The organism is Bradyrhizobium sp. SZCCHNS1022, from assembly GCF_032484835.1.
Taxonomy (GTDB): domain Bacteria; phylum Pseudomonadota; class Alphaproteobacteria; order Rhizobiales; family Xanthobacteraceae; genus Bradyrhizobium.
Window position 1 is genome coordinate 57,672 of sequence record NZ_JAUETT010000007.1, and the last position, 55,553, is coordinate 113,224.

58 protein-coding genes and 1 pseudogene (2 of these 59 cut by a window edge) are annotated in these 55,553 nt (G+C 63.2%); 34 read left to right on the forward strand and 25 right to left on the reverse strand.

The window, feature by feature from the left end:
- Window positions 1-48, reverse strand: the 5' end (the start) of a protein-coding gene (locus QX071_RS30550) for an IS4 family transposase (RefSeq protein WP_315701243.1). Its footprint begins 1,053 nt before the window's first position; 48 of the gene's 1,101 nt are visible here — the first part of the coding sequence; its start codon is at window positions 46-48; the stop codon falls past the left edge of the window.
- Window positions 49-731: 683 nt separating this feature from the next.
- Between QX071_RS30550 and QX071_RS30555 the strand changes: the two genes are divergently transcribed.
- Entirely contained in the window at window positions 732-1,061 is a 330-nt protein-coding gene (locus QX071_RS30555) for a helix-turn-helix transcriptional regulator (protein ID WP_315702928.1), read from the forward strand.
- Window positions 1,062-1,240: 179 nt separating this feature from the next.
- Window positions 1,241-2,194 (forward strand): hypothetical protein, encoded by a 954-nt coding sequence (locus QX071_RS30560; RefSeq protein WP_315702929.1) that lies wholly within the window; start codon window positions 1,241-1,243, stop codon window positions 2,192-2,194.
- Window positions 2,195-2,320: 126 nt separating this feature from the next.
- Here the strand turns inward: QX071_RS30560 and QX071_RS30565 are convergent, their stop codons facing one another.
- Window positions 2,321-3,163, reverse strand: a complete 843-nt coding sequence (locus QX071_RS30565) for a C40 family peptidase (RefSeq protein ID WP_315728235.1) — start codon at window positions 3,161-3,163, stop codon at window positions 2,321-2,323.
- Window positions 3,156-4,538: a leucyl aminopeptidase family protein gene (locus QX071_RS30570; protein ID WP_315702931.1), complete on the reverse strand. Its 1,383-nt coding sequence runs from the start codon at window positions 4,536-4,538 to the stop codon at window positions 3,156-3,158. The genes QX071_RS30565 and QX071_RS30570 overlap by 8 nt, the downstream gene beginning before the upstream one ends.
- Window positions 4,539-4,667: 129 nt before the next feature.
- Between QX071_RS30570 and QX071_RS30575 the strand changes: the two genes are divergently transcribed.
- Both QX071_RS30575 and QX071_RS30580 read left to right on the forward strand, forming a co-directional pair.
- Window positions 4,668-5,039, forward strand: a complete 372-nt coding sequence (locus QX071_RS30575) for a VOC family protein (protein ID WP_315702932.1) — start codon at window positions 4,668-4,670, stop codon at window positions 5,037-5,039.
- Between the two features lie 126 nt (window positions 5,040-5,165).
- Window positions 5,166-5,966, forward strand: coding sequence for a tetratricopeptide repeat protein (locus tag QX071_RS30580; protein ID WP_315702933.1), 801 nt, complete (start codon window positions 5,166-5,168; stop codon window positions 5,964-5,966).
- Window positions 5,967-6,047: 81 nt separating this feature from the next.
- Here QX071_RS30580 and QX071_RS30585 read toward each other — a convergent pair whose 3' ends face one another.
- The 9 genes from QX071_RS30585 to QX071_RS30625 form a co-directional block, all read right to left on the reverse strand.
- The gene (locus QX071_RS30585; protein ID WP_315702934.1) at window positions 6,048-7,022 is read right to left on the reverse strand and encodes a type II secretion system F family protein; all 975 of its coding nucleotides are present in this window, start codon (window positions 7,020-7,022) and stop codon (window positions 6,048-6,050) included.
- 9 nt (window positions 7,023-7,031) lie between these two features.
- Window positions 7,032-8,006 carry a type II secretion system F family protein gene (locus tag QX071_RS30590; protein WP_315702935.1) on the reverse strand — a complete coding sequence of 325 codons (975 nt, stop codon included), beginning with the start codon at window positions 8,004-8,006 and terminating at the stop codon, window positions 7,032-7,034.
- A gap of 11 nt (window positions 8,007-8,017) precedes the next feature.
- On the reverse strand, window positions 8,018-9,493 hold the full coding sequence (locus QX071_RS30595; protein WP_315702936.1) for a CpaF family protein: 1,476 nt from the start codon (window positions 9,491-9,493) through the stop codon (window positions 8,018-8,020).
- A gap of 25 nt (window positions 9,494-9,518) precedes the next feature.
- On the reverse strand, window positions 9,519-10,787 hold the full coding sequence (locus QX071_RS30600; protein WP_315702937.1) for a CpaE family protein: 1,269 nt from the start codon (window positions 10,785-10,787) through the stop codon (window positions 9,519-9,521).
- Complete coding sequence (locus tag QX071_RS30605; RefSeq protein WP_315702938.1) at window positions 10,784-11,524, reverse strand: CpaD family pilus assembly protein; 741 nt, start codon at window positions 11,522-11,524, stop codon at window positions 10,784-10,786. Before QX071_RS30605 ends, QX071_RS30600 begins: the two co-directional genes overlap by 4 nt.
- Before the next feature lie 22 nt (window positions 11,525-11,546).
- The gene (locus tag QX071_RS30610) at window positions 11,547-13,022 is read right to left on the reverse strand and encodes a type II and III secretion system protein family protein (RefSeq protein ID WP_315702939.1); all 1,476 of its coding nucleotides are present in this window, start codon (window positions 13,020-13,022) and stop codon (window positions 11,547-11,549) included.
- Between the two features lie 17 nt (window positions 13,023-13,039).
- Complete coding sequence (cpaB, locus tag QX071_RS30615) at window positions 13,040-13,837, reverse strand: Flp pilus assembly protein CpaB (RefSeq protein ID WP_315702940.1); 798 nt, start codon at window positions 13,835-13,837, stop codon at window positions 13,040-13,042.
- A 283-nt stretch (window positions 13,838-14,120) separates the two neighbouring features.
- Entirely contained in the window at window positions 14,121-14,645 is a 525-nt protein-coding gene (locus QX071_RS30620; RefSeq protein WP_315702941.1) for a prepilin peptidase, read from the reverse strand.
- Between the two features lie 326 nt (window positions 14,646-14,971).
- Window positions 14,972-15,136, reverse strand: a complete 165-nt coding sequence (locus QX071_RS30625; RefSeq protein ID WP_315702942.1) for a Flp family type IVb pilin — start codon at window positions 15,134-15,136, stop codon at window positions 14,972-14,974.
- A gap of 344 nt (window positions 15,137-15,480) precedes the next feature.
- On the opposite strand from QX071_RS30625, the gene QX071_RS30630 reads away from it, so the two are divergent.
- The 4 genes from QX071_RS30630 (at window position 15,481) to QX071_RS30645 (ending at window position 18,304) form a co-directional block, all read left to right on the forward strand.
- Complete coding sequence (locus QX071_RS30630) at window positions 15,481-16,308, forward strand: sterol desaturase family protein (RefSeq protein ID WP_315702943.1); 828 nt, start codon at window positions 15,481-15,483, stop codon at window positions 16,306-16,308.
- A 144-nt stretch (window positions 16,309-16,452) separates the two neighbouring features.
- Complete coding sequence (locus QX071_RS30635) at window positions 16,453-16,962, forward strand: pilus assembly protein N-terminal domain-containing protein (RefSeq protein ID WP_315728240.1); 510 nt, start codon at window positions 16,453-16,455, stop codon at window positions 16,960-16,962.
- Window positions 16,963-17,132: 170 nt separating this feature from the next.
- Window positions 17,133-17,681 carry a TadE/TadG family type IV pilus assembly protein gene (locus QX071_RS30640; RefSeq protein ID WP_315702945.1) on the forward strand — a complete coding sequence of 183 codons (549 nt, stop codon included), beginning with the start codon at window positions 17,133-17,135 and terminating at the stop codon, window positions 17,679-17,681.
- A 23-nt stretch (window positions 17,682-17,704) separates the two neighbouring features.
- Window positions 17,705-18,304 (forward strand): TadE/TadG family type IV pilus assembly protein, encoded by a 600-nt coding sequence (locus tag QX071_RS30645; RefSeq protein ID WP_315702946.1) that lies wholly within the window; start codon window positions 17,705-17,707, stop codon window positions 18,302-18,304.
- A 137-nt stretch (window positions 18,305-18,441) separates the two neighbouring features.
- Here QX071_RS30645 and QX071_RS30650 read toward each other — a convergent pair whose 3' ends face one another.
- The 3 genes from QX071_RS30650 to QX071_RS30660 all read right to left on the reverse strand — a co-directional run bounded on the left by QX071_RS30650 (window position 18,442) and on the right by QX071_RS30660 (window position 20,670).
- Window positions 18,442-18,654 (reverse strand): cold-shock protein, encoded by a 213-nt coding sequence (locus QX071_RS30650; RefSeq protein ID WP_006612155.1) that lies wholly within the window; start codon window positions 18,652-18,654, stop codon window positions 18,442-18,444.
- 291 nt (window positions 18,655-18,945) lie between these two features.
- Window positions 18,946-19,236, reverse strand: a complete 291-nt coding sequence (gene infA / locus QX071_RS30655; RefSeq protein WP_315702947.1) for a translation initiation factor IF-1 — start codon at window positions 19,234-19,236, stop codon at window positions 18,946-18,948.
- Between the two features lie 24 nt (window positions 19,237-19,260).
- Window positions 19,261-20,670: a DEAD/DEAH box helicase gene (locus QX071_RS30660; protein WP_315703191.1), complete on the reverse strand. Its 1,410-nt coding sequence runs from the start codon at window positions 20,668-20,670 to the stop codon at window positions 19,261-19,263.
- A gap of 510 nt (window positions 20,671-21,180) precedes the next feature.
- On the opposite strand from QX071_RS30660, the gene urtA reads away from it, so the two are divergent.
- The 16 genes and pseudogenes from urtA to QX071_RS30740 all read left to right on the forward strand — a co-directional run bounded on the left by urtA (window position 21,181) and on the right by QX071_RS30740 (window position 35,562).
- Window positions 21,181-22,503 (forward strand): urea ABC transporter substrate-binding protein, encoded by a 1,323-nt coding sequence (gene urtA, locus QX071_RS30665; RefSeq protein ID WP_315728242.1) that lies wholly within the window; start codon window positions 21,181-21,183, stop codon window positions 22,501-22,503.
- A gap of 127 nt (window positions 22,504-22,630) precedes the next feature.
- Entirely contained in the window at window positions 22,631-24,244 is a 1,614-nt protein-coding gene (gene urtB / locus QX071_RS30670; protein ID WP_315728244.1) for an urea ABC transporter permease subunit UrtB, read from the forward strand.
- Window positions 24,241-25,410 carry an urea ABC transporter permease subunit UrtC gene (gene urtC, locus QX071_RS30675; RefSeq protein ID WP_315702950.1) on the forward strand — a complete coding sequence of 390 codons (1,170 nt, stop codon included), beginning with the start codon at window positions 24,241-24,243 and terminating at the stop codon, window positions 25,408-25,410. The genes urtB and urtC overlap by 4 nt, the downstream gene beginning before the upstream one ends.
- 5 nt (window positions 25,411-25,415) lie before the next feature.
- Window positions 25,416-26,177, forward strand: a complete 762-nt coding sequence (gene urtD / locus QX071_RS30680) for an urea ABC transporter ATP-binding protein UrtD (RefSeq protein ID WP_315702951.1) — start codon at window positions 25,416-25,418, stop codon at window positions 26,175-26,177.
- Window positions 26,178-26,278: 101 nt separating this feature from the next.
- The gene (gene urtE / locus QX071_RS30685) at window positions 26,279-26,974 is read left to right on the forward strand and encodes an urea ABC transporter ATP-binding subunit UrtE (protein WP_315702952.1); all 696 of its coding nucleotides are present in this window, start codon (window positions 26,279-26,281) and stop codon (window positions 26,972-26,974) included.
- Window positions 26,975-27,011: 37 nt separating this feature from the next.
- Window positions 27,012-27,845, forward strand: a complete 834-nt coding sequence (locus tag QX071_RS30690; protein ID WP_315728342.1) for an urease accessory protein UreD — start codon at window positions 27,012-27,014, stop codon at window positions 27,843-27,845.
- A gap of 20 nt (window positions 27,846-27,865) precedes the next feature.
- On the forward strand, window positions 27,866-28,168 hold the full coding sequence (locus tag QX071_RS30695) for an urease subunit gamma (protein ID WP_315702953.1): 303 nt from the start codon (window positions 27,866-27,868) through the stop codon (window positions 28,166-28,168).
- Between the two features lie 130 nt (window positions 28,169-28,298).
- Window positions 28,299-28,604 (forward strand): urease subunit beta, encoded by a 306-nt coding sequence (locus QX071_RS30700; protein WP_315702954.1) that lies wholly within the window; start codon window positions 28,299-28,301, stop codon window positions 28,602-28,604.
- Window positions 28,605-28,608: 4 nt separating this feature from the next.
- Window positions 28,609-28,782: pseudogene (locus QX071_RS30705) on the forward strand (phosphohydrolase); the annotation flags it as partial.
- 149 nt (window positions 28,783-28,931) lie between these two features.
- On the forward strand, window positions 28,932-29,357 hold the full coding sequence (locus tag QX071_RS30710) for a hypothetical protein (RefSeq protein WP_315702955.1): 426 nt from the start codon (window positions 28,932-28,934) through the stop codon (window positions 29,355-29,357).
- Between the two features lie 40 nt (window positions 29,358-29,397).
- Window positions 29,398-31,113: an urease subunit alpha gene (gene ureC / locus QX071_RS30715; RefSeq protein WP_315702956.1), complete on the forward strand. Its 1,716-nt coding sequence runs from the start codon at window positions 29,398-29,400 to the stop codon at window positions 31,111-31,113.
- Window positions 31,114-31,157: 44 nt separating this feature from the next.
- Window positions 31,158-31,457: a putative quinol monooxygenase gene (locus tag QX071_RS30720; protein WP_315702957.1), complete on the forward strand. Its 300-nt coding sequence runs from the start codon at window positions 31,158-31,160 to the stop codon at window positions 31,455-31,457.
- A gap of 29 nt (window positions 31,458-31,486) precedes the next feature.
- The gene (locus QX071_RS30725) at window positions 31,487-32,119 is read left to right on the forward strand and encodes an urease accessory protein UreE (RefSeq protein ID WP_315702958.1); all 633 of its coding nucleotides are present in this window, start codon (window positions 31,487-31,489) and stop codon (window positions 32,117-32,119) included.
- Entirely contained in the window at window positions 32,106-32,828 is a 723-nt protein-coding gene (locus tag QX071_RS30730) for an urease accessory protein UreF (protein WP_315703193.1), read from the forward strand. Before QX071_RS30725 ends, QX071_RS30730 begins: the two co-directional genes overlap by 14 nt.
- Before the next feature lie 159 nt (window positions 32,829-32,987).
- On the forward strand, window positions 32,988-33,629 hold the full coding sequence (gene ureG, locus QX071_RS30735) for an urease accessory protein UreG (protein ID WP_315702959.1): 642 nt from the start codon (window positions 32,988-32,990) through the stop codon (window positions 33,627-33,629).
- A 274-nt stretch (window positions 33,630-33,903) separates the two neighbouring features.
- The gene (locus QX071_RS30740) at window positions 33,904-35,562 is read left to right on the forward strand and encodes an HWE histidine kinase domain-containing protein (protein WP_315702960.1); all 1,659 of its coding nucleotides are present in this window, start codon (window positions 33,904-33,906) and stop codon (window positions 35,560-35,562) included.
- Window positions 35,563-35,726: 164 nt separating this feature from the next.
- On the opposite strand, the gene QX071_RS30745 is transcribed toward QX071_RS30740, so the two are convergent.
- Both QX071_RS30745 and QX071_RS30750 read right to left on the reverse strand, forming a co-directional pair.
- Complete coding sequence (locus tag QX071_RS30745) at window positions 35,727-36,275, reverse strand: sigma-70 family RNA polymerase sigma factor (protein WP_315702961.1); 549 nt, start codon at window positions 36,273-36,275, stop codon at window positions 35,727-35,729.
- Window positions 36,275-36,511, reverse strand: coding sequence for a NepR family anti-sigma factor (locus QX071_RS30750; protein WP_315702962.1), 237 nt, complete (start codon window positions 36,509-36,511; stop codon window positions 36,275-36,277). The genes QX071_RS30745 and QX071_RS30750 overlap by 1 nt, the downstream gene beginning before the upstream one ends.
- 209 nt (window positions 36,512-36,720) lie before the next feature.
- On the opposite strand from QX071_RS30750, the gene QX071_RS30755 reads away from it, so the two are divergent.
- Together QX071_RS30755 and QX071_RS30760 are read left to right on the forward strand one after the other, a co-directional pair.
- Window positions 36,721-37,524, forward strand: a complete 804-nt coding sequence (locus QX071_RS30755; protein WP_315702963.1) for a response regulator — start codon at window positions 36,721-36,723, stop codon at window positions 37,522-37,524.
- A gap of 565 nt (window positions 37,525-38,089) precedes the next feature.
- Window positions 38,090-38,464 (forward strand): hypothetical protein, encoded by a 375-nt coding sequence (locus QX071_RS30760; protein WP_315729475.1) that lies wholly within the window; start codon window positions 38,090-38,092, stop codon window positions 38,462-38,464.
- Window positions 38,465-38,632: 168 nt separating this feature from the next.
- On the opposite strand, the gene QX071_RS30765 is transcribed toward QX071_RS30760, so the two are convergent.
- Together QX071_RS30765 and QX071_RS30770 are read right to left on the reverse strand one after the other, a co-directional pair.
- Window positions 38,633-39,004 carry a YqjD family protein gene (locus QX071_RS30765; RefSeq protein ID WP_315702965.1) on the reverse strand — a complete coding sequence of 124 codons (372 nt, stop codon included), beginning with the start codon at window positions 39,002-39,004 and terminating at the stop codon, window positions 38,633-38,635.
- An 82-nt stretch (window positions 39,005-39,086) separates the two neighbouring features.
- Window positions 39,087-40,205, reverse strand: coding sequence for an AI-2E family transporter (locus tag QX071_RS30770; protein WP_315703194.1), 1,119 nt, complete (start codon window positions 40,203-40,205; stop codon window positions 39,087-39,089).
- Between the two features lie 249 nt (window positions 40,206-40,454).
- Between QX071_RS30770 and QX071_RS30775 the strand changes: the two genes are divergently transcribed.
- From QX071_RS30775 to QX071_RS30785, 3 genes are all read left to right on the forward strand, one after another.
- Window positions 40,455-41,225 carry a L,D-transpeptidase gene (locus tag QX071_RS30775; RefSeq protein ID WP_315702966.1) on the forward strand — a complete coding sequence of 257 codons (771 nt, stop codon included), beginning with the start codon at window positions 40,455-40,457 and terminating at the stop codon, window positions 41,223-41,225.
- Between the two features lie 14 nt (window positions 41,226-41,239).
- Window positions 41,240-41,893: a DUF2865 domain-containing protein gene (locus QX071_RS30780; RefSeq protein WP_315702967.1), complete on the forward strand. Its 654-nt coding sequence runs from the start codon at window positions 41,240-41,242 to the stop codon at window positions 41,891-41,893.
- Window positions 41,894-42,118: 225 nt separating this feature from the next.
- Window positions 42,119-42,274, forward strand: coding sequence for a Thivi_2564 family membrane protein (locus QX071_RS30785; RefSeq protein WP_315702968.1), 156 nt, complete (start codon window positions 42,119-42,121; stop codon window positions 42,272-42,274).
- Window positions 42,275-42,335: 61 nt separating this feature from the next.
- Here the strand turns inward: QX071_RS30785 and QX071_RS30790 are convergent, their stop codons facing one another.
- Both QX071_RS30790 and QX071_RS30795 read right to left on the reverse strand, forming a co-directional pair.
- Window positions 42,336-44,498 carry a malate synthase G gene (locus QX071_RS30790; protein ID WP_315703195.1) on the reverse strand — a complete coding sequence of 721 codons (2,163 nt, stop codon included), beginning with the start codon at window positions 44,496-44,498 and terminating at the stop codon, window positions 42,336-42,338.
- A gap of 1,316 nt (window positions 44,499-45,814) precedes the next feature.
- A complete protein-coding gene (locus QX071_RS30795) occupies window positions 45,815-46,279 on the reverse strand; it encodes a hypothetical protein (protein ID WP_315702969.1) in 465 nt (154 codons plus the stop codon).
- 193 nt (window positions 46,280-46,472) lie between these two features.
- On the opposite strand from QX071_RS30795, the gene QX071_RS30800 reads away from it, so the two are divergent.
- The gene (locus tag QX071_RS30800) at window positions 46,473-46,871 is read left to right on the forward strand and encodes a hypothetical protein (protein ID WP_315702970.1); all 399 of its coding nucleotides are present in this window, start codon (window positions 46,473-46,475) and stop codon (window positions 46,869-46,871) included.
- Window positions 46,872-46,939: 68 nt separating this feature from the next.
- On the opposite strand, the gene QX071_RS30805 is transcribed toward QX071_RS30800, so the two are convergent.
- Window positions 46,940-47,320: a nuclear transport factor 2 family protein gene (locus QX071_RS30805; RefSeq protein ID WP_315702971.1), complete on the reverse strand. Its 381-nt coding sequence runs from the start codon at window positions 47,318-47,320 to the stop codon at window positions 46,940-46,942.
- A gap of 158 nt (window positions 47,321-47,478) precedes the next feature.
- Window positions 47,479-47,934 (reverse strand): TfoX/Sxy family protein, encoded by a 456-nt coding sequence (locus QX071_RS30810; protein ID WP_315702972.1) that lies wholly within the window; start codon window positions 47,932-47,934, stop codon window positions 47,479-47,481.
- Between the two features lie 239 nt (window positions 47,935-48,173).
- Here QX071_RS30810 and QX071_RS30815 point away from each other — a divergent pair, with 239 nt between their 5' ends.
- Window positions 48,174-49,457, forward strand: a complete 1,284-nt coding sequence (locus QX071_RS30815) for a cupin domain-containing protein (RefSeq protein ID WP_315702973.1) — start codon at window positions 48,174-48,176, stop codon at window positions 49,455-49,457.
- A 165-nt stretch (window positions 49,458-49,622) separates the two neighbouring features.
- Here the strand turns inward: QX071_RS30815 and cysC are convergent, their stop codons facing one another.
- Window positions 49,623-51,527 carry an adenylyl-sulfate kinase gene (gene cysC / locus QX071_RS30820; protein ID WP_315728246.1) on the reverse strand — a complete coding sequence of 635 codons (1,905 nt, stop codon included), beginning with the start codon at window positions 51,525-51,527 and terminating at the stop codon, window positions 49,623-49,625.
- Window positions 51,528-51,542: 15 nt separating this feature from the next.
- The gene (cysD, locus tag QX071_RS30825; protein WP_315728344.1) at window positions 51,543-52,367 is read right to left on the reverse strand and encodes a sulfate adenylyltransferase subunit CysD; all 825 of its coding nucleotides are present in this window, start codon (window positions 52,365-52,367) and stop codon (window positions 51,543-51,545) included.
- Between the two features lie 214 nt (window positions 52,368-52,581).
- On the opposite strand from cysD, the gene cysG reads away from it, so the two are divergent.
- The 3 genes in view from cysG to QX071_RS30840 are tightly spaced (at most 14 nt apart) and all read left to right on the forward strand, a layout consistent with a single transcriptional unit that may run on beyond the window.
- Window positions 52,582-54,012, forward strand: a complete 1,431-nt coding sequence (cysG, locus tag QX071_RS30830; protein WP_315728248.1) for a siroheme synthase CysG — start codon at window positions 52,582-52,584, stop codon at window positions 54,010-54,012.
- Window positions 54,013-54,336: a DUF2849 domain-containing protein gene (locus QX071_RS30835; protein ID WP_315702976.1), complete on the forward strand. Its 324-nt coding sequence runs from the start codon at window positions 54,013-54,015 to the stop codon at window positions 54,334-54,336.
- 14 nt (window positions 54,337-54,350) lie between these two features.
- Window positions 54,351-55,553, forward strand: the 5' portion of a protein-coding gene (locus tag QX071_RS30840) for a nitrite/sulfite reductase (protein ID WP_315702977.1). It continues 453 nt past the right edge of the window; 1,203 of the gene's 1,656 nt are visible here — the first part of the coding sequence; its start codon is at window positions 54,351-54,353; the stop codon falls past the right edge of the window.

The following is a 55,553-nucleotide window of genomic DNA, read 5'->3' on the forward strand; positions in this document are numbered from 1 at the left end:
CGCAACCACTCTCGTCCAGTCCTCGTTCAGGAGCGATTCGTCTGCCATCCCCTGTTCGAATCACGGCGGATTCCAACACTCAAGCATAAACTTAACGCCTATGCGGCCTTCCCTGCGCCCTCCGCCATTTCGAGGGCCGTCGTTTCGCAAAGCTCGGGCGGATCACGTCGCGAGATCGCAGATGTCTGTCTTGCTGTTTGATAGGTACATAGGGATGACATGGTTCGCGATGCGCGGCACCGATGCCGGTGTCCGTATTGCGAGCCGCCCGGTCGGCGCGATGCACGGCCGGATGACAGGCTTCCGCGAAGCAATTCAAGGCGAAAGCAGGAGGCTTGAATTGCTTCGTTGCTTCGTTGTTTCGTGGCTCGCGATGACGGAGCCAAAGCGCAGGCGGATAAGCCAATTCGGTGTAGCTGGAGGTGAAGGGGCGCATGCCCACATTGCCTCGCGGAGGCCGGCATCGAATGGTGGACACGCTTCGCTCGGCCCAGCCGACGAATCTGCGTGTGCCCTCGGCAGAACGAAGCAGCGTCACGCCCGCTGGAGCAAGTTCGACCGAAGGACAAGGAGACGCGTCGTCGCAGCCATTGTCTCGGCAATGCGCTCACCTATAGGTCAGTTTATCAAATTCTAGTAATGGTTGTGCGACGATCGGCTTGGCCGGCCGCCAATGTTGAGGTGCGCGCCTAGACCGGCTGCAGCGAAAGCGAGCGTCCAACGGGGCGGGCATGAATTCTCGAGGCGCAAGGATCAAACAGGCACTGGAGGCGAGGGCAGTCCGCAAGCAGCATGCATTGGCCCGGGCATTGGGGGTTCACGAGAGTGCGATTACACGATGGAAGGAGGACGGCACAATGACGCTGGACAATGCGATTGCCCTCTGTCGTGAACTGGATATCTCGGCAGATTGGCTATTACTCGGCATCGGTCATATGGATCAGCATAAAGAGCGTAGCGAAGTGGCCCCCGCCCATACGGAGCTGCTTGCGCTCTTATCTCCGGGCGCGGCTGCCGCGCTCATGAAATTCATCAGGTTGGTCGCGGCAGGGCAGAGCTGACCTGGGGAACATTTGAATTGATTGGGGGCGGCTGCTGGTTGTGCCAGGCGCAAGAGCTTGCGACCCGCAAAATTGGAATCAATCGACGTTCAAAAATTACCATCTAAAGTTGAGTTCATCGGGCAATGGCGACGGACGTGAACAATCGCTCTTACCCGATTTGCCCAATGGAGATGAACATGACCTACTATAAGCTTTGGTTGAAGGTGAGCGATGTCTGGACTTACCAGACAAAGTGCACGGGCGATGCGCTTCCGAAGAAGAAGGAGGATCCGCCGGTGGAACTCACGCGTACGGAGGGGCTCAAGCTCAAGTCGAACCACACCTATCGAATCACGAACCTTCAAGACGCCCCTTACGGCCTGTATGTTTGCGAGTCCATCACGGACGAGGGACAGAAAGGCGAATTCAAATACAGCGCGGCAGTTTCGGCAGGACAGGAGGCGGTCGTCATGGATCAAGCTATTGCTGCGAGCACGACGTATACAATCGATTTTCAGAACAACACACCAGACACCTGGACCTTGAGCGTCTATCAGACGCTGCCCGCTTCGCCCGGGCTCAAGAGCCTGTCTTGGAAGCAGACGACGGTGCCGAAAAGCGGTGAATCTGGTGTCCAGTGGAACATCAACTATCTCGTCGGCGTCGCAAACTACAAGCAGAGCGGGGGGAAAGGCGTCTACAAGGCCTCGCAGAAGCTCGGTACTCAACTGGGGCAGAAATGGGCCTGTCGTTTCGAATCCGGCGCTCAGCAACTGTTCGAGGACGGCGGCGCCAATCCGGGGCAAGTTCTGATCCAGAACAAGTCGGGTGAGCTCGCGAATCTCGGCATCGGGATGGACGGGGATCTGGCACTGGTGCAGTCCAACGTTTACTCCGGAAATGGCGCGCAGTTCGAGGTCGCGCCGGTTTACTGGGTCGCCCTGTACAAGGACGTCGTGCAAGGTGAGGTGATTTCAGGCAATCAGGTCCACGGGCCGCTGCAGGTCGTGTTTCCGGGCGGCGTGACGCAATTGACCTACGAAGCCTATATCGACGGGAGCGAATTCGTGTTCGGCCTGCAGGGCGGCAAGGCCTTGCGTGCGCCGCTCGATCAGGTGGAGCAGCGGCTTCGCATGCTGAGTGCAGCCTGAAGGGCCGGGTTCACAACTGCAAGAAATACTCCCCGCTGGCCTTCGCCAGCGGGGTTAAACGTCGGGTCTGCAGAGTGAGCCAGCCCTCAGAGACGACGTTGCGTCGCTTTCATGCAGGCGGCGGCTCTACAGCCGCTTGATCGCCAGGACCTCGCTGCCGCCGGCCTTGATGCGTGCGATGGCATCCTGCGTGGTCTCGATCGCGGTCGCCATGTGATAGGCGTTGGCATGCACGATGCTCTCCGGATCGCGCACGATCGCGACATGCCCCTTCCAGAAGATGAGGTCGCCGCGCTGCAGGGTCATCGCTTCGGAGCCATCGAGCGGCCGCCCGAGCGCGGCCTGCTGCATGTCGCTGTCGCGCGGGCAGGCCAAGCCTGCCGCATTCAGCGAGAGCTGAACGAGGCCCGAGCAATCGATGCCGAGGCTGCTCTTGCCGCCCCACAGATAAGGCGTGCCGACGAAGCGCTCGGCCACTGCGACGTAGTCGGGCTCGATCGCATCAAGCACGGCGATATGCTGCTTCGGCAGATGCAAGCCGTCGTGCGTGATCGCAAATGCAGCATCCTCTCGCGTCACAGCGATCCGCGATCCCAGCACCAGGGTCTCGCTCGGCGGCAGCTTGATCGAAGGACCGGGGAAAGCGAACGTGCGGAGTGCCGCAATCTTGTGCGTCGGCGCTGCAGCCGGCTTAGCGAGCGCGGCATCGGGCAGCCAACCGACATAGCCGTCGCTGTCAAGCTGCCCCCAGGCCCAGCCTTCGGCGTTGCGGTCGTAGATCGTGACCCGCTCGCCGCGCAGCGCCTGGGTCAACAGGGCGGCGTTCGAAAACGGGTGCTCGCGCATGTCGGCGAGCGCAGCGGCCACTTCGAAGCTCTCGCCCTCGACGAAGCGCGCGGCGCTGACTTGGCCTTGGAGATGCTTGGCCGCGATGTCGCCGCGCGCGGGTGTGAGACGCGGATCAGCCATAGCGCTCGCTCAAGAGCTTGTAGAGTGCCCGCGCGCCCTGGCATTCGCCGCCTTCGGGCCGCCCCGGCTTGGCCGATGGCGTCCAGGCATAGATGTCGAGATGCAGCCAGCTCTTGGCATGCTCGACGAAGCGCTGCAGGAACAGCGCGCAGGTGATCGAGCCGGCAAAGCCGTTGGACGGCGCGTTGTTGATCGTTGCGACTTTCGAATCCAGCCAGGAGTCGTAAGGCGCCCATAGCGGCATCCGCCATAGCGGATCGTTCTCGGCCGCCGCGCAGCGCGCGACATCGGCTGCGAGCGCGTCATCCTGCGTGTAGAACGGCGGCAGCTCGGGGCCGAGCGCAACGCGCGCGGCACCCGTCAAGGTGCCCATGTCGATCAAGAGATCGGGCTTTTCCTCGTCGGCAAAAGCGAGCGCGTCGGCGAGGACCAGGCGGCCTTCCGCATCGGTGTTGCCGATCTCGACCGTGACGCCCTTGCGCGAGGGGAACACATCGAGCGGACGGAAGGCGCTGCCGGACACCGCGTTCTCGACCGCGGGGATCAGCACGCGCAGCCGCACCTTCAACTTCGCGCCCATCACCATCTGGGCCAGCGCCAGCACATTGGCGGCACCGCCCATGTCCTTTTTCATCAGCAGCATGCCGCTCGAGGTCTTGAGATCCAGGCCGCCGGAATCGAAACAGACGCCCTTGCCGACCAGGGTGACCTTGGGATGGGCCGGATCGCCCCAGACGAGCTCGATCAGGCGTGGTGCTCGGGTCGAGGCCATACCGACGGCGTGGATCAAGGGAAAGTTCTGCTGCACGAGTTCGTCGCCGACGATGCAGCTGAAGCTCGCGCCGTGACGTTCGGCGAGCTGCTGCGCGGCCAGCGCCAATTCGGCCGGCCCCATGTCATTGGAGGGCGTGTTGACGAGATCGCGGGCGAGCGCGGCGGCCTCGGCGATGCGCGTCAGTTCGGCAGCATCGGTTCCGTCAGGCAGTGCGAGCCGGACCTCGGACCCATCCGCCTTGCGATAACGGCTGAAGCGGTAACTGCCGAGTGCGAAGGCGAGCGCCGCCAGACGCGCATCATGCGGCTGGTTGGCGAAGCGATACGTGCCCGCCGGCAGCAGGCCGGCCAATGCGCCCGGCCGGAACAAATCCCGGTGTTTGGCCGCATCATCCTCGAGCCCGAACAGCACCTGCGCGATCTGGCCGTCAGGCGCAGGCAGGACCAGGCAGGCGCCGGGCTTCGCGGCAAAACCGTTGGCGTCGGCAAACTGCCGCGCTTGCGGCCCAAGCCCGTCCCGGATCGTCGGCCAGGTCGATTTGGTGACGAAGGTGATGGGGCGAGCCGTCGCGGTGGCGGCAGTGTCGAATACGGATGGCATGTCTTACAAATCCTCAGAACCGACCGGCGCAGATGGCAGGTAGACTTCGCAGAGTTCGATGGGGCCTGCAATCGCCATGATGAGACGCCCGGTTGCCGCTTTTGCTCCGGTCGTCGGAAGGAACAACGGATGATCCTCGAGGCCTATGTCAGATGCTTCGTCGATCCCGATGCACTCGCGCGGACGCTGGCCTTCTACAAGGACCTGCTCGGCGGCCGAGAGACCTTGCGCTTTGCCTATCCGGAAGCGGGCCTGGAGCTTGCCGCGGTGTCGTCGCCGCACCTGTCGGTGCTGGTGATCGCGGGCGAGAAGGAAAAGCGCAAACCGTTCGAAGCGACGAGCCTGACCATCAAGGTTTCCGACCTCGCACACTACGCGGCCGTTCTGCGCCAGAATGGGGCTGTCGAACTCGACCCCATCCAGGCCACTCCGGTCGGACATAAGATGCGGTATCGCCACGCCGACGGGATGGTTGTGGAGTACGTCGCCCACAATGCCTGATATAGAGGCGACGCGCGCAAACGCGGGGAGGATCGGCCCGGCAAAAATGGCAGCGTTAACCGCCTATTAGCGTTAACAGTTTATTGCTGGCGCGTCTGGTCCGATCGTCTCCCGAGTCCATGTGACATGCGTCAGCAGCCTTCTACCGTCCGGCTCCTTGCCTCCGCGGCCCTGACCGCGCTCCTTGCTGCCGGGCTCGGCGGCTGCCAGACCATGTCCGACGTCACAGGCTCCTTACGGACGAGGACCGAGCAGCCGCCCGCCAGCCCGCAACAGGCGATCGAGGTCTACGGCGATCGCTACCGCGCCAACCCCAAGGACGCCAACACGGCGATTGCCTATGGCCAGGCGCTGCGCACCAACGGTCAGCGCGAGCAGGCGGTCGCCGTCCTCGAACAGGCGACACTTGCCAATCCCGGCAACAAGGCGGTCCTTGCGGCTTACGGACGGGCGCTGGCCGACAACGGCAATTTCAAGCTGGCCTTCGACGTGCTGTCGCGCGCCCATTCGCCTGACAACCCGGATTGGAAGCTCTTGTCCGTACAGGGCACGGTGCTCGACCAGATGGGACGTCATGACGAGGCACGGCGCTACTACGAGAGCGCGCTGAAGATCGTGCCGGGCGAGCCTTCGGTGTTGTCCAATCTCGGCCTGTCCTACATGCTGGCGAAGGATCTGCCCAAGGCCGAAGAGGTCTTACGGCAAGCCTATGGGTCGCAGCGCGCGGATGCGCGCGTCAGGCAGAATCTGGCGCTGGTGGTCGGACTGCAAGGCCGCTTCGGCGAGGCCGAACAAATCGCCAGGGCTGATCTCCCGCCCGAGGAGGCGGCGGCCAACGTGGCTTATCTCAAGCAGATGCTGCAGGGCAAAGGCAAGCCGCAGAACGGTCGTGGCGCTCCGGTGGCCTCGCTCGATCGGCCGGACTGATCCCCGTTTTCGATCACCCCTACGGCGCGAAATCGCTGTGCCGGGACCGAAGGATCGGCCGACGAATTGCCAGCCGATCTTTTATTGCATGGCCGCAATCTTGATGCCGGTCGGCCCGAGAATCACGACAAACAAGACCGGCAGGAAGAAGACGATCATCGGCACCGTCAGTTTCGGCGGCAGCGCGGCGGCTTTCTTCTCGGCCTCGTTCATGCGCATGTCGCGGTTTTCCTGCGCCATCACCCGTAGGGATTGGCTGAGCGGCGTGCCGTAACGCTCCGACTGTTGAAGGGCAAGGCAGACCGACTTCACGCCGTCGAGTCCAGTACGCCGGGCGAGGTTTTCGTAGGCCACCTTGCGGTCCTGCAGATAGGAGAGTTCGGCCGTGGTCAGCGTGAATTCCTCGGACAAAGCGATCGACTGGCCGGTGATTTCCGTGGACACCCTGCGGAACGCCGCCTCGATCGACATGCCGGATTCGATGCAGATCAGGAGCAGGTCCAGCGCGTCAGGAAAGGCTCGTTTGATCGAGAGCTGGCGCTTGGTGATCGCGTTCTTCAGGAACAGCATCGGCGCCTGCAGCCCCAGATAGGCCATGCCGACGCAGATGCCGACCTTGACCGGCAGCGTTTTCTCCATATGGGCGATGACGAAGACGTAGAGCACCGAGCCCACAAACAGCACGATCGGCGTCACGGCGCGCGCAAACAGGAAAGTGATGTAGGGGGCCTGGCCGCGATAGCCGGCCATCACGAGCTTCTCGCGCGCCGCTTCCTGGGCGAGCCATTTGGTGAGGTTGAAGTCGTCGACCACCTTGGCGACGATCTGCTTCGGCGTTTGTCGGAGCGAGACCCTCTCGCCGCTGGCGAGCCGCTCGCGCTCGCGCTGCCGGAGCCGCTCACGTTCGCTGGCGACGGCCTTCATGCGCTTGTTGAGGTTTTCGCCAGCGAATAGCGGGGTGATCAGCGTGTAGACCGTCGCGCTCGCCGCGATCGCGGCGAACAGCATGGTCATGAAGTGCGGATCATGAAGCTTGCTGACGAGGAAATCGACCATGATGCGCCCTCAGAAATCGAAGTTGATCATTTTCTTCATGACCATGATGCCCATCGACATCCAGATCACGCAACCGACCAGCATGAGTTGGCCGGTCGGATGGGTCCACAACAGCGAGATGTAGCCGGGCGTGGACAGGTAGACCAGCAACATCACGATCGGCGGCAGCGAGCCGATGATGCCGGCGGAAGCCTTGGCTTCCATGGACATCGCCTGGATCTTCTCGGCCATTTTCTTGCGGTCGCGCAGCACCTTCGAGAGGTTACCAAGCGCTTCGGACAGATTGCCGCCCGACTTCTGTTGGATCGCGATGACGATGCCGAAGAAGTTTGCCTCGGGCAGCGGCATCCGATCATAGAGCCGGGCGCAGGCTTCGCCGAGCGGCATGCCGATCGCCTGGGTTTCGATGATGGCCAGGAATTCGCTGCGCAGCGGCTCCGGCGAGTCCGCAGCGACCACCTTGATCGATTCGAACAGCGGCAGGCCGGCCTTGATACCTCGAACGATCACGTCGACGGCGTCGGGCAGCGCAGCCAGGAATTGCTTCTCGCGCCGCTTCTTCAGGAAGCTCAGCGCCCAGCGCGGCAGGCCGAACCCGGCGGCAAAGCCGAGGCCAAGCGCGCCGAGCAGGCCGCCGCCGGCGAAGAACGCGATCGCGCAGGTGGCGATGCCGAGAACGCCCGAAATGATCCAGAATTTCTGCTCGGTCAGGTCGAGCCCGGCCTGCGAGATGCGCATGCTGAGCGGTACCTTGGTCCGCTGCTGCGCGCGCGCCTCGAGGTCCTTGAGTGATGATTCGACCTGTTCGCGGCGCGAACGCTGGGTTCGCTCGGCTTGGCGGACCACCGGCTCCTGCTTGGCGACCGAACTCCGACGTGCTTCGGCTTTCCGCTCACCCGAGAGGATCGGATAGAGGAAGACCCAGGCAATGCCGCCGATCGCGGTGGCGGCAAGAAAGGCGAGGGCGAGGACCTGCAGCTTCATCGTGGCGTCTCTCAGCTCTTGCCGGCGACTTCTGCAGCGTCAAGGGCCGCAGCGAGACGCTTTTCTTCGCCATAATAGCGGGCGCGTTCCCAGAACCGCGGACGCCCGATGCCGGTCGAGCGGTGCTGGCCGATGATCTTGCCGTTGGCGTCTTCGCCGACGAGATCGTAGACGAAGATGTCCTGGGTGATGATGGTGTCGCCTTCCATGCCCATCACCTCGGTAATGTGCGTGATCCGACGAGAACCGTCGCGCAGGCGCGCGGCCTGGATGATGACATCGATCGAGGCGCAGATCATCTCGCGGATGGTGCGGGAGGGAAGCGAAAAGCCGCCCATGGTGATCATGGATTCGCAGCGCGACAGCGCTTCGCGCGGGTTGTTGGCGTGCAGCGTGCCCATCGAGCCGTCATGGCCAGTGTTCATGGCCTGCAACAGGTCGAAAGCCTCGGGGCCGCGGACCTCGCCGACGATGATGCGTTCGGGGCGCATACGCAGACAGTTGCGGACCAGTTCACGCATCGTGATCTGCCCCTCGCCCTCGATATTGGGCGGGCGGGTTTCGAGGCGTACCACGTGCGGCTGCTGCAGCTGGAGTTCGGCCGCGTCCTCGCAGGTGATGATGCGCTCATCGTGATCGATATAGTTGGTAAGGCAGTTCAACAGTGTGGTCTTGCCGGAACCGGTGCCCCCGGAGATGAGCACGTTGCAGCGGCAGCGGCCGATGATCTGCAGGATCTCCGCGCCCTCCGGCGTGATCGCCCCGAACTTGACGAGCTGATCGAGGGTCAGCTTGTCCTTCTTGAATTTACGAATCGTGAGTGCGGGCCCATCGATCGCCAGCGGCGGTACGATCGCGTTGACGCGCGAGCCGTCGGCGAGGCGCGCGTCGCAGATCGGGGAGGATTCGTCGACGCGGCGGCCGACCTGGCTCACGATGCGCTGGCAGATGTTGAGAAGCTGCTGATTGTCGCGGAAACGGATACCGGTCCGTTGGATCTTGCCGCCGACCTCGATAAAGACCGTGCCGGCGCCGTTGACCATGATATCGGCGATGTCATCGCGCGACAGCAGAGGCTCCAGCGGACCGTAGCCGAGCACGTCGTTGCAGATGTCGTCGAGCAGCTCCTCCTGCTCCGCGATCGACATCACGATGTTCTTGATCGCGATGATCTCGTTGACGATGTCGCGGATTTCCTCGCGCGCGGATTCGCCGTCGAGCTTGGCGAGCTGCGCGAGGTCGATGGCCTCGATCAACGCGCCGAAGATGGTTGCCTTGACCTGATAATAATTGTCGGAACGCCGCGTCTCGACAACGGGCGGCGGAGGTGGCGGCTGTCGGATCGGCGCGAGCGGCGGCGATGACACCGCAGGCGTTGCCAGAGTGCGCGGCGCGGGATTGCCCGCGGCGGGAACAGGTTCCGGCGCAGGCGCCGCGGGCCGCATGACCCGGTTGTCGCTGTCTAATCCGCTACGCTTACCAAACACGACTCACAACTCCAGACGAGGCGCTTTACTTCGCCCTCAACTTTTCGATCAAGGGTGTCAGGAAGAAGCCCTTGGACTTCTTGGTTTCGCTGCGGCCGGTGAGCCGCTGTGCGATCTGCAGAAACATCTCGGACGTTCGGTGATTGGCGGCGATTTCCGCGATCATCTGGCCGTTATTGGCGGCGGCTCCGAAGATCTGCGGCTCGAACGGGATGGAGACGACCGGCTGGCTTTCGATCGCCTTGGCGAATTCGCCGGCATTGATTTCAGGCCGCTTCGGCACCCCGACCTGGTTCAGGCAGTAGAGCGGCACCCGGTCGTTCGGGCGGGCCGCCTTCAACAGGTCGAAGATGTTCTTGGTATTGCGCAAGGATGCAAGGTCGGGCGCCGCAACGATCAGAATGTCGTCGGCGCCGACCAGTGCGCGCTTGGTCCAGCCCGACCACTGATGAGGCACGTCGAGCACGATGCAGGGCATGGTTGCGCGCAGAGTGTCGAAGATGGCGTCGAACGCCTCGACACCGAAATCGTAAACCCGATCGAGCGTCGCCGGGGCCGCGAGCAGGCTCAGATGGTCGGTGCATTTCGACAGCAGGCGGTCGATGAAAGCGATATCGATGCGATCGGGAGAGAACACAGCGTCCGCAATCCCCTGCGGCGGGTCCTGATTGTAGTCGAGACCCGCGGTGCCGAAGGCAAGGTCGAGATCGGCAACGACGGAATCCATCGCGAGGTCGCGGGCAATCGCCCAAGCGACATTGTGCGCGATCGTCGAGGCTCCGACGCCACCCTTGGCACCGACGACGGCAACGATGCGGCCGACCGACTTGGCTTCGGGCGCCGAGAACAAGTTGCAGATCGAACGGACGACGTCGAGCGGGGCGACCGGAGCCAGTACGTAGTCGCTGACGCCGCGCCGGACCAGCTCCCGGTACAGCGCAACGTCGTTGATGCGGCCGATCACGACGACGCGGGTGCCCGGGTCACAGACAGTCGCGAGTTGATCGAGGCCAGCAAGAATGTCCGACCGTGTGTCCGTCTCCAGCACGATCACATTCGGCGTCGGCGCCGAGCGATAGGCCTCGATGGCGGCGGCCATGCCGCCCATCTGGACCTTGATATGGGCCTTGCCGAGGCGACGATCTTCGCCTGCTGCCTGGACGGTAGCGGCTGTCTCCACGGTCTCGCAGAAGGCCTGCACCGAAACGCGGGGCGCAGGCGCGATGTGATCGTCGGCCGGTGGTGGCACGACCTCCGGCTGTCCCTCGGGGCTCTGTCGGGCGTAGCTGATCATTTGCCTGTATCGCTCAGTTTGGCCTTGTCGGCTTCAGGATAAGTGATCGCGGTTGGCGTTCCCTTACGGTATTTCTCGAATAACGCGGTACGCCTTGCGGTATAGGGCGGTGTTTCGGACCGTGGCTGCACCAGGTCGGCCGGATTGTCGATCATGGCAGCCAGATTGCGCTGATTGGCGCAGCCATAGTTGTAGTAGGAGCGATTATCGAAATAGCCCTTGTTCTTGATCGACGGGCCGAGATCCTCCGGCCAGAGCCCGCAAGGGCCTGCCGTCGCCGAGAGTCTCGGATAGCTGAGGCGGATGGCTGCAAGCAGGCGCGAATCCTTGGGACGATAGTTTCGTACGACCACCGCGTGTGGCGGGACCCCCGCGGCGACAAGCAGCGATTGAATTTCCCGGATCGAATCGGCGGCGGCGCGCGCATTCGGGGTCTGCACCGGCACGTCGGCGCTGATCGCGCCGGTACCCTCATGACGCCAGCTTTGCGCAAGGCCCATGACGTCGGCGCGCTGCTCGGCCGTCAAGCCGCCGCGCCCTTGGCCGACGAACACGACCATGGATTCGTTGGCTTCCTGAACGGCGATCGGGTGTCGCAGGCGGTAATCCTCGGGAATGCTCGCTGTGGTCACAGCATCGTTCGTATGGTTGCAGGCCCCCAATATCAGGGCCGCGCCACCTAGAACGGCTGCCACGCGCAGGCGCCGGTTGCGAACGAGGGGGGCTGTTGCGGTCATCAGTGAAATCCTCGTTCCAAGCTCAGTCGGTGATGAAGCCGTAGGTGCCGCGATAGCTCCGTCCGGGCTCGCCCCGTCCGGGTACGCCGTAGATGCGGTTGATGTTTCCGAGCAGGTCGGCCTGCGGATCGGAGGCTGCGGCGAAGCCGTCATCCGGTCGCGACAGGTCCTTCGGCGCCACAGCGCGAACGACGTAGGGCGTGACGATCACCACCAGCTCCGTCTGGTTATTGACGTAATCCCGGCTGCGGAACAGCGCGCCCAAAACGGGCAGCTGCATCAAGCCGGGCATGCCGTTGATCGCCGACTTGGTCTGCTGCTGGATCAGGCCGGCCATGGCCATGGCGCCGCCAGAGGGAATTTCCAGGCTGGTTTCGGCACGGCGGGTCCTGATGGATGGAACGGTCAGCGAGTTGGTGACGGTGGAACTGACCGCCTGCGACAGCGTGATCGAATTGTCGTTCGTGAGCTCGGAGACCTCGGTCATCACCCGGAGCGAGATACGTCCCTCGCTCAGCACGACTGGGGTGAAATTGAGTGAAATACCGAACTTCTTGAAGCTGATCTGGGTGGTACAGACATGGGTCGTGGGGTCGCACGCATAACCGGCCGGGATTGGGAATTCGCCGCCGGCGATGAAGGTGGCGGATTCGCCGGAGATCGCGGTCAGATTTGGTTCGGCAAGGGTCCGGACCACGCCTGCGCTCTCCATGGCCCGCAGCGTGGCCTGCACCGAGGGGGTTGAGCCGAAGCCAGCGGTGATGGCGTTGCTGGAGACGAGGCTGGTCCCGTTCGCCGTGAACGGGTTGGAATTGTTGAACTGAACCACGGAGGTGCCGTAGTTCAGCTGCCCGGACAGGTCGATACCGAGTTGCTTGACGATCGAGCGCGATACTTCGGCGACCGTCACCTTGAGCATGACCTGGTCGCGGCCGCGCGCCACGATCGAGTTGACCACTTTGTCGGCGCCGCCGGCAAGCCGCGCGGCAAGGTCACCGGCCTGCTGGGCCTCGACCTGGCTCGCAGCCGTGCCGCTCAGCACGATGCCCTCGCCGAGGCCTTCGACCTGGATGTCCGCGTTGGGCAGCAGCTGCTTGAGCGCGGCGCGCATCCCGTTCAGGTCGCGTTTGACGGCGATGTCATAGGCCGCGATCTGTTGGCCCGAAGCATCGAAGAACACGATGTTGGTCTGACCGACAGCCGCGCCGATGATATAGGCGCGCTGAGCGGAGCGCACCACGGCGTTGGCGATCTTGGGGTCGGCGACCAGTACGTCTTTGATGTCGCGCGGCAGGTCGATCACGATCGACTTGCCGACACCAAGCGCGAGGAAGCGTGCATTCATCTGGCCGTCCGCAGCGACCGGCGTCGCCGGACGGTAATCGGCAGCAATCGCCGGCGCCAATGCCGGGCTGAGGCTGAGCGCGGCGGCGGCAGACAACGACAGCGCACGAACCGCCCAAGTCGGCTTCATCCGCTGATTTTCGTTGCATGTCATAACGGGAGTCCTCTTGATCACTTCTGTGTCGTCATCGTGCTGGGAACGCCGTAACGAACCACGGCGACGCTATCGCTGCGCCTGCGGCTCTGGTCCTCGGTGCGGTTCTCGGCGACGTTGAGGTCGGCAATGCTGCGCAGCGCCAGCGACAAGGTACCGGTCTGACGCGCGCGTGCCAGCAGTTCGGCCTGCTCCGGCTTCAGCTCCAGGGTGACGGTCTTGCCGACGACGGTGGTTTGGCCGTCCTTCTCCTTGGGGGCCTGGTCGATTGCCAGCACACGGATGTTCGACAGAATGATCTCGGAATTGACCATGTCTCCGGCATTCGGATGATCCGGATTGTGCTCGCGCTTGGACAGAATGACGTCCACCCGGTCGTTCGGCAGAATAAAGCCGCCGGCGCCGGTCTCGGGTGAAATTTCCGTCGAGACCGCGCGCATGCCGGTTGGCAGGATCGCGGCCATGAAGCCGGACCCGTCGGCCTTGACCAGCTTCTGCTCGCGGATCGGCTCACCGGCGATGAACGGCGCCCGGGCGATGTTGCCGACCACCTGATTGGTCGCGTCCGGGCGGTCGCTGCGGCGGATGAATGTGCTGCTTGCGGCCGCGGCTGGCCAGGTCTGCCATTGCAGATCGTCAGGCTTGATCGATTGACCGAGGCCGATATCGGACTTCGCGACCAGGACGTCGATCGTCTGAAGCTGGACGACCGGTGCCGCCGGTGCCGGCTTGTCGTCGGATCCGCTCGCAAGATAAGCGGCCACGCCGCCGGCGCCGACAGCGATGGTCAGGACGACAATGCGTGCGGTATTCATTACGCTTCACTTTCCACATTACGCTGGGATACCCGTGAAGCCGGCTCGAGGTTCGCTCCCTGCCTGCCCATGGCGGCCATGCGAACAGCAATCCAAGGTCTCACTGGCATCAATCTGCTGGTGTCCCGTGAGCGCCGGCATTCGCAAGAGCGCCTCCCGAAGAGGAGGGGAATGTCAGCGCCGAGACACCGGCGTCGCCGTGATGGGAGTTGAGCAGTTATTCGTCAAAGCATGGTTAATGAGGCGTATCTAAATCGCCTTAACACCGCGTTGCTGTGGCGTTTCAGTATCCGGCGAAGCGGGCGAGGTCGATGGCCTTCACCCAGCTGGTGTCCGGATAGATCATCAGCGCGCCAAGCGCGAGCGCGATGCCGTAGGGAATGCCGCTCTCCTTGGCATGCAGCCTTGCGAGCCAGGGGTGGCCGGCCAACATGTAAGGCAGCGGCCATTGGCGAAATTGCAGCAAGAGGAGCGTCAGCACGCCTCCGAACAGCGAAGCGTAGAGGAGGTAGTTCAACAGGTGGCCGAAGCCGAACCACAGCGCCGCGGCTGATGCGATCTTGGCATCGCCGCCGCCGATCCAGCCGCAGGCAAAGCAGCCGAATGCGACGATGAGAAGTGCCGCACCCGCCGCGAGATGCAGCAGCATGTCATAGGGACCCATCCCCCCCAATAGCGCGAGCACGACAAATCCTGCTGCGAGTGCCAACGAGACCCGGTTCGAGATCGTCATGGTAAACAGGTCGCTCGCCGCAGCGAACGCCATGAGTGCCGGGAACAGCAGAAGGCGGGCGATATCGAGGACCATGGCTCAGCACGTTGGTTCGGCCGGCGCGAGCGGCGCCAAGTCAAGTTCTAACGCCGAGAAATGAACGATCGGAAAACGGCCGGTCGCCAGGGGCCGGTTCGAGCCCGCAAGCCTCTCACCACGTGGCGGCGATCCGCAGCGCGAGCACGACGATGGATAGCCCGAGCGCAAGGCATACCCATTGCAGCGGTCCATCGGACCCATCGAACGATTTGTTCGTCGTTGCTACAGGCACAATTGGCTTACGCATGCGGACGCCGTCGACAGGAGGGGAAATGATAAAGGCCCCGGGATGCCGGGGCCTTTGCTCTGGTCGTGACGGCCGCTTACTTCAGCGACGCGTTGATCGAGGTGAACTTGCTGCCCAGGCTGGTGCCGAGGCCGTTCACTGCCGCGATGATCGCGAGCGAGATGCCGGCGGCGATCAGGCCGTATTCGATCGCGGTGGCGCCGGACTCATCCTTCACGAAACGAGCAAGAAGATTCTTCATATCGTAGCTCCATGTACACGTGGCTGGTCGAACTATAGCTGGTCGTTCGGCGTTCTCAGCACCGTGACCATGTGGGCACCCTAGGAGCCGACGATTTCGGCGTCGTTAATTCGATCGCGTAAACACGGTTACAAGTGGCTGTTGTTGCGCAGAGTAAATTTCCGATGAAGGGGGCATCGAAAATTTGAGGCGATGAATATGATGCGGATCGTCTGTTCGGTCGGTGCGATCTCGTACCCGGAATAGAGACGAGCTCCTCGCCGCCATCGGCGGCGGCGAAGAACGGTTACGGCTCCTTAAGCGCGAGAGAGTACGCCTTGGCAGGGTTTTGATGCGAGGCGCTCATGTCCAATCTGCCTATGGAAGTCGTTACGATGCTCGGCGAGACCATCGAGAAGGTCGTGCCGACCACGATTGTGCTTGCTGTCGTTTTCGCGGTGCTGAGCCGGTTCTGGGCATGTAATCCCGGCAAGCCGTGGTGGCACAAACGCGAGCTCGTTACCGATTTGGTGTACTGGTTCTTCGTTCCGGTCTTCGCGCGCGTGTTGCGGATCGGTCTCCTCGTGTTGGGTGCGGGAGTCATCTTCAAGATTCACGACGCCGATGAGCTGATCGCATTCTATGACAATGGCCACGGTCCGTTGGCGCAGTTGCCGTTGTGGCTGCAGGCGCTGCTGTTCCTGGTGCTCTCGGATTTCCTGCTGTACTGGTCGCACCGGGTGTTTCATGGCGGCGAGTTCTGGAAGTATCACGCCGTGCATCATTCTTCCGAGGATCTCGAGTGGATCTCGGCAGCCCGCTTTCATCCGGTGAATCTTATTCTCGGAACCATTGCGGCCGATGTCATTCTGCTGATGGCGGGCATCTCGCCCAACGTGATGATCTGGGTCGGTCCGTTCACGACCTTTCACTCGGCCTTCGTGCATGCAAACCTCAATTGGACACTCGGGCCGTTCAGATATGTTCTGGCCACCCCGGTCTTTCATCGCTGGCATCACACGCCGATGGAAGAAGGCGGCAACACCAACTTCGCCGGAACCTTTCCGATCTGGGATCTCCTGTTCGGCACCTTCCGCATGCCGGAGGGGCAGCTGCCGCTCGTCTACGGCAAGGACGAAGCGGACATGCCAGGCGAGATCGTCGGCCAGCTCGCATTTCCGTTCCGGCATTGAGGTGGTTGAAAGCTCCGCCGACGGCGGCGTGCAAATGCGGGCCGCGTTTGCGGATCGTTCACCAATTCAAGGCAGATTGCGACATCGGGTGCCGTCACCGCTGCGTATCGCTTGAGACGGCATGTTGATGCCCCGGGGTTGAGTATGTCGTTCAGTCTGTTGCGTCGCCTTGCGTCTTTGTCTTTCGGACTGCCCTCGCTTGCGATTGTGGTTGCGCTTTGGCCGGCCGCTGCGCTAGCCGATCCCGCGCCGAATGCAATCTCGGTCAACGTCGATCAGGCAAAGCTGGTGAAGCTGCCGGATCGGGTTGCGACGATCGTGGTCGGCAATCCGATGATCGCCGATGTGACCCTTCAGAATGGCGGGGTCCTTATCGTGACGGGCAAGGGCTATGGTGCCACCAACTTCATCGCGATGGACCGCAGCGGCCAGATCCTGGTCGACCGGCAGATCCAGGTGGCTGGTCCGACCGACCAGCTCGTGACGATCTATCGGGGTATCGACCGCGAGACCTACAGCTGCATGCCGCTCTGCCAGCGGCGCGTTACGCTGGGGGACGGCGACACCTATTTCAGGTCGGTCATGGACCAGGCAGGCTCGCTGTCCAGTCAGGCGAGCGGCAGCGTCGCCGCCGGAGCCGCAAAGACGAACTGATCAATATGGGGCCGGCCGGGCTTGCATCCGCATGCGGTCGTGCCGGCATGCGGCATGGTTAATGCCGACCTAACAGAACCCATCATTTAGTTCCGGTCGTGGGAAACGCTTCACCAAGAAGTTTCCGCTATTTCCTTCGCTCAGGTTGATTGCTCCAGCCGGATGAGCCGATGGTCTTCCCTACGTCCTCGATCGCGTCGTTCCATAAGGTATTGCGCCGGTTCCGGCGTAACCGCCGGGGTGCGGCCGCAATCGAGTTTGCGCTGGTCGCCCCGATCTTCTTTGCACTTCTGTTCGCGATCATCGAGACGGCGCTGGTGTTCTTCGCGGGCCAGCTGCTGGAGACGGCGACGCAGGATTCTGCTCGCATGATTCTGACCGGACAGGCCCAGCAGGGCTCCTACACCCAGCAGCAATTCGCGAACTATGTCTGTACGCAGACCCAGGTTTCGGTGCTGTTCGACTGCAACAAGATCTCTATCGACGTGCAGAGTTATCCGTCGTTCTCGAACGTCACGATCAACAACCAGATCGACAGCAGCGGCAACTTCATCAACAACATGCAGTACAATCCCGGCGGCGCAGGGGATATCGTGGTTGTCCGGCTGTTTTATCAGTGGCCCATCTACGTGACCGGGCTTGGCTACAACATCGCCAACCTGTCGGGAAGCAAGCGGCTGTTGGTTGCGACCGCAGCTTTCAAGAACGAGCCGTACTGACGAGCTCCGCAAAGGGTGGTGCAATGATCTCTGTCACGCGACCCGGCTCGCTGATCGGCGTCCGTCTGCAGCGTCTGGTGGGCGATCTTGCAACGGACTGCCGCGGCATCGCCGCGACCGAGTTCGCCTTCATCGTCCCGCTGATGCTGGTGATGTTCTTCGGCACCGTGGAGTTCTGTTCGGGGATCGCGGTTCAGCGCAAGGTCACCTTGATGGCGCGGACCTTGTCCGACCTGACCTCGCAATCGACATCGGTCAACGATTTCACCAACACCTTCGCCGCCTCGAACGGGATCATGTATCCCTACCCGACCTCACCCTTGAACTCGACGATCACCGAACTCTATGTCGATCCCAAAACGATGCAGGCCCGTGTGCAATGGAGCGTGGGGTCGGCTCCGCATGCTCAGAGCAGCACGGTCGGGATCCCCGCCGCGCTCCTGGTTGCCGGCACCTATCTGATCTTCAGTGAGGTCAACTATAAATACGTTCCGACCGTCGGCTATGTGATGGCCCAGACCGGCGTGACCTTGGGCGACGTCTCCTATACGCGGCCACGGCAATCGAGCTGCGTGTTCTACACTCCCGTCGATGGGACGACGACGACTTGTCCGAGCAGATGAGGGACGGGCCTGGAACACCAGTTCCGGACGGTGCGCAGTGCAACGAAGAGCAACGCAACAAAAAGGGCCGCGGAGAGGCGGCCCTTTGTCTTATCGGCATTCGGTTCAACCGGCCACGGATCGGACCGGACGGACGCTCAGTTGGCAGCGCGAAGATTGTCGGCTGACGACTTGCCCGAACGGCGGTCAGCTACGATCTCGTAGGAGATCTTCTGGCCTTCGCGCAGCGTGCCGAGGCCAGCGCGCTCGACGGCGCTGATGTGCACGAACACGTCGTTGCCGCCATCATCCGGCTGAATGAAGCCGTAGCCCTTGGTTGCGTTAAACCACTTCACGGTTCCCATGCTCACGGGGGTAGTCCCTTCTCGGATATCAAATGCGTAACCCAGGTACCTGGGCTGGTTAGATCGAATTTTTGGAAGGGTCGTCAGCGTCTGAACCGGCTGTACCGGTAATAGCTAATGTCGTCCGGCCGAAAATCGATTGCGGCCTATATTATGGGAAAAAAGGCTTCGAAACAATCCTGAGCTGCGCCAGCGCGCACGTTTTTTTGACGCGCCGGCCGGGGCCGGCGCGCTCTGCGAACCGATGGCGTCAGGCCACCTCGATCAACACCGAAGGGCGCAATGTGCGCCCAAAGTCTAACGACGGCGGAACTGGCCGCCCCGCTGGGCCGCCCCGCGCGGGGGACCGCCTGCCGTGCTCGGGCGCTCGTCCTTGTGACGGAAAATCAGACGTCCCTTTTCAAGGTCGTAGGGCGACATCTCGACCGTCACGCGATCGCCGGCGAGCGTCTTGATGCGATTTTTTTTCATTTTGCCGGCAGTGTAGGCAACGATCTCGTGCCCGGTATCAAGTTGCACGCGATATCGCGCGTCGGGAAGGATTTCGGTGACCAGCCCTTCGAACTGGATCAGCTCTTCCTTAGCCATGTGTCTCTCCAGATCGATAGACGTCTAGTTTGGCCGTTGGTTGCGGTTCGGGTTTGTATTCCGTCGGTGTTCAGGTCTGCTCGCGCGTTGCAAAAACGCAACGCCTTGAATCGCCCCGGCCTTGCCGCCGCCTTGCGGCGGTCGCTGGGACTCTTGGCGATTGCTGGGCAGAGAACTCATCATAGCATTGGAACGCCTGCGGCGGCGAGGGCCTTTTGCGGATTTAGCCCCTTCGTTAGCCCGCGCACCCTGCATTCCGGGGCGGCCGCTGCGCTGAGGTGCCGGCGCGGCTTCGTGCTGCCCCGGCGTGCGACGGTCTTCGCGCGGCAGTGAAAGCTTGATGAGCCGCTCAATGTCGCGGAGGTAGGAGAGTTCCTCGGCGCCGGCAACCAGGGAGATCGCAACGCCCTCGGCGCCTGCCCGCGCAGTACGGCCGATGCGATGCACGTAGGTTTCGGGAACGTTGGGCAGGTCGTAATTCACCACATGGCTGACGCCGTCGACATCGATGCCGCGCGCGGCAATGTCGGTGGCGACCAGGGTGCGGATCTCGCCGGAGCGGAATGCGGCCAGGGTGCGCTCACGATGGTTCTGCGACTTGTTGCCGTGGATCGCCTGGGCGGGAATGCCTGCTTTCTCGAGGCCTTTCACCACTTTGTCGGCGCCGTGCTTGGTGCGGGTGAAGACCAGGGCGCGGTTGACCTTCTCCTCCTTGAGGAGCTGGGCCAGCAGGGTTCCCTTGGCGGAATGATCGATCTGGATCGCGCGCTGGGCAATGCGTTCGGCGGTGGAGGAGACCGGGGTCACCGCCACCCGGGCCGGGTCGCGCAGCATCGCGTCGGCCAGCTCGGCAATGTCCTTGGGCATCGTCGCGGAGAAGAACAGCGTCTGGCGCTTGGCCGGCAGCTTGGCGACGATCTTCCGGATGTCGTTGATGAAGCCCATGTCGAGCATGCGATCGGCTTCGTCGAGCACCAGGAACTCGACCTGGTTCAGCTTGAGCCCATTGCTCTGCACGAGGTCGAGCAGCCGCCCGGGGGTTGCGACCAGCACCTCGAGGCCGGGCATGACAGCCCGGACCTGGCGGCCCATGGGAACGCCGCCGATCGCGAGGCTCGCGCTCAATCGGAGATGGCGGCCATAGACGTTGAAGCTGTCGAGGATCTGCCCGGAAAGCTCGCGGGTCGGGCTCAGCACCAGCACGCGGCAGCTCTTGGGCTGCGGCTTGATGCGGTTCTGCAGCAGCCGATGCAGGATCGGTAGCGCAAAGGATGCGGTCTTACCGGTTCCGGTCTGGGCAATGCCGATGACGTCGCGGCCTTCCAAGGCGAGCGGAATGGTCTGGGCCTGGATCGGAGTGGGGGTGTGGTAGTTCTCGTCCTTGAGCGCGCGCATGATCGCGTCGGCAAGGCCAAAATCCTGAAAGGATGTCAAAAGGGGAGTCTTTCCATAAGAGGATACGCCCGTGCCGACGCAAGGTCCGACGCGGGTGAGTGAGCGAGGAAGACACCCGCGTGTTGGGAGCGCCTGTTGTGGTTTGCTGAAATGGGGCAAGCCAGAAGCTCTGAGCGAGCTTAAGAACACGCAGCTTGCAACGACGGGCCGATTCGCCTCGTCTTTCAGACATATGGAACAGTCCTGCGCCAGTTTCAAGGGGAGCTTGGGGCGCGCTTGGTACAATTGCGGTACTCTGCTGCCCCAAATTTAGTCATTTGGAGTGCAGTGCATAAGATGACAGCAAAATGCTGGCAAATTAAACAGTTCAATTGCTTAAGCTGCGGGCACAGCGGTGCGACGTTCTGGCGCGTTTAGTCGAATTTCTCATTACGATTCAAATGCTTGTCGGTCGTGCGGGGCGTGGCACACTTCTTGCGATCCCTTGGCGCGCAGACGGCCGTGGTCGTTTCGGCCGCAAAGCACGCTGCGTCAGGGAGATCAGACCTCATGCTTACTCAATTCACTCAGGAATTATCGGCGCCGTTCAGTCGCCGCCGCTGGCTGGCCGCTGCTGCTGGCCTGGCGCTCGGCCTCGCCGGCTTCAGCTCGGCCAAGGCTGCGGAAGACACCATCAAGATCGGCGTTCTTCATTCGCTTTCCGGCACGATGGCCATCAGCGAAACCACGCTGAAGGACACGATCCTGTTTCTGATCGACGAGCAGAACAAGAAGGGCGGCGTGCTCGGCAAGAAGCTCGAGGCCGTCGTCGTCGATCCCGCGTCGAACTGGCCGCTGTTCGCCGAAAAGGCGCGCGAGCTGATCACCAAGGACAAGGTGGCGGTCGTGTTCGGCTGCTGGACTTCGGTGTCGCGCAAGTCGGTGCTGCCGGTGTTCAAGGAGCTCAACAGCATCCTGTTCTACCCCGTCCAGTACGAGGGCGAGGAGAGCGAGCGCAACGTGTTCTACACCGGCGCGGCGCCGAACCAGCAGGCGATCCCGGCGGTCGATTACCTGATGAAGGAAGAGAAGGTGAAGCGCTGGGTGCTGGAAGGCACCGACTATGTCTATCCGCGCACCACCAACAAGATTCTCGAGGCCTATCTGAAGTCGAAGGGGGTCGCCGCCGACGACATCATGATCAACTACACGCCGTTCGGCTTCTCCGATTGGCAGACCGAAGTCTCGAAGATCAAGGCGTTCGGCTCCGCCGGCAAGAAGACCGCAGTGGTCTCGACCGTCAACGGCGACGCCAACGTGCCGTTCTACAAGGAGCTCGGCAACCAGGGCATCAAGGCCAAGGATATTCCGGTCGTCGCGTTCTCGGTGGGTGAGGAAGAGCTCGCCGGCATCGACACCAAGCCGCTGGTCGGCCATCTAGCCGCCTGGAACTACTTCGAGTCGATCAAGACTCCGGCGAACGAGAAGTTCATCAAGGAGTGGCAGGCCTACACCAAGAATCCGAAGCGCGTGACCAACGATCCGATGGAGGCGCACTATATCGGCTTCAACATGTGGGTGAAGGCGGTCGAGAAGGCCAAGTCCACCGATGCGGACAAGGTGATCGATGCGCTGCCCGGCATCGAAGCGCCGAACCTGACCGGTGGCGTCTCGAAGATGCTGCCGAACCACCACATCACCAAGCCGGTGTTCATCGGCGAGATCAAGGGCGACGGCCAGTTCAGCGTGGTCTACAAGACCAAGGACCTGGTGCCGGGCGACGCCTGGTCGAAGGAGCTGGAAGGCTCCAAGGACCTGATCGGTGACTGGGTCGGCAAGAAGTGCGGCAACTTCAACGTCAAGACCAACAAGTGCCTGGGATCGGCCTCCTGAGCTGATTTGTTCGACCTGAGAAGGCGGCGGTGTCGCCGCCTTCTCTCGAGTGGAGCGGATCCGACATTCGCGACCATGCTGCGTGCTCATGGTCTTTTGTGCCACTGACTCCTGCCGGGGTTGTCCAGTGCCTGCCAATATTTTCGCTTTTCTCCGTACGCTGTGTCTGTCGATTGCATTGATCGCACTCGCGGTTCCGGCCCTTGCCGCCTCGTTCGAGGAGTCGGTCGGCAAATTCGCCACTGACGATTTCTCCGATACCGAGGAGGCGATCGGCGAGGTCGCAAGTTCCGGCAATGCGCTGGCGTTTCCGATCATCAGCGCGCTGCAGGATGAGCGGCTGATGTTCGATGCCGATACCAAGAAGGTCTACATCAAGCAGACCGACGGCAAGGCGATCGACGCCGCGACTGGCGCGGCGGTAGACGCAATTCCCGACAGCGCGTCCGCTGTCAATCTCAACAACCGTCTCCGGCGCGCGATCGATGCGGCGCTCGGCGGGCTCACCTTGATGTCGCCTGACCTATCGGCGCGCCTGTCAGCGGCGCAAGCCGTCTTCAAGTCGCACGACGAGGCTCTGCTGCCGACCGTCGAAACCGCGCTCGCCAAGGAAGCCAATCGCTCGGCCAAGCAGGCCCTGAGCGAAGCGCGAGCGGCGATTCTCCTGTTCAAGTCCGATGCCAGCGAAGCCGACAAGCTTGCGGCCGTCGCCACCGTCAGATCGCGCGGCGACCAGGACGCGCTGGCGCTCCTGACCGAGATCAGCGGCGGCGATCAGCCGGCCAGCGTCACCAAGGCGGCGACGGGCGCGATTACCTCGATCCAGAGTTCGCTGGCGATCTGGTCGGGCGTGCAGAATGCCTGGTACGGACTGTCGCTCGGCTCGGTCCTGCTGCTCGCCGCGATCGGGCTAGCCATCACCTTCGGCGTGATGGGCGTGATCAACATGGCGCATGGCGAGATGGTGATGTTGGGGGCCTATACCACGTTCGTGGTGCAGGAGGTGATCCGGACCCGTTATCCCGCCCTTTTCGACTATTCGCTGCTGATCGCCGTGCCGCTGGCCTTTGTTGTCGCGGGCGCGGTCGGCGTCCTGATCGAACGGACGATCATCCGCTTCCTCTATGGCCGGCCATTGGAAACCTTGCTCGCGACCTGGGGCTTGTCGCTGATCCTGCAGCAGGCGGTGCGTACCGCGTTCGGCCCGACCAACCGCGAGGTCGGCAATCCGTCCTGGATGAGCGGCGCTTTCGAACTCGGCCAGATCACGATCACCTACAACCGGCTCTGGATCCTCTGCTTCACCATGGCGGTGTTCGCGATTCTCCTTGCTATGCTGCGCTACACGGCGCTTGGCCTGGAAATGCGCGCGGTCACTCAGAACCGGCGCATGGCGGCTTCGATGGGCATCGCCACTTCGCGGGTCGACGCGCTGACCTTCGGGCTCGGCTCGGGCATTGCGGGCATCGCCGGCGTGGCGCTCTCGCAGATCGACAATGTCAGTCCGAACCTCGGCCAAAGCTACATCATCGACTCCTTCATGGTCGTGGTGTTCGGCGGTGTCGGTAATCTCTGGGGCACTCTGGTCGGCGCCTTCACGCTCGGCATCGCCAACAAGTTCCTCGAGCCGGTCGCCGGCGCCGTGCTCGGCAAGATCGCGATCCTGGTCCTGATCATCCTCTTCATCCAGAAGCGCCCGCGCGGCCTGTTCGCGCTCAAGGGCCGGGCGGTGGAAGCATGATGCCGCATCTGCTCACCCGCTCGCTGGACCGTGCCGCGACCAGCTTCATCCTGATCGTCGCGGCCTGCGGCATCCTCATCCCATTGTCCAACCTGCTCCTGCCGGCGGGCTCCGCTCTGCAGGTCCCGACCTATCTGGTCGCGCTGTGGGGCAAATATGTCTGCTACGCGATCCTCGCGCTCTCGATCGACCTGATCTGGGGCTATTGCGGCATTCTCTCGCTCGGTCACGGCGCCTTCTTCGCACTCGGCGGCTACGCCATGGGCATGTATCTGATGCGCCAGATCGGCAGCCGCGGTGTCTACGGCAATCCGATCCTGCCGGACTTCATGGTGTTCCTGAATTGGCCGAAGCTGCCCTGGTATTGGTACGGATTCGACATGTTCTGGTTTGCGGCGCTCATGGTGGTGGTCGTGCCGGGCCTGCTGGCGTTCTGCTTCGGCTGGCTCGCCTTCCGCTCCCGCGTCACCGGCGTCTATCTGTCGATCATCACGCAGGCGATGACCTATGCGCTGCTGCTGGCCTTCTTCCGCAACGACTTCGGTTTCGGTGGCAATAACGGCCTGACCGATTTCAAGGATATTCTCGGTTTCAACGTCCAGGCCGAGGGCACCCGCGCTGCGTTGTTCGCGCTGAGCTGCCTGGCGCTCATCATTGCATTCGCGATCTGCCGCGGCGTCGTATCCTCGAAACTCGGCAAGGTGCTGATCGCAATTCGCGACGCGGAATCGCGCACGCGCTTCCTCGGCTATCGCGTCGAGTCCTACAAGCTGTTCGTGTTCACGCTGTCGGCTTGCATGGCCGGCGTAGCCGGAGCGCTTTATGTGCCGCAGGTCGGCATCATCAACCCGAGCGAGTTCGCGCCCGGCAACTCCATTGAGGCCGTGATCTGGGTCGCGGTCGGCGGTCGCGGCACCTTGATCGGCGCCGCGCTCGGCGCCATCGTCGTCAACTACGCCAAGACCTTCTTTACCTCCGGTGCACTCGCGCCCTATTGGCTGTTCATGCTGGGCGCGCTGTTCGTGCTGGTGACCCTGCTGCTGCCCAAGGGGATCGTGGGCACCTTCAATTCCTGGTGGGAGCCGTTCAAGACCAAGCGCACTGAGGCCAATGCCGAGAGCGCCGCCCGCGAGGACGGCATCAGCGAACCCAAGCTGGCGGAGTGATCGGCATGAATGTCATGGACACAAGATCCACTTCCGCGCTGCTCTATCTCGACGGTGTGCACGTTTCCTTCGACGGTTTCCACGCCATCAATAATCTTTCGCTGACCCTCGAGCCCGGTGAGATGCGCGCGATCATCGGCCCAAACGGGGCCGGCAAGACCACGATGATGGACATTGTCACCGGCAAGACCAAGCCGGATGAAGGCACCGTGCTGTTCGACGGCACCACCGACCTAACCCGGCTCGACGAGACCCGCATCGCCGAGCTCGGCATCGGCCGCAAGTTCCAGAAGCCCACCGTGTTCGAGAGCCAATCGGTCGAGGACAACCTCCTGCTGGCGCTCAATGTCGACCACAGCGTCAAGGGCACCCTGTTCTGGCGGGGGTCGAGGAACGAGGCTGAGCAGATCGACAGGGTGCTGGAGACCGTGCGGCTGAAGGACCTCCGCCGCAAGCTCGCCGGCAGCCTGTCGCATGGCCAGAAGCAGTGGCTGGAGATCGGCATGCTCCTGGCGCAGGATCCGAAGCTTCTGCTGGTCGACGAGCCGGTTGCCGGAATGACCGATGTCGAGACGCACCAGACGGCGGAGCTGTTGAAACAGATCAACAAGGATCACACCGTCATGGTCGTCGAGCACGACATGACTTTCGTCCGCGAACTCGGGGTCAAGGTCACCTGCCTGCACGAGGGCACAGTGCTGGCCGAGGGCACCATCGATCAGGTCTCGTCCAACGAGCGGGTGATCGAAGTGTATTTGGGTCGATGAGGAACGGAGCGAATAGGGAGTAGCGAGCAGCGAATAGGGCGGCAGCGACCGCTCCTATACTCGCTGTTCGCCATTCGCAATTCGCGCAGAGGGGCGCGCTGATGCTCAAGGTCGACAACATCAATCTTTACTACGGCGCTGCCCAGGCCTTGCGCGGCGTCTCGCTTTCGGCCGAGCCCGGCAAGGTCACCTGCGTGCTCGGCCGCAATGGCGTCGGCAAGACGTCGCTGCTGCGCGCGCTGGTCGGACAATATCCTCTGGCCTCAGGCGGGATCAGTTTCGATGGCGCCGATATCACCCATCTGAAGCCCTATGAGCGGGCGCGGCGCGGGATCGGCCTTGTGCCGCAGGGGCGTGAGATCTTTCCGCTGCTGACGGTGGAAGAGAATCTGAAGACGGGCTTTGCGCCCTTGAAGCGCAGCGAGCGGACGATCCCCGACGATGTGTTCTCGCTGTTTCCGGTTCTGCAATCGATGCTCGGTCGGCGCGGCGGCGATCTTTCCGGCGGCCAGCAGCAGCAGCTCGCGATCGGGCGCGCCATGGTGATGCGGCCGAAGCTTCTGTTGCTGGACGAGCCGACCGAAGGTATCCAACCCTCGATCATCAAGGACATCGGCCGGGCGATCTCCTATCTGCGCAATCTCGGCAACATCGCGATCGTTCTGGTCGAGCAATATCTCGACTTTGCCTGTGAACTCGGCGACAATTTTGCCGTGATGGATCGTGGCGCCGTGAAATATACCTGCACGCGCGCCGAGCTCGACCCGGCCGAGATCAGTCGCCAAATGGCGCTGTAATGCGGGCGTGACGCGTCTTCGCGTCGAGGGGGAACGGATGACGGCCGAGCCGGCCAACGCGCTAGATATATTCGAGTCCAACCGCGCCCGCGGTGCCGTCCGCTTCGACGTGCGTCTGCAGGACGGCGTGACCCGCCGCGGCCGCCTGCATGAATCTGGTTCGCTCCGCGTCCGCTTTCCCTCGCCGGAGGACAACGGCCTTTCGGCCATGTTCGTCAACACGGCCGGCGGCATCGCCGGGGGCGATCGGTTCGCGATCGAGATCGCGGCTGGCGAGGGCGCGCGCCTGACCCTGACGACGGCCGCAGCCGAGAAGGTCTATCGCGCGCCGGGACGGCCTGCCGAGCTCGATATCTCGCTCAAGGTCGACGCTCGCGCCCATCTCTCCTGGCTGCCGCAGGAGACCATTCTGTTCGACCGTGCGCGCATGACGCGCCGGATCGACATCGATATGGACGAGAGCGCTTCGCTTTTGCTGTGCGAGATCGTCGTATTCGGGCGCACCGCGATGGGCGAGCAAATGCGCGAAGGTGCGTTCGTCGACCGCTGGCGGCTGCGCCGTGGTGGCAAGCTCGTCTTCGCGGAGACCGTTCGGCTCGAGGGCGCAATCGGTGGCAAATTGGCGCAGGCCGCAGTCGCGAAAGGCGGCGCTGCGATCGGCACGGCGCTGATCGTGCCGGGCGATACCGCGCTCGTCGAGCGCATCAGAGAGAGCGCGTCATCGTTCGGCGGAGAGGTCGGACTTTCCGCCTGGAATGGATTTGCAATCGCGCGGTTCTGCGCCCAAGATACCGCGCGCCTGCGCGCCGACATGATGGCGGTGCTTGGCTGTGCATCCGATGTGCCGCTGCCGCGGCTGTGGCTCAACTAGGTGATTATTAGAGAGTTGGCATGAATCTGTCTCCTCGCGAAAAGGACAAGCTCTTGATCTCGATGGCGGCCATCGTGGCCCGCCGCAGGCTCGAACGCGGCGTCAAGCTCAATCACCCTGAGGCGGTGGCGATCATTTCCGATTTCATCCTGGAAGGCGCGCGCGACGGCCGCACCGTTGCCGACCTGATGCAGGCGGGAGCCCAGGTCTTGACACGCGAGCAGGTGATGCCCGGTATCCCCGAGATGATCCACGACATCCAGGTCGAAGCGACGTTCCCCGATGGCACCAAGCTCGTCACTGTGCACGAGCCGATCCGGTGAGGCGAGTCCATCAATCTCTGTCGTCATGCCCGGGCTCGACCCGGGCATCCACGTTCTTCGATCCGAATGGTAAGACGTGGATGACCGGGACAAGTCCGGCCATGACGCTGTGGAAACACATGAGGTAAACATGATCCCCGGCGAACTCTTCATCCAGGACGGCGAGATCGAGCTCAATGCCGGCCGCAAGACGGTGACGCTCACCGTGGCCAACACCGGCGATCGCCCGATCCAGGTCGGCTCGCATTACCATTTCTTCGAGACCAATCCGGCGCTGAAGTTCGACCGCAGGAAGGCGCGCGGCATGCGGCTCGACATCGCGGCTGGCACTGCGGTGCGCTTCGAGCCCGGCCAAACGCGCGAGGTGCAGCTTGTCGCGCTCGCGGGCAAGCGCACGGTTTACGGCTTCCGTGGCGACGTCATGGGCAAGCTGTAGAATCATGCTCAGCGGCATCCGCCTCGTCTCCGAAGCCGCCGAGCTTGCGGCGCGCCGCCATTCGGGCCGGCAACGCAAAGGTCGCGGTGAAGAGCCCTACCTCAACCATCTCGCCGAAGTCGCGAACCCCTTGTCGATGGTTACCAACGGCGAAAACGCCGAGCTGGTCGTGGCTGGCTGCCGCGGCATGAATGTACGGCTGGACGCGCTGTCCCACGACGAGGTCGCCAATGGGAGGGCGACATTTTGAGGCCGGGGGTAACAGAGGCATGCGTCTTGGCTTGCTGCGCAGTTTTTGCGCCGCCAGCCTCAGCCGGAGAGGGGGATGTGCGTTGGCGGCTGTCAGAACACGGCGATACGGCGCTCCTGGTGATCGCGGACAGCGATGCCACTGATCATTTTGGCTCTCCGTTTTTCGAATGCAGAAAGGCTTCGGGGCTCGCGACGGCCTTTGGTGACACCGACGACGATCTTCGTACGGAGATGGCAACACTCATTCTCCATGACGAAACGCCCGGCATAAAGACAGTTCCTGACGACGGCAGTGTTTCGATTGTCAATTTCGAGTTCGGCTTCGTCAGTGGCTGGCGCTATCGGTTTATGTTGTCGGCGACGGGGCCGGCGTTCGAGGAGTTGAAGCGCACCGGGACTTTCGATTTCAAAGTCGGACAAGCCGAACTGACATACAAATTCGATGTCGGCCTGGACGTCGTCGCTGAATTTCAGGGTCTATGCCGTATGCCGGACAAATAGCGCGATTGAGCCGCGTGCAGTTTGAGAATTGGAGCAGGGGATGTCCGTCAAAATCAAGCGTTCCGTCTATGCCGACATGTTCGGGCCGACCACCGGCGACAAGGTGCGGCTCGCCGATACCGACTTGATCATCGAGGTCGAGAAGGATTTCACCACCTATGGCGAGGAGGTGAAGTTCGGCGGCGGCAAGGTGATCCGCGACGGCATGGGCCAGTCGCAAGTGACCAACAAGCAGGGCGCGGCCGACACCGTCATCACCAACGCGCTCATCGTCGACCATTGGGGCATCGTCAAAGCCGACGTCGCGATCAAAGACGGCATGATCAACGCGATCGGCAAGGCCGGCAATCCCGATATCCAGCCGGGTGTCACGATCGTCATCGGTCCGGGCACCGACGTGATCGCGGGTGAGGGCAAGATCCTCACGGCCGGCGGCTTCGACAGCCATATCCATTTCATCTGCCCGCAGCAGATCGAGCACGCGCTGATGTCGGGCGTCACCTCGATGCTGGGTGGCGGCACCGGTCCTTCGCACGGTACCTTCGCCACCACCTGTACGCCCGGCCCATGGCATATCGCGCGGATGATCCAGTCGTTCGACGCCTTCCCGGTCAATCTGGGCATTTCCGGCAAGGGCAATGCGGCGCGCCCCGCCGCGCTGGTCGAGATGATCAAGGCTGGCGCCTGTGCGCTCAAGTTGCATGAGGATTGGGGCACCACGCCGGCCGCGATCGACAACTGCCTTTCGGTCGCCGACGATCACGACATTCAGGTGATGCTGCACTCCGACACGCTCAACGAATCCGGCTTCGTCGAAGATACGATCAAGGCGTTCAAGGGCCGCACCATCCACGCCTTCCACACCGAGGGTGCGGGCGGCGGTCATGCGCCGGATATCATCAAGGTGGCCGGGCTGAAGAACGTACTGCCGTCCTCGACCAATCCGACCCGGCCCTTCACGCGCAACACCATCGACGAGCATCTCGACATGCTGATGGTGTGCCACCATCTCGATCCTTCGATCGCAGAGGATCTCGCCTTCGCCGAAAGCCGCATCCGCAAGGAAACGATCGCTGCCGAAGACATCCTGCACGATCTCGGCGCACTTTCGATGCTGTCGTCGGATTCCCAAGCCATGGGTCGGCTCGGCGAAGTCATCATCCGTACCTGGCAGACTGCGGACAAGATGAAGAAGCAGCGTGGCGCACTGCCGCAGGACAAGGGCAATGACAACGACAACTTCCGCGTCAAGCGTTACATTGCCAAGTACACGATCAACCCGGCAATCGCGCATGGCGTCTCGAAGCTGATTGGATCGGTCGAGAAAGGCAAGCTCGCCGATCTCGTGCTGTGGTCGCCGGCCTTCTTCGGCGTCAAGCCGGATTGCGTCATCAAGGGTGGTTCGATCGTGGCAGCTCCAATGGGCGATCCGAACGCCTCGATCCCGACCCCGCAGCCGGTGCATTACCAGCCGATGTTCGCAGCGTTCGGCAAGGCGCTGACGGCCTCGTCCGTGGTGTTCACCTCGAAGGCGGCCGCCACCGGTGGGCTCGCCCGCCAGCTCGGGATCTCGAAGAAGCTCTACGCGGTGCAGAACACCCGCGGGCGAATCTCGAAGAAGAGCATGATCCATAATGACGCGCTGCCCAAGATCGAGGTCGACCCGGAAACCTATGAGGTACGTGCAGACGGCGAGCTCCTGACCTGCGAGCCGGCCGAGGTGCTGCCCATGGCGCAGCGCTATTTCATGTTCTAAGGTCTCTCCCGGTATAAGCAGAACCATACCGGGAGGAATCTTTCGTGATCTATGTCGTTGCGACCTTGACCGTCAAACCCGAAACACGCGCCGAATTCATTGCCGCCGCCACGGCCTGCATCGCGGAGACCCGCAAGGAGGCCGGTAACATCGCCTATGACTTGCATGAGAGCGTCACCGATCCCAGCAAGATGGTGTTCGTCGAACAATGGGAAAATGCGGAGGCTCTGGTGCCGCATCGTTCGGCCGAACACATGAAGACGTTCGGTCGTGTCGCCGTGAAGTGCATGACGGCGCCGCCGCGGATCGAGGTCATCACGCCCGAGAAGGTTGATGTTCGTTAAGCGGAATATGGACGAATGAGGTTCTCAGCATGATCCGAGCCACACGCGTTCTGGGCCAGCACCACTGGCGCGAAGCCGCTGCCGATACTGTCGTGCTCGATTTCGACGACCGTCACCGGCGGCGGACGGCAATGACCGGCACCCGCGGGCTCCAGTTCCTGCTGGATCTGGAGCGCGCCGTCGCCTTGCGCGGCGGCGATGCACTGGTGCTCGAAGACGGTCGCTTGGTCGAGGTCGTCGCAGCAGCGGAGCCGCTGCTGGAGATTCGTGCCACCGATCCGCAGCATCTGGTGCGGCTCGCCTGGCATCTCGGCAATCGCCATCTGCCGACGCAGATTATGGCCAAGGCTCTGCGCATCCGTCGCGACCATGTCATCGAGGGGATGGTGAAGGGGCTCGGCGCACGCGTGATCGAGATCGAAGCGCCGTTCGATCCGGAAGGCGGCGCCTATGCTGAGCCGGCGCATGGTCACGACGACGCGCACGATCATGCGCACAAGCACGGCGCACACGATCATGCGCATCACGGCCATGGCTGCGGTCACGCTCATGATCACGGCCACGAGCATCATGATCATGATGGTGAACATCACCATGAGCACGATGACCATTGTGGACACGCGCATCACCACGGCCATTCCCATGCTCATGACCGCACATGAGGTCGAACGCGATCGTGAGGTGATGACCGGGGTCGAGGCTGCTGCGCTGTACCGGCTGCTGACTTGGCTGTCGCCGTCCTTCCCTGTCGGCGGCTTCTCCTATTCGAGCGGCATCGAATGGGCCGTGGAGGCCGGTGACGTCACGGATGCGGCGAGTTTGCATGACTGGTTATCGGCGATGCTGACCGACGGCGCGGGCTTCTGCGACGGCGTGTTTCTGGCGCAGGCGCATCGCGCGATGGAAACGGATGATCGGGGTGCGTTGCGCGAGGTGGCCGAGCTCGCGGCCGCCTTTGTGCCGTCGCGTGAGCGGCAGCTTGAAACAACGGCGCAGGGGCGGGCATTCGTCGAGATCGCACGCGCCGCCTGGACTTGCGGTGGGCTGGATGACGCGATCTCTCAATGCGAGACTGTCGTCTACCCGGTTGCCGTCGGCATCCTGGCATCGGCGCATGACATCCCACTTCCGCCCACGCTGCACGCCTTTCTCCATGCGTTGACTTCGAACTGGATCTCGGCCGGCAGCCGGCTGATCCCGCTCGGTCAGACCGACAGCCAGCGCGTGCTCGCGGCGCTCGAACCGGTGGTGACGGCCACGGCCATCCGCGCGCTGGCAGCCACGCTGGACGATCTCGGCAGCGCCACTTTCCGCGCCGATCTCGCCAGCCTTCGCCATGAGACGCAATATACGAGGCTGTTTCGGTCGTGATGCAGTTCAATGCTCTCCAGTCGTCCCGGCGAACGCGGGGACCCACAGCCACCGGCAATTATTATTGCGTGAGGCGTCAGCCATTCTGCTCTGCCGATATATCACGCGTTATCGGTCCCGGCGTGCGCCAGGACGACAGCAATGCGAGGGTTGTCTAAAATGTCATCTTCTCACGGCCCGTTGCGCGTCGGTATCGGTGGCCCGGTCGGATCAGGCAAGACGGCCCTGATGGACCTGTTATGTAAATCGATGCGCGAGCGCTACGACATCGCGGCGATCACGAACGACATCTACACCAAATGGGACGCCGAGTTTCTGGTGCGCTCAGGCTCGCTGACGCCGGATCGCATCGCCGGCGTTGAGACTGGCGGGTGCCCTCATACCGCGATCCGGGAGGATGCCTCGATGAACCTCGCCGCCGTCGCCGACATGTGCGCGAAATTCCCGGATCTCGATCTCGTGCTGATCGAATCCGGCGGAGACAATCTGGCCGCGACCTTCTCGCCGGAGCTCGCCGATCTCACGATCTACGTCATCGACGTCGCAGCCGGTGACAAGATTCCCTCGAAGGGCGGCCCGGGCATCACGCGCTCCGATCTTCTGGTGATCAATAAGATCGATTTGGCACCTCATGTCGGGGCATCGCTCGAGAAGATGGAGCGCGATGCCACGCGGATGCGCGGCGAACGTCCTTTCGTAATGACCAATCTCAAGAAGAACCAGGGGCTCGATCGGATCATTGGCTTCATCGAGACCAAGGGCGGCCTGAGCCCGTCGAAGCTTCGCGCTGGGGCGCGCTGATCTGCCGCACCCCTCGTGGCCGACCGGCGACGCTGCCGGTTCTGACGCAAAAAAGCCGCACGGCGGCCGGAACAAAGTTTGCTTTCGGCGTTTACAAAAGGTCCGGATTCCGGCCTGACGGTGTGCCCCCTCCGGGATAATCGGAGGGTTCGAGAATTGCGTCCCGTTGGCTCAATCATGATATGTTTGGTCGGCTGTGTTTTTGCGTTCATGAGTAAGCGGTCCAGGCTTTTGATGACTCGTTTACCCCAACCCTCGATCGCAGAGTAAACGAGTGCTTCGGCTCGGTGTCATCATCGGTGCGATCGCGCTGATCGGGACGGTGCTCTCCGGCCTCGCCGCCTATCGTGTGCACGACCAGGAGCTGGCCCTCGATCGCATCGCTCTGGCCCGGGCTATCGATGTTCACGCCAGCCTCGTGCAGGACCGTCTGACCGAACGCGAGTTGCTGGCGCGTGTGGCGTCGCGGCTGTTTCGTGCGCCGACGGTTATCCGCGCCAATATGCTCCAGCCGCTCCGCGCCGCGATCTACGCGTTCAAGACCGACTTCGTGGTCGCGGCCTGGGTCGCGCGGCTCAAGCCTGACGAACTGCCTGCTGCGCGCAACGAACTTCAGCGGTCCGGCTTCGCCAATCCCACCATTCACAATGTCGACGGCAAGCCGCTTGATCAACAGGGACTCGATCACCCGATCGACGTGTTGATGGATCTTGAGCCGCGCAGCGCCGAGACCGCATCGCTTCCAGGGGTGGTGCTGGACGGACATCCGGTCTTCGGTCCGACGCTGGCCCGCGCCCTGGCCGAGGGCAAGCCGATCGTCTCCGATCCGTCCTCGCTATTGGGGACAAATGGTCCGGTCGGCCTGATGCTCGCAGCGCCGGTCGTTCCGGACGATGCGAGTTCGGCGGTGGGGTTCGTCGCCTTCTCCTACGAGCTCGGTCCCTTGATGCTCACCAACGACGACCTGTCGCTGTTTTCGGTCGCGCTCAAGGATCCGCGTAGCGCGACCAGCGAGCTGATCGCCAACGATCAAGGCGTGGTGACCATCCGGACGCGCGAACCGGAAGCGGCTCCGCCATCGGCCACGCGCACGGTCACCTTCGGCAATCGCGACTGGTCGCTCGTCTATTATGCCAAGAGCAATTCGATGCGGCGTGCCCAGCAGACGGCGGCGATCGTCGGTGTCATCGGGCTTGCGCTGACGGGCATCGTCTGTGGTCTGTTCGGTTACGTGGCCTACAATAATCTGCGGCTCAGCCGGGAAATCCAGGTGCGGATCGGCTTCGAGCGGCGGCTGACCGCCGTGATCGACGAGCTGAACCACCGGGTCAAGAACATCCTGGCCGTGATCCAATCGATCGTCACCCGTACCCTGCGTCACGGCAGCGACATCGACAGCGCGCGCGAACTTCTGATCGGACGCATTCACGCCATGTCGAATGTCGTCACGTTGCTCAGCGAAAGCCAATGGCAGGGCGTCCACCTGCGCGGTCTGTTCGAGGCGCGAGCCATTCCGCATGCCGAGCGTATCGCCATCAGCGGTCCCGACATCACGGTGAGCGCACGTGCCGCGCAAAGTCTGTCATTGCTGTTTTTCGAGCTCGCCTCGCATTCCGACGAGGGCTTGTCGTTGGTCGGCAAGCACCCGCATATTACTGCGAAATGGGAGGTGACGGGCGATGAATCGGAGATGGTGTTTCACTTCCGCTGGGAGGAGTTCAACACCAGCGAGGCCACACGAAGGCCGGACAGCGATTTCGGCCTGATCCTGCTCGATCGCGTCGCTCCGGAAGCGCTTGGTGGTACGTCCAAGCGCTACTTCACCGAAGCAAGCTATGTCTACGAACTCACCGCGCCGATGGTGACCGTTGTTGACATGACCGAGCGCGACCGCACCGAAAAGTTCTCAGCTCCGGTACGTCCTGCTCGCTGATCCTCATCCGCTGCAGCCCTCCAGCGTCCATTCGTAGATCGGGGCGGGCGCGTGAGCAATGCGGCGCCTGCATTGACGCGCCGACAAGCCGGCAGGCGGCACGAACGAAAAGGCGGCCATCGAGGCCGCCTTTTATATTTGTCAGTTGTCGGTCGGCGAGCGGATCAGCCGCCGCTGCCGCCGATCACGGCCCGTACCGTCTCATCGGGACCGAAATCCTCGGCACCTTCGACATAGAGCAGGGCCGCCAGCTTCGATCGCGCACGATTGACGCGGCTCTTGATCGTGCCGACCGCGCAGCCGCAGATCGCAGCGGCATCCTCGTAGGAGAAGCCGGACGCTCCAACCAGGATCAACGCTTCCCGCTGGTCCTGGGGCAGCTTATCGAGCGCCGCGCGAAACTCCTCAAACTCCAAATGCGCGCCCTGTGCAGGATGCGTCTTCAGGGTTTTGGCATAATTGCCTTCGGCATCCTCCACCTCTCGCCGCCGCTTGCGATAGTCGGAGCGAAACAAGTTGCGCAGGATCGTGAACAGCCATGCCGGCAGATTGGAGCCGGGTTGGAAGGAATCGATATTGGCGAGGGCACGCAGCAGCGTTTCCTGCACCAGATCGTCGGCGCGGTCACTGTTACCGCTGAGCGAGATGGCAAAGGCTCGCAGGCTCGGAACGGAAGCCAGAATGTCGTCCCGCAGGGAGTCAGTGAGAGGCATTAGTCCCTCCCGTTATTTTGGTCGTTGGATCCCCCGCTGTTGTCCACGTGGGGTGGATCCCCCGAGACATCAAGCTTCCGGATCAAATCCGCAAACCGGTCGGGGACACCCTGGCGGACGACATCGTCGTACATGGCGCGGAGCTGGTGTCCAATTCTGGACTGAATCTCCGCATTGAGCCCGCCGGGCTTGCGCGGTGCCGCAATCTTGCTGGCTTGAGACTTTACATCCTTCATGACCTTTTCCACGTTTCCCCGAGAGTTAAGTCCCTGAAGCTTCAAGAATTATTCTCGTCGTTGAGAGGTGTGTCGGGAACTAATGCGAACCGACGACAAAAGTTCCCATTGATTTGGGAACTTTTCTGCGGCTCGGGAGTAGTCTGCCCACCAGGGGAACCCGGGCCGCCCCCGAGGATGTTTGGCCCAAAATAGCGAATGGAGTGGGGATGTCCCGATCACAGCTTGTTGCTGAACATTTGCCGTTGCTGCGCCGCTATGCCCGCGCCCTGACCGGCAGCCAGGGCTCCGGCGACGCCTATGTGGGCGCCATGTTGGAAGCCTTGATCCAGGATCCCTCCCTGCTGGATGAACGCTACGGACCGCGCGCCGGCCTGTTCCGGCTGTTCACCCAAATCTGGAACTCGGTGGCACTGAACGACGACACCGAGGTCACGACCTTGCCGATGCCGCCGGAGCGGCGGCTCTCCAACCTTACGCCGTTGCCCCGCCAAGCGTTCCTGCTCCTCTCGCTGGAAGGTTTCGCCGAGGAGGAGGTCGCTTTTATCCTCGACATCGATGTCGCGGAAACCCGGCGCTTGGCCGATGCCGCCGGTCGCGAGCTGGCTGCAGAGATCGCCACCGACGTGTTGATCATCGAGGACGAGACCTTCATCGCCATGGACCTTGAGAGCCTGGTGCGGAATCTCGGCCACAACGTGATTGGCGTCGCCCGCACCCATGCCGATGCGGTGGCGCTTGCCAAGAATAGGAAGCCGGGCCTGATCTTGGCCGATATCCAGCTCGCCGATGGCTCGTCCGGCCTGGACGCCGTCAACGAGTTGCTGCGCACCTTCGAAGTCCCGGTGGTGTTCATCACCGCTTATCCCGAGCGCTTCCTGACCGGCGAGCGGCCGGAGCCGGCTTTCCTGATCTCGAAGCCGTTCCAGCCGGCAATGGTCTCTGCCGTGGCCAGCCAGGCGCTGTTCTTCCAGCGCAACTCCCGTAACCGGATGCCCAAGCCGGCGGCATAAAAGCCGATCCCTGTTCGCTTGGTCCGCGACATAGATGTGTTCAATCGGCGCGCTTCACGATCGAGGCGCGCCGATCGTTTTATTCTGCAGGTGCGCCCGCGACAGATGCCGTCGATCTTCGACGTGACAACGCGGTCGTGCGCTGTAAGGCCGCTCGCCTTCATCAGCTCGTCGAAGGATGTCTTTGCCGGCGTTCCCGAGATGGTAGACGGGCTTGCCCTCGTGCCATGACCTTGCACCGACCGATCAGGAGCAAGATTTAGGAATGAACAAACGAATGCGGGGCACGGCCGGCATCACCACGGCCGTGCCCCGCGTTGCCGGTCAATGGGGCAGGGGGAACGACCGGCTGCAGTGATGACTCACGACGCCAAAAGTCGTTCCTTTGGTCGCCGACTATTTTTTTACCTCACCGCGACGGATTTTAAGACACGGTTAAGTGATCGGCCCATCCAAGAACCCCGTTCCCGCGACCAACGTTGGAATGGCGATCGCCAGCGGGCGAGGGAACAGGGCCATGGCGTATTCAGCGAAAATCTTTGTTTTTGGGACTTTAGCAGCTTCCTTGACGCTCGGAGCGGTTCAGCTCGCATCGGGCCACGATCTGACGAGCGCCTTCCGCGGCGGTTCGGCGAACAACGTCAACCGCGCCGCCAAGGCAGATCGCGGTGCGATGCCGCAGGCTGCCGGACCGACGAGAACTGTCGCACTGCACCTGTCGCAATTTTCCGACACGACCTTTCTGCTTCGCCTGCCGCTGACCGCCGGCAACGGCCCGAGCCTCGCCGGCGAGGGTGGGACGAGACAGCCGCCTTCGCGGCCGATCGGGATTGACAGCGGCAAGAAGGAAGTCGCGAAGCGGCCGGTCGCCTGCGAGCCCCCCGTTTCGGTCCTGACCGAAATCGCGAAGCAGCTGCAGCCCGGCCGCTGCATTACCTGACGAACAGCCATCATTCAGCAGCCAGCGATTTTGCCTTGTGTGAATTGCACCGGTTGCTCCGCCACTCCCGCCTCGGCGCCGCGCGTGTTGGCGCCGAGGTTTTTTTGTCCTCCAAGGCTGGACGACCAAGGCTAAACGACCAAGTCTGAACGACCCGCGTTCAGTCGATCAGCGCCGCCAGGTCACGCCGATCAGGAAGCCAAGTCCGAGTGCCAGGCCGACGGTCGCCAGCGGGCGCTGCGTGATGACGTCCTCGAAGCGTTCCTCGAGCGAACTTGCAGCATCCTGCGCCGCACCCATCATCGCGTTGCCGCGCTCGGACATGTCATCGAAGGTCTGATCCATTCTCTCTCGTGCTTCGCGATAGCCGCTGCGGGCCTGGTTGCCGGCTTTCCCGGCGAAGGCGTTGAGCGCGTCGGTGATCTGGTCGGTCAGGGCGGCGATATCGTTTTTCACGGCGGTGACATCCTTCTGCAGGCGTTCGTAGTTCGCTTTGTCGGCGAGGTTCTTCGTCGCGGTCTCGCCATCGGTCATCGACATCGAAAACTCCCGGGCAAGTGGTCAACTGCGTCAGTCCGACAAACGCGGCGTCATTGGGGAAGTTCCTGGAACGAAACCCCAATTAGTCCGGCGGAAGTTGCGGCGAATCGTCCGGCAACAGATGCTCTTTCATGATCAGGCCGACGATCAGCAGCGGCGAGGCCAGGAAGGCGCCCATCGGACCCCAGAGCCAGGTCCAGAAGGCGAGTGCAATGAAGACGGCCAGCGCGTTCAGCGCCAGCCGGCGGCCGATGATGGTCGGCGTGATGAAGTGGCCCTCGACGAATGCGATTCCGGCGAAGGCAAGGGGCGCAACGAGCCCGCCGCCGAGCGTCGGAAACGTGATGATACCGACCACCGTCAGGATCGCGAACATCGCGATCGAACCGATGATGGGAATGAAGTTCAACGTCGCGGCGAGCGCGCCGAGGCCGGCTGGATTGGGCATCCCGGACAACGCGCAGGCAAGCCCGGTGGCAACGCCGAGCCCGGTGTTGATGAGCGTGACGGTCAATAGATAATTGCCGAGATGCAGCTCGATCTCATTGAGGATGCGTAAGGTGCGCAGACGCGCCTCATGATCACCGAAATTCATGATCAACGCGCGTCGCAGATCGCGCCAGCTGGCGATGAACAGCACCAGCGTGGCGAAGAACAGCAGGAATTCGGTGAAGGTCGGCGACAGGAATTCGATGGTGGGTTGCACCCAATCGAATTTCGGAAGTTGCAGGTTGGTGGCGCTCTCGGGACTGCCGCCGCCGGTCGCGGCCTGCATCTCATGCCAGAGTGCGATCGGCCGATCGAATACATTCAGCTTGTCCTTCAGCCGCGTCGCAAGCTCCGGCAGCCGGTTGCTCCAGTCGAGCAGGGGTGCAGAGATCAGTCCGACAATGAAGGCCACCGCCGTGGCAACCGCTGCCACGATCAGCAGCGCGGCGATCGCCCGTGGAATCCGAAAGCGCTCCAGGCGATTGGCCGCGGGCGACAGCATGGTCCCGACCACGAACGCCATCACGACCGGAAGAAAGAACGCCTTCGCGAAGTAGAGAACGCCGGTGACGCAGATCACCGTCAGGATCACGAGCGCGATGGCGACCACCTCGGTGCGCCGGATCATCGGCGGCACTTCGCTTCGATGCTCGACAAGTGGTGAGCCTTCATTCCCGTCCGGCAGGAGGCGCTCGGTGGGAAGTACGCGCACCATGTTTCTCTCGCGGCCGGAGGTGTCCGACGCTGGTCTGCGCCGGGGAGTGTCAACTTTGGCGTTAACCGTCGATCCAGCCCCAAGTTCCGTCGCGCGAATGTGAGGCTCGAATGCCGAACATGCGGCTCGCGTGGCTTGACAGATGTGTGAGGGACACAGCCGGGGCGGAACTCCGGCGAGACCGTTTGCGTTTGGACCCAGGAAGCGCATCGCCGGCCGCGATGCCCGATCTCGAGGGGGCAACCCATGACAGAGTCCGTTTTCGCCCGGAGCTGGTCGCTGCGCCGCTCCATGCTGATCTTCGCCGGCCTTGTTGCACTGGCGCCGTGCTTTGCCACCGCGGTCCGGGCCCAGGCGCTCGGCTACGCGCCCTTCGCCCGTGAGGTCTTTCCGCCGGAAGAGGCGGCGCCTAATACCGCTGTTCAGGACGAGGACAGCGCGCTGCCGGATCGCTTCCGCCGCACCATCGTCAACCTCGATACGCGCGAGGCGCTGGGCACGATCATCATCGATACCGGAAATACCTACCTCTATTACGTGCTCGGGGGTGGTCGCGCGATCCGCTACGGCGTCGGCGTCGGACGTGAAGGGTTCACATGGTCGGGCGTCCAGACCGTCAGCCACAAGGCGGAATGGCCGGATTGGCATCCGCCGGCGCAGATGATCGCACGCCAGCCCTATCTGCCGCGCTTCATGGCCGGCGGGCCCGGCAACCCGCTCGGTGCGCGGGCGATGTATCTCGGCTCCAGCGAATACCGGATCCACGGCACCAATGATCCCACGACGATCGGCAAGTTCGTCTCGTCCGGCTGCATTCGCCTCACCAATGAGGACGTCACCGATCTGTTCAATCGCGTTCAAGTCGGCACCAAGGTCGTGGTGCTGCCCAAGGGATCGCCCGGACTGTCGAAGCGCGCGCCGCTGCAGGCGCGCAGCACGCCGCTCGCGCCGCCCCGTCCGCTCCTGACGACATCGGGGCGCCAGGCGATGTCGATCCCGGTCTCGTCCGTCAACTGAGCGAGGAGACCGTGATGAAGGCTCGATTGGTTGCCGCCGTGCTGGCGCTGGGCACCGCCGGTCTCGCCGGTGCGGTGGCATTGCCGGCAGCAGCCCAGGCGGAGGATTTCTTCTCCGCCTTGTTCGGTGGCTTCGGGTCGCCCCGGCAGTCGGCGCCGCAGCCCTACGTCCGCTTTCCCTTTGCCGACGATGCGCCATCCCAGCGGCGGCCGGCGCCGCGGGAAGAAGCCGCCTCGGGCGGCGGTCAGGCCTGGTGCGTGCGCACCTGCGACGGTCGCTATTTCCCGCTCGGCGCGACCGGCGACCAGGGCAAGGAGGCGGCCTGCAACAGCTTCTGCCCGGCATCGAAGACCGAGATCGTCTATGGCAGCTCGATCGATCAGGCGGAAACCGATGAGGGCAAGCCCTATTCCGAATTGCCGAACGCGTTCCGTTATCGCACCCAGATCGTCGACGGCTGCACCTGCAACGGCAAGGATCAATTCGGGTTGGCCAAGGTCCCGATCGAGAACGATCCGACCTTGCGCAAGGGCGATATCGTCGCCGGTGCGGACGGGCTGATGGTCGCCAATCGTGCGGCCGGCAAACATGCCGAGACCAACTTCTCGCCAGCGCCGGAATCGATCCGGGCTCGCTTCCGCCGTGCGCCGGTGGTCGCGTCGGAGTAGGCCGTCCCTGACCGCGTGACCATCAGGTCGCGCGAACCCTGCCGAGGAATTCGTTGACCTGATCGCCGAGATGCAGCCTCCGGCTCTCCTCGCCGCGCGCCCGCCGTTTTCAGCGGCCGCCGCAACGTCGCGCGCGAGCGTGCGGGTCATATTTCGGTTCCGGTTTGGGAACCGGAGCGGCCCGGGAACGTTGGATCGGCAGCGCATCATCTCAGGGGCCGATCCATGCTCATCAGTGCTCTCGTCACCTTCCTCGTCGTCATCCTCGTGCTCTATCTGATCAATCTGCTGCCGATCGACGGGCGAGCGAAGCAGATCTGCCGGGTGATCGTGATCATTCTCGGCGTGATCTCGCTCTTGAGATATATCGCTGTAATTTAACACCTTAAGGTTGCGATTCGACCGAAGAAAAAGCCCCGGTGAGCGCCGGGGCTTTCGCTGCTTATGCTGACGCCTTGGCCTCGCGGCGCCGCGCGGTCAGGATGTATTCGGTGTAGCCGTTCGGCTGCGTGCGCCCCTTGAAGACGAGGTCGCAGGCGGCCTTGAAGGCGACGCCGTCGAAGGCGGGCGCCATCGGCTGGTAGAGCGGATCGCCGGCATTCTGCTTGTCGACCACTTCCGCCATCCGCTTCAGCGATTCCATCACCTGCGCCTCGGTGACGACGCCGTGGTGCAGCCAGTTGGCGAGATGCTGGCTGGAGATGCGCAAGGTGGCGCGGTCTTCCATCAGGCCGACATCGTGGATGTCGGGCACCTTGGAGCAACCGACGCCCTGGTCGATCCAGCGCACGACGTAGCCGAGAATACCCTGGCAGTTGTTGTCGATCTCCTGGCGCACGTCGTCGGGCGCCCAGTTCGACTGCGACACCGGAATGGTGAGGATGTCGGAGAGCTTCCCACGCGGGCCGCCCTTCGCGAGCTCCTGCTGCCGCGCCTGCACGTTGACCTGGTGGTAGTGCAAAGCGTGCAGCGTCGCCGCGGTCGGCGACGGCACCCAGGCCGTGGTGGCGCCGGCCTGCGGGTGGCCGATCTTCTGCGCCAGCATGTCGGCCATCTTGTCGGGCGCGGCCCACATGCCCTTGCCGATCTGGGCGTGTCCCGGCAGGCCATCGATCAGGCCCATGTCGACGTTCCAGTCCTCATAGGCCTTGATCCAGGGCTGCGCCTTCATCTCGTTCTTGCGGATCATCGGGCCCGCTTCCATCGAGGTGTGGATCTCGTCGCCGGTGCGGTCGAGGAAGCCGGTATTGATGAACATGATGCGCTTGGAGGCCTGCTGAATGCAGGCCTTGAGGTTGACCGTGGTGCGGCGCTCCTCGTCCATGATGCCGATCTTCATCGTGTCCTCCGGCAGGCCGAGCAGCTTCTCGACCCGGCCGAACAGCGCGACGGCGAAGGCGACCTCGTCGGGGCCGTGCATCTTCGGCTTGACGATGTAGATCGAGCCGGTGCGGCTGTTCTTGAGCTTCGAAAGACCCTTGAGGTCATGGAGTGCAAGAAGCCCGGTGACGGCGGCATCGAGAATGCCCTCGGGCACCTCCTCGCCCTTGGCGTCCAGCACGGCGTCGGTGAACATGTGATGCCCGCAATTGCGGATCAGCAGCAGGCTGCGGCCGTGCAGGGTCAGCGTCTTGCCGTCGGGCGTGGTGTAGCTGCGGTCGGTGTGCAGCGAGCGCGTCAGCGTCTTGCCGCCCTTCTCGAAATCGGCCGCCAGCGTCCCGTTCATCAGGCCGAGCGTGTTGCGATAGACCAGCACCTTGTCCTCGGCATCGACGGCGGCGACCGAGTCCTCCATGTCGAGGATGGTGGAGACCGCGGCCTCCATGATCATGTCGGCGACCCCGGCCGGATCGTCCTTCCCGATCGGATTGTTGCGGTTGATCTGCACGTCGATATGCAGGCCGTTGTTGACGAGCAGGATCGCGGAGGGCGCGGCGGCATCGCCCTGATAGCCGGCGAACTGCGCCGGGGTCTTCAGCGCCGTGGCGTTGCCGCTCTTCAGCTTGGCCGAGAGCTGGCCGGCGATCACGCTGTAGGACGTCACGTCGGTGTGGCTGCCGGTGGCGAGCGGCACTGCGGCATCAAGGAAGGCCTTGGCCTTGGCGATCACCTTGTCGCCGCGCGCCTTGTTATAGCCCTTGCCCGTCGCGCTCGGATCGTGCGGGATCGCATCGGTGCCGTAGAAGGCGTCGTAGAGCGAGCCCCAGCGCGCATTCGCGGCATTCAGCGCATAGCGCGCATTGGTCAGCGGCACGACCAGCTGCGGCCCGCAGATCTTGCCGATCTCCTCGTCCACATTTGCGGTCTCGACCTTGTGCGTGGCCGGCTCCGGCTGGAGATAGCCGATCTCCTTCAGGAAGGCGGTGTAGGCGTTGAGGTCGAACGCCTTGCCCTTGTCGGCGAGATGCCAGGCGTCGATCTTGGCCTGCAAGGCATCGCGGAAGGCGAGCAGCTCGCGGTTCTTCGGGGCGAGGTCGCGGATGATGGCGGCGAGGCCGGCCCAGAACGCGTCGGCGTCGATCCCGGTCTTGGGCGCAGCCTCCTTGGCGATGAAATCGTAAAGGACGGGGGCGATCTTCAGTCCGTGGGCGTCGATGCGGTTCATCATCCGAACGTTTCTCTCTGCGAGGCGCGGCGTTGCGCGCCGATTGGAGCAATTACTGCCGAAAATGCGGCTCGGGACGCCATTTAGCGTCAAAGCCGGGCAAGCGGAAGGGGGGCAGGGCGAAGGGGCCATATGCCGCGGCCGCCATGACCTGCTCCGGGTCTCGCCTTCAGGCCGGCCGCGCCTTTTACCGTTGGCCGCGCGCTCGGTCGGGTCCAGGCATCGTCATGCTTGCCATTTTCGGAAGCGTCAGAAGAAGCGTCAGAAACGGTGTCATCCCCGCGAATGCGGGGATCCAGCAAGCCGCGGCTTCTCGGTAGGGTCACAATTGTCTCTGCAATACTGGATCGCCGGTCGAGTGTGTGGCCGGCCATCCACGTCTTGGTGGCCCCGGCACAGCGCGGATGGCCAGCTTCCACCCTCCCCTGGAGAGGGAGGATCGGCGCGCGCCGCGCAGCGAGGTGCGACGGGGTGGGGTGAATTCACTACTGGCTGCGGACGTGGAGAGATCACCCCACCCCGCCTCACATCTCGCTTCGCGCGTTGCGAGGCGACCCTCCCCCTCCAGGGGAGGGTGGCAGTGCGCGCTTGGCATCGTTCTACTCAACGTCTCAAACAGCTTATCGGGATAAGCGTCCGCGTTCCCGCGACGCGTTTCGCGTCCGAGCTTTGTGAACGATCCGCCCTCTCGAAGATGGAGGGCGCAGGGAAGGCCGGGTGTTGGCTCACACCCATGGCCCGCCTGCAGAAAAGAATGCAGGCGGCAGTCACCACAGGTACGAGCCGGACAACCGGCCTTCCCTGCGCGATGGCTTTACGGCTTATACGTGATCTCCCCGGGGACCGGCTTGATTGCCCCCGTCATCCGCGCGCTCGTCGCTTGCCGCGGATTTGACACCAGCACCGGGATGCCAGGACCACACGACTTCGCCGTGCGCATCGGATCGTTCGTCGGCATGGAATGAACCATGCTGCAACCCGATGCGCCCACCGCATCCCGCGCCCAACGTTTCGTGACGATCGCGAAGCGCCCCTCTCATCGAGGCGGGATGGCGGAGTATATGCATAATTTCTGAAAAAAAGAAATAGAAATATCTTGCGTAAGGGGCTGGAACCAATGATGCGTTGATGTTGCAGCCGAAATTAGTCTTACTGCGTCAAAATCGCCGTCATTCCGGGTTCGATGCCGGCGCATCGCTTCGGGTGACGGTGAAGCAGGCCATGTCTCGCGCTTGTAACGCAGGAAGCGTGCCCAGCGTCTTCGTCCAGGTTGAAGGCGTGGGTACGGCGCTGCGCGCCTTTGTCCACCCTACGAACTAGGCCCAAGCGAGACCATCCGTCATGATTGGTCCGTCATCGCTGTCATTGCTGGCGCGATCAGGCAAACGTTGCCGAGATCTCGTGCCGTGCTCGCGCCGATGCCGGATATCCAGCCGTCCGACGGTTGCGGTTAAACTCTGCGTCAATCTCGCGATCCGTGCGGTCGCCTGCCTGATGACGAACAAGATCGTGGTGACACGGCTCAGGATGCCGAGCAGGAGCAGGACCGAAAAGACGTCGATATAGGCCAGGATATCGCCGACCAGCATCAGTTCGGGCGGAATCGGGATCCTGTGATAGTAAGCCAAAATCAGAATGAGGACCGGGATGAAAGCGACGATCCGCCTTAGCGTCAGCCGATCCAAGAAGGCGGCGAGCTGTACGACGAAAACATCCCATAGCCAGTCCCCAAAGAGGGCAGGCTTATCGATGGTCCACTTCTTCCAAAGCGCCTTCCACATCGGCTATGTCCGCATCCGATCCCGCCAATGCATGTTAATATACCGGCCATAAACGCGCGTGGAAGTGGTCTTGGATGCCTCGGGTACGTAGGATGGAGTAAGCGTAATGCCGCATCTTCAACGCCTGGCGGATTACCAGTATCGATCGCGCTCATGCTGGTTTCTGGGAGCGCGGACCTGCGGAAGATGGCGCGTGAAGATCAACGTGATCAGAGCCAGCGATGCCGCATCACCTTTTGCGGATATTAATGAAGCCGCCTGGGACACGAGCGCGTCGGTCCTTCGGGAGTTGCCCGAAACCGACGTGGACACGAATATTGGCTTCCTCATCATCCATGTCGGTCAAGCCGGCGTGTGGCTGCTGATCGACCGCTGGGAAGATTGTGACATCCTGCGCCACCATCACTTCCGAGCGCCGCTTGCCGATCCGACCCGTTTCACCGATGTCAGCGCAGAGCATTACGGTCCCTGCGTCTGGGAGCTGGCGGTCCAGGCGTTCGAGCGGCAGGCGTGGCTTGATCACGTGCTGGCAAACCCGGCCGGGCCTGATATCGAGGGCTATCTGTCCGTCGGGCTGAATGGTTCGATTTGAACCAGTCTCGTAGGGTGGGCAAAGCGAAGCGTGCCACGGCGTTCCGCGCCTTTGCTCACCCTACGAACCTATGTCTGCCGCTCAACGAGATGCGCGCGCGAGGTCGCGGGCTCGAACGGGTCGGCGAAATATTGCGTTTCGTGGGCCACCAGTCCGTCGCGGAATTCCATGATGCTGATCGTGTAGGACGGCCTGCCGTCATAGGTGAGGACAAACTCGGTGACCCAGAGATTGCCGTCGCCGATCATGCGTCGGACCTTGAAATGCTTCTTGTTCGGCTGGACGGTTCGGCTCTCCTGGATATTACGCCGGCCACGGATGCGCTCGCCCGATTGCGGATAATCCAGCACGGCATCGTCGTGGTAAATTTCATGTTCGGTCTCGAAATCGCTCGCGTCCGAAGCGTCCCAATGACGCGCGAGCGCTGCTCGCATGGTTCGATCATCCATCTCACGCTCCCGCTCTGTTTCGAGCTTCTCTGAAACAACGGCTATCGGCCTACAGCCGCTTGTCCCGTAAGCACGTAGGGTGGGCAAAGCGAAGCGTGCCCACCATCCTTGTTGTCGAACTCGGTACGGTGGGCACGGCGCTTCGCGCCTTTACCCACCTACGAACCATGTGTGTTGACCCGCCGGGGTTTGAGCCCTTGCCGCTTGTCGCCCTTGCGCCTGCGGCCTTGGCAAACGTCTTTCGCCGTGGCGTCCGGCACTCGTCGTGCCGCGACACGATGCGCTGCCGCGAGCGCCGCGCGCGCCCACACCACGAATTCGTCAGGCTCATCGAACAGCCGTTCCGGTGCGCGCCAAAAGGCCAGGTCGATGCTGCGTCCGCCCTTGCTATAGTTGAGCGGCGGGAACGCCGCTGCCTCCTCGAAGATCGGCTTGTTGCTCTCGTCCACCCGGAAGTAGAGGGTATCTTCGGTCACCATAGCCAGCATGACGCCGTCGCAGAAGACGCCTGTCTTGCCGAACATGCGGCGAAACGTGAGCGGCCCGAGGGTAGCGAATTGTTCGCGCAGGAACTCCGAAAAGCTGGCGCTTGCGACCATCACGGTCTCTCTCATGGCGGGACCATCTCATGCTGCTCGATCTTTCTCCTTTTCGTGAATTCGATCAATTGAGAATAGCCAGCTCAGATCGGCCGCACGATGGGCCGTCCGATTGTCGCCAGAGCGCCCGCTCAAGCGTGTTTCGTCCGACGCACGCTGCAAATCCCCGAAGATTTGAAGACGCTTGGCAAGACATTGCAGGAACGTTCCCCCGCTCGCGCTGTTCAAGCAGGGCCGGAAGTGGAGACGTTCCCATGTCCTCTCAGCCCTTTTCTGTCTTGAGCGCCCGCTCGGCGCTCAAGCATCTGTTCTCGCGGCGTAACTTCCTCGGCGCTTCGACCGCCGCGGTGGCCGGCGCGCTGGCCAGTGAGCGCGCCGTGGCGCAGGTCAATGCGCAAGGCTCGGAGCAGCAGCGCAGCGCCAGCGATCCGGGGCCGCAGAACCGCACCCTGCAGCAGCTCTTCCCGAACAGCGTTTCGCCGCCCCCGACCGATCACGCGCTGCCGCCGACCTTCTGGAGCTCGTTCTCGATGATGCACCGGCGCATCCAGGACGGCGGCTGGTCGCGACAGGTGAACGTCAATGATTTCCCGATCTCCAAGGACATTGCCGGCGTCAACATGCGCCTGACTGCCGGCGGCATCCGCGAGCTGCACTGGCACGAGGCCGATGAATGGGCGATCATGCTGTATGGCAATTGCCGCATCACGGCGGTCGATGTCGACGGCGGCACCTTCGTGGATGACGTGAGCGCGGGCGATCTCTGGTACTTCCCGACCGGGGTGCCGCACTCGCTGCAGGGGCTTGGTCCCGACGGCTGCGAATTTCTGCTGGTGTTCGATGACGGCAAGTTCTCCGAGGACAACACCACGCTGCTGTCGGACTGGATGATCCATACGCCGCCCGATGTCGTCGCGAAGAATTGGAGCGTGCCCGAGAGCGCGCTGGCCTCGTTCAAGACCATTCCCCAGGAAGGCCGCTACATCTTCCAGGCCGCCGTTCCCGGCGGCTTGGAGCAGGACCGCAGCGCCGCGATCAATTCCGGGCAGCGCAGCACGCAGACCTTCGATTTCCGGATGATGCGGATGCAGCCGCAGAAGTCCGACCGCAGCGGCGAGGTGCGGATCGTCGATTCCACGAACTTCGCGGCGTCACAGAACATCGCGATGGCGCATGTCACCGTGAAGCCGGGCGGCATGCGCGAGCTTCATTGGCATCCGAACGCCAACGAATGGCAGTACTACATCGCGGGCAAAGGCCGCATGACGGTGTTCTTCAATCGCGCCGAGGCCCGCACCGCCGACTTCAATCCCGGCGACGTCGGCTACATCCCGCAGACGCTCGGGCATTACATCGAAAACACCGGCGACACCGATCTGGTGTTTCTCGAGATGTTCAAGACCTCGCACTATCAGGATATCTCGCTGAACCAGTGGCTCACGCACATTCCGCCCGAGCTGGTCACGCAGCATCTCGGCATTTCGCCGGAGACGCTGCAGGCGATCCCGAAAGCCAATACGGCAATCGTTCCGGGATGAGGTTCGATTTTGCTATCGCTAAGCTGGCGCCGTCATGCCCCGCGAAGGCGGGGCATCCAGTACGCCGCGGCTTCTCGGTCGAGCATGAGCGCCTCTGGAATACTGGATCGCCCGCTTTCGCGGGCGATGACGGCGGAGGGCGTTACGGGCGATTGAAATCACACATCAAATATTCGCGGCGAGATCCGCGATGTCGTCGAACAGCACGCTGGTCGCCGCCAGCAGCCGTTCGATGGCGTCAGTGGCCTCGACCACAGAGCGGGTCGAGGTGTCGAGCACGAGTTCGGCGTCCGTCGGCGGCTCGTAGTCGTTGCCGATGCCGGTGAAGCCTTTGAGCGCGCCGGCGCGCGCCTTGGCGTAATGGCCCTTGGGGTCGCGGCTTTCGCACACCTCGGCAGGCGTGGCGACATAGACCTCGCGGAACAGATCGCCGGCGACGCGGCGGGCCGCGGAGCGGTCCTCGCGCGCGGGCGACACCGCAGCCACGATCGCGATGTGGCCGTTGCGCGCCAGGTGGGTCGCGACCTCGGCGAGGCGGCGGATGTTTTCCGCGCGATCCTCCGGCGTGAAGCCGAGATCCTTGTTGAGGCCGGCGCGCAGCGTATCGCCGTCGAGCAGGATCGGCGCGCCGCCGCGGGTGAACAGGCGCCGCTCCAGCGCGCGCGCCAGGGTCGATTTGCCGGCACCGGGCAGGCCCGTGAGCCAGACCACCGCGCCCTTGTGGCGGTGACGCTCGGCGCGCTCCTGCGGTTGCAGCGCCGATTCCACCGGCACGATGTCGACGGGGGCCGCGCGCTTGGCAGCATCCGCCGACAGCACGAGACCACCGCCGGCGATGCGGCCATTGACCTCGATCACCAATCGTCCGGTGCGCGGATTCTCGGCGGTGGGATCGGCCGCGACCGGCTGCGCCAGCGCGATCTCGATCTCGCCGACATGGTTGCGCGCGATCGCGGCGGTCTCCTCGCTCGCCAGCGCGCCGGGATCGATCGCCTTCTCGATCGCGACCACGCTCGCGCGCGTCTCCCGGGTGCCGAGCCGCACCACGATGCCATCGCCCTTCTTGAGGGGCGCATCGTGCAGCCAGAAGATTCGTGCGTGCAGCCGCCGCGTCGCCTGCGGCTCCTTGCCGACATGAGCGATGACGTCGCCGCGTTCGATGAACAGCTCGCGGTCGAGCGTGACGCCGACCGAACGTCCGGCACCCTGCGGCCCGGTCAGCGGCGTCGCCGGCCAGCCTTCGACGGTGCGGATCTTGGCGATCTTGCCGGCCGGCATGATCACGATCTCGTCGCCGGCCTGCAGCTGGCCGGACTCAATGCGCCCGGCGACGATGCGGCGGTCGTCGAATTTGTAGATCGCCTGCACCGGCAGGCGCAGGGCCAGGCTTTCCAGCGGCCGCGCCGGCTCCAGCGCATCGAGCGCCTCGACCACGGTCGGGCCCTTGTACCAGCCGATGCGCGAGGTCCTCACTGCGACGCCGTCGCCGTCGCGCGCGGAGATCGGAATCACCGCCGCGGGCTTGACGCCGAGGCCGGACAGATGCGCCGAGATCTCGTCCTTGATCTCGTTGAAGCGAGCGGCCGAGAAATCCACGCGGTCCATCTTGTTGACGACCACGGCGACCTGGCGGACGCCGAGCAGGTGCAACAGATAGCCGTGGCGGCGGGTCTGGTCGCGCACGCCTTCCAGCGCATCGATGATCAGCACCGCGCCGTCGGCCTGCGAGGCGCCGGTGATCATGTTGCGCAGGAACTCGGCATGGCCGGGCGCGTCGATCAGCACGACATCGCGCGCATTGGTGCGGAAGCGGATCTGCGTGGTGTCGATGGTGATGCCCTGGTCGCGCTCGGTCTGCAGCGCATCGAGCAGGAACGACCACTCGAACGGCATGCCGCGCCGGGCGCTGACGGCCTTCAGCATCTCCAGCTTGCCTTCGGGCAGGCTGCCGGTCTCATGCAAGAGCCGGCCGACCAGGGTGGACTTGCCGTGATCGACATGGCCGACGATGACGATGCGCACTTGCGGGCGCGTGGTGCCGTTCGGCGTGGCGGAGACCATCATGTTCATGATTTCAGCCCCCGATCACAGATAGCCGGCGACGCGCAGCCGCTCGAAGGCGTCTTCGGTCTCGTGGTCGAGCGCGCGGCCGGCACGCTCCGGCACCTTGGTGTTTTCCAGTTCGACCAGGATCTCCGGAATGCTCGTGGCGGTGGAGGCGACCGGAAACGTGATGTCCTGATCACCGAGCGAGCGATAGCGCTTGCCGTTTTTGGCCAGATAGAGCGGGATGATCGGGATGTTCTCCCGCGCCGTGTAGGCCCAGATGTCGGCCTCGGTCCAATGCAGGATCGGATGGATGCGCAAATGCGCGCCCGGCGGCGGCGAGGCGTTGAAATGGTCCCAGAACTCCGGCGGCTGGTCGCGCACGTCCCAATGGCCCTCGGCCCCGCGCGGCGAGAACACGCGCTCCTTGGCGCGCGTTGCCTCCTCGTCGCGGCGGATGCCGGCGATCAGCCCGTCGAAGCCGTATTTGGCCAGCGCGAGTTTCAGGCCTTCGGTCTTGCGTGCGGCAGAACGTGCCGCCGGCGGCAGCGTCGGATCGACCGCCTCGATCGGGGGGCAAGGCTCCAGTTTGAGATCGAGCCCCCATTCCTTGGCGTAAGTGTCGCGGAACGCGTACATCTCCGGGAATTTCTTGCCCGTATCGACGTGCAGGCAGGGGAACGGCACCCGGCCGAAGAAGGCCTTGCGCGCCAGCCAGATCATCACGTTGGAGTCCTTGCCGAGCGACCACAGCAGCGCCAGCTTTTTCAGCCGTGCAAACGCCTCGCGGAGAATGTAGATGCTCTGCGCTTCGAGCGCGTCGAGATGGTCCATGCTCGGCGCCGTTTCGAGAATGCGCGGCATGGAAGATGCTTGAATGACCTCTGAGGCGGCCAGCTTGTCTTTTGCGAAATCGTTGTCGAGAACGTGCATGCTGCGAGTCCTGGCCTACCGAGACGAAAATTCTATGGCCGACGCGGAAAGGAGTGAAAAATATTTTTCTCTTTACCGCCGGTGCCGGACACTTATATAGGAAAAAATTCCAGTCAACCCCGAAGAGTCGAAACGCTAGGACGCAATGCAATATCTGCCGGTGTTTCTCGATCTGAAGACCGGCCCCGTGCTGCTCGTCGGCGCGGGGGAGCTGGCGCATGCCAAGCTGCGGGTGCTGCTGGCGGCCGGCGCGCGGATCAGCTGGTTCTCGACCGACGGTGCGCATGATCTCGGCGGCCTGCGCGATCCTGACAAGCAGATCGAATTCGCCAGCGGCGATCCGCTCGAGGCGGAGCTTGCGGGCGCCATCGCCGTGTTCTGCGCCGGCGCCGGCGATGTCGGCGTGGCGATGGCGCTGCGTGCGAAGACGCTTGGCTTGCCCGTCAACGTGATGGATGACCTCGCGCAATCGACCTTCATCTTTCCGGCGATCGTCGATCGCGGCGATGTGGTGGTGGCGATCGGCACCGGCGGCGCCTCGCCGGTGGTGGCGCGGCGGATGCGCGAGACCATCGAGGCGGTGCTGCCGGCGCGGATCGGCGATCTCGCCACCTTCATCGGTGAGTTCAGAAGGACGATCAATGCGCGCATCGGCGAGATGCCGCTGCGCCGTCGGTTCTGGGAGCGCGTCGTCGATGGCCCGATCGGCGCGTTGGTGCTGAGCGGCCGCAAGGCGGAGGCTGAAGCCGCGCTGCATGGCATCGGCGATCCCGCAGCTTACGCCGGCGCCGATGAGGCCGGCCGCGGCCAAGGTCATGTCACGCTGGTCGGTGCGGGGCCGGGCGATCCCGACCTTCTCACCATCAAGGCGCTCCGCGCGCTGCAGGACGCCGATGTCGTCTACTATGACGAACTGGTCACGCCGGAAATCCTGGACCGCATCCGCCGCGACGCCGCGCGCGTGCCGGTCGGCCGCCGCATCGGCAAGCCCGGCATCGGCCAGGCCGCCGTCAACAAGCTATTGATCGAGGCGGCGCGCGCGGGCAAGCGCGCGGTCCGCTTGAAGGGCGGCGATGCCTATGTGTTCGGCCGCGGCGGCGAAGAGGTCGATGCGCTGCGCGCCGCCGGCGTGTCCTACACGATCGTGCCCGGCATCACCGCAGGGCTAGGGGCTGCCGCGCATTTCGAGGTGCCGCTGACCTTCCGCGAGAAGGCGCGCCGCATCACCTTCCTCACCGCGCACAAGACCCGCGACGCCGAAGCCGTCGATTGGTCGGCGCTGACCGACACCGAAATGACCGTCGTGGTCTATATGGGCATGACCGCGGCGCCCTCGGTGTGCGCCGGGCTGCTTGCGGCGGGGCGCTCGCCGGAGACGCCGGTCGGCGTGTTCGCCAAGGTGACGCGGCCCGATGCCCAGGCTGCTGTCGGCACGCTCGGGCAATTGCCGGATCTCATTCGCAAGATCGATGGCGGCCCCGCCATCCTCATCATCGGCGACGTGGTCGCGCATTCCGCGCCATGGCGTCAGCAAAACCTCAGCCGCGTCATCGCGCACATCCTGGAACCTGCCTGAATGACATCTCCGCTCGAACAGAAGATCAAGATCGCCGGCCCGTCGGTGGTCACCGCGAACCGGACCTCTGACGGCGCCGTGATCTGGCGGACCGCGTCGAAGGAGTGGTCGACCGATCTTGCCAAGGCTGCGATCGTCCGCACCGTCAATGATGCGCGCGCGCTGCTCGTCGAAGCCGTCGCCGATGACGTTGGCGCGGTCGGTCCCTATATCGCCCCGGTCGAGATCGAGGACGACGGCGCGATCAAACCCGGCAATCTGCGCGAACATATCCGCCTGAAGGGCGCCACCATCACGCTCCCGGCGCAGGCCGCCCAGGTCTAAGAGGTTTCTTTCGCATGTATGCTTACGACGAAATCGACCGCACGCTGGTCAATGAGCGCGTCGCGGAATTCCGCGATCAGGTGAGGCGCCGCCTCTCGGGCGAGCTCACCGAGGACGAGTTCAAGATGCTGCGGCTGCAGAACGGCGTCTATCTGCAGCTGCACGCCTATATGTACCGCATCGCCATTCCCTACGGCACGCTGGCGTCGAACCAGCTGCGGCGGCTCGCTTATGTGGCGCGGCGCTACGACCGCGGCTATGGCCATTTCACGACGCGTCAGAACATCCAGTTCAACTGGATCAAGCTCGCCGAGCTGCCGGATGCGATGGCCGATCTCGCCGAAGTCGGCATCCAGTCGATGCAGACCTCGGGCAACAATCTGCGCAACGTCACCGCCGACCAGTGGGCGGGCGTGGCGCCCGGCGAGGTCGAGGACCCCCGCGTCTGGGCCGAGCTCTTGCGCCAGTTCACCACGCTGCATCCGGAATTCTCGTTCCTGCCGCGCAAGTTCAAGATCGCGATCACGGCCTCCGAGCATGATCGTGCCGCGATCAAGATCCACGACGTCGGCTTGAAGCTGATCAAGAATGCGCAAGGCGAGACCGGCTTCGAGGTGATGGTCGGCGGCGGCCTCGGCCGCTCGCCCTTCATCGCCAAGACCGTCAAGCCATTCGTCCATGGCCACGACATCCTGAGCTATCTCGAGGCGATCCTGCGCGTCTACAACCAGTACGGCCGCCGCGACAACATATACAAGGCGCGCATCAAGATCCTGGTGCATGAGCTCGGCGTCGAGAAATTCGCAGCCGAGGTCGAGGAGGAGTGGCAGCAGATCCGCGACGGCGTGCTGAAACTCGACGACGACATCATCGAGGACATCCGCTCCCGCTTCTTCTACCCGGCCTATGAGAGCCTGCCGCACATGCCGGACGAGCTGAAGCAGGCCGCGCATGACCAGAAATTCGAGGCCTGGCGCAAGAACTCGGTGTTTCCGCACAAGGTGCAGGGCTATGCCATCGTCACCATCTCGCTGAAGCCGGTCGGCGGCCCTCCGGGCGACGCCACCGCCGAGCAGATGGATGCGCTGGCCGAGATCGCCGACACATATTCGTTCGGCGAGATCCGCGTCGGCCATGAGCAGAACCTGGCGCTGCCGCATGTCCGGAAACGCGATCTGCCGGCGCTGTGGAAGGCGCTCGACAAGGTCGGGCTCGCG

Excerpts from the sequence above, each read along its gene's own strand:
- QX071_RS30835 (WP_315702976.1), top strand. The coding sequence starts at position 54,013 with ATGACATCTCCGCTCGAACAGAAGATCAAGATCGCCGGCCCGTCGGTG.
- cysD (WP_315728344.1), bottom strand. The coding sequence starts at position 52,367 with ATGCCGCGCATTCTCGAAACGGCGCCGAGCATGGACCATCTCGACGCG.
- QX071_RS30600 (WP_315702937.1), bottom strand. The coding sequence starts at position 10,787 with ATGATCAGCTACGCCCGACAGAGCCCCGAGGGACAGCCGGAGGTCGTG.
- cysG (WP_315728248.1), top strand. The coding sequence starts at position 52,582 with ATGCAATATCTGCCGGTGTTTCTCGATCTGAAGACCGGCCCCGTGCTG.
- QX071_RS30620 (WP_315702941.1), bottom strand. The coding sequence starts at position 14,645 with ATGGTCCTCGATATCGCCCGCCTTCTGCTGTTCCCGGCACTCATGGCG.
- cysC (WP_315728246.1), bottom strand. The coding sequence starts at position 51,527 with ATGAACATGATGGTCTCCGCCACGCCGAACGGCACCACGCGCCCGCAA.
- QX071_RS30610 (WP_315702939.1), bottom strand. The coding sequence starts at position 13,022 with ATGACATGCAACGAAAATCAGCGGATGAAGCCGACTTGGGCGGTTCGT.
- urtA (WP_315728242.1), top strand. The coding sequence starts at position 21,181 with ATGCTTACTCAATTCACTCAGGAATTATCGGCGCCGTTCAGTCGCCGC.
- QX071_RS30645 (WP_315702946.1), top strand. The coding sequence starts at position 17,705 with ATGATCTCTGTCACGCGACCCGGCTCGCTGATCGGCGTCCGTCTGCAG.
- QX071_RS30570 (WP_315702931.1), bottom strand. The coding sequence starts at position 4,538 with ATGCCATCCGTATTCGACACTGCCGCCACCGCGACGGCTCGCCCCATC.
- ureC (WP_315702956.1), top strand. The coding sequence starts at position 29,398 with ATGTCCGTCAAAATCAAGCGTTCCGTCTATGCCGACATGTTCGGGCCG.
- infA (WP_315702947.1), bottom strand. The coding sequence starts at position 19,236 with ATGGCTAAGGAAGAGCTGATCCAGTTCGAAGGGCTGGTCACCGAAATC.
- QX071_RS30805 (WP_315702971.1), bottom strand. The coding sequence starts at position 47,320 with ATGGATGATCGAACCATGCGAGCAGCGCTCGCGCGTCATTGGGACGCT.
- QX071_RS30580 (WP_315702933.1), top strand. The coding sequence starts at position 5,166 with ATGCGTCAGCAGCCTTCTACCGTCCGGCTCCTTGCCTCCGCGGCCCTG.
- QX071_RS30745 (WP_315702961.1), bottom strand. The coding sequence starts at position 36,275 with ATGCCTCTCACTGACTCCCTGCGGGACGACATTCTGGCTTCCGTTCCG.
- QX071_RS30635 (WP_315728240.1), top strand. The coding sequence starts at position 16,453 with ATGTCGTTCAGTCTGTTGCGTCGCCTTGCGTCTTTGTCTTTCGGACTG.
- QX071_RS30690 (WP_315728342.1), top strand. The coding sequence starts at position 27,012 with ATGACGGCCGAGCCGGCCAACGCGCTAGATATATTCGAGTCCAACCGC.
- urtE (WP_315702952.1), top strand. The coding sequence starts at position 26,279 with ATGCTCAAGGTCGACAACATCAATCTTTACTACGGCGCTGCCCAGGCC.
- QX071_RS30810 (WP_315702972.1), bottom strand. The coding sequence starts at position 47,934 with ATGAGAGAGACCGTGATGGTCGCAAGCGCCAGCTTTTCGGAGTTCCTG.
- QX071_RS30585 (WP_315702934.1), bottom strand. The coding sequence starts at position 7,022 with ATGGTCGATTTCCTCGTCAGCAAGCTTCATGATCCGCACTTCATGACC.
- QX071_RS30815 (WP_315702973.1), top strand. The coding sequence starts at position 48,174 with ATGTCCTCTCAGCCCTTTTCTGTCTTGAGCGCCCGCTCGGCGCTCAAG.
- QX071_RS30790 (WP_315703195.1), bottom strand. The coding sequence starts at position 44,498 with ATGAACCGCATCGACGCCCACGGACTGAAGATCGCCCCCGTCCTTTAC.
- QX071_RS30630 (WP_315702943.1), top strand. The coding sequence starts at position 15,481 with ATGTCCAATCTGCCTATGGAAGTCGTTACGATGCTCGGCGAGACCATC.
- QX071_RS30590 (WP_315702935.1), bottom strand. The coding sequence starts at position 8,006 with ATGAAGCTGCAGGTCCTCGCCCTCGCCTTTCTTGCCGCCACCGCGATC.
- QX071_RS30780 (WP_315702967.1), top strand. The coding sequence starts at position 41,240 with ATGAAGGCTCGATTGGTTGCCGCCGTGCTGGCGCTGGGCACCGCCGGT.
- cpaB (WP_315702940.1), bottom strand. The coding sequence starts at position 13,837 with ATGAATACCGCACGCATTGTCGTCCTGACCATCGCTGTCGGCGCCGGC.
- QX071_RS30695 (WP_315702953.1), top strand. The coding sequence starts at position 27,866 with ATGAATCTGTCTCCTCGCGAAAAGGACAAGCTCTTGATCTCGATGGCG.
- QX071_RS30625 (WP_315702942.1), bottom strand. The coding sequence starts at position 15,136 with ATGAAGAATCTTCTTGCTCGTTTCGTGAAGGATGAGTCCGGCGCCACC.
- QX071_RS30605 (WP_315702938.1), bottom strand. The coding sequence starts at position 11,524 with ATGACCGCAACAGCCCCCCTCGTTCGCAACCGGCGCCTGCGCGTGGCA.
- QX071_RS30700 (WP_315702954.1), top strand. The coding sequence starts at position 28,299 with ATGATCCCCGGCGAACTCTTCATCCAGGACGGCGAGATCGAGCTCAAT.
- QX071_RS30555 (WP_315702928.1), top strand. The coding sequence starts at position 732 with ATGAATTCTCGAGGCGCAAGGATCAAACAGGCACTGGAGGCGAGGGCA.
- QX071_RS30750 (WP_315702962.1), bottom strand. The coding sequence starts at position 36,511 with ATGAAGGATGTAAAGTCTCAAGCCAGCAAGATTGCGGCACCGCGCAAG.
- QX071_RS30725 (WP_315702958.1), top strand. The coding sequence starts at position 31,487 with ATGATCCGAGCCACACGCGTTCTGGGCCAGCACCACTGGCGCGAAGCC.
- QX071_RS30795 (WP_315702969.1), bottom strand. The coding sequence starts at position 46,279 with ATGTGGAAGGCGCTTTGGAAGAAGTGGACCATCGATAAGCCTGCCCTC.
- QX071_RS30785 (WP_315702968.1), top strand. The coding sequence starts at position 42,119 with ATGCTCATCAGTGCTCTCGTCACCTTCCTCGTCGTCATCCTCGTGCTC.
- QX071_RS30765 (WP_315702965.1), bottom strand. The coding sequence starts at position 39,004 with ATGTCGATGACCGATGGCGAGACCGCGACGAAGAACCTCGCCGACAAA.
- urtD (WP_315702951.1), top strand. The coding sequence starts at position 25,416 with ATGAATGTCATGGACACAAGATCCACTTCCGCGCTGCTCTATCTCGAC.
- urtC (WP_315702950.1), top strand. The coding sequence starts at position 24,241 with ATGATGCCGCATCTGCTCACCCGCTCGCTGGACCGTGCCGCGACCAGC.
- QX071_RS30640 (WP_315702945.1), top strand. The coding sequence starts at position 17,133 with ATGGTCTTCCCTACGTCCTCGATCGCGTCGTTCCATAAGGTATTGCGC.
- QX071_RS30730 (WP_315703193.1), top strand. The coding sequence starts at position 32,106 with ATGACCGCACATGAGGTCGAACGCGATCGTGAGGTGATGACCGGGGTC.
- QX071_RS30775 (WP_315702966.1), top strand. The coding sequence starts at position 40,455 with ATGACAGAGTCCGTTTTCGCCCGGAGCTGGTCGCTGCGCCGCTCCATG.
- QX071_RS30755 (WP_315702963.1), top strand. The coding sequence starts at position 36,721 with ATGTCCCGATCACAGCTTGTTGCTGAACATTTGCCGTTGCTGCGCCGC.
- QX071_RS30575 (WP_315702932.1), top strand. The coding sequence starts at position 4,668 with ATGATCCTCGAGGCCTATGTCAGATGCTTCGTCGATCCCGATGCACTC.
- ureG (WP_315702959.1), top strand. The coding sequence starts at position 32,988 with ATGTCATCTTCTCACGGCCCGTTGCGCGTCGGTATCGGTGGCCCGGTC.
- QX071_RS30560 (WP_315702929.1), top strand. The coding sequence starts at position 1,241 with ATGACCTACTATAAGCTTTGGTTGAAGGTGAGCGATGTCTGGACTTAC.
- QX071_RS30565 (WP_315728235.1), bottom strand. The coding sequence starts at position 3,163 with ATGGCTGATCCGCGTCTCACACCCGCGCGCGGCGACATCGCGGCCAAG.